At 61.0% G+C, this 45859-nt stretch carries 39 protein-coding genes and 4 pseudogenes; 19 read left to right on the top strand and 24 right to left on the bottom strand.

Annotation, left to right across the window (positions count from 1 at the left end):
• Positions 1–42: 42 nt before the first annotated feature.
• Positions 43–990 (bottom strand): DUF1853 family protein, encoded by a 948-nt coding sequence (locus JWR98_RS22105; RefSeq protein ID WP_078732945.1) that lies wholly within the window; start codon positions 988–990, stop codon positions 43–45.
• Positions 991–1147: 157 nt separating this feature from the next.
• Between JWR98_RS22105 and JWR98_RS22100 the strand changes: the two genes are divergently transcribed.
• From JWR98_RS22100 to JWR98_RS22055, 10 genes are all read left to right on the top strand, one after another.
• Complete coding sequence (locus JWR98_RS22100) at positions 1148–2038, top strand: NAD(+) kinase (RefSeq protein WP_003217892.1); 891 nt, start codon at positions 1148–1150, stop codon at positions 2036–2038.
• Positions 2035–3009, top strand: a complete 975-nt coding sequence (locus JWR98_RS22095; protein WP_425273209.1) for a metallophosphoesterase — start codon at positions 2035–2037, stop codon at positions 3007–3009. Before JWR98_RS22100 ends, JWR98_RS22095 begins: the two co-directional genes overlap by 4 nt.
• Entirely contained in the window at positions 3006–3878 is an 873-nt protein-coding gene (locus tag JWR98_RS22090) for a rhomboid family intramembrane serine protease (protein ID WP_078732947.1), read from the top strand. Before JWR98_RS22095 ends, JWR98_RS22090 begins: the two co-directional genes overlap by 4 nt.
• An 11-nt stretch (positions 3879–3889) precedes the next feature.
• A complete protein-coding gene (locus tag JWR98_RS22085; RefSeq protein WP_078824408.1) occupies positions 3890–4150 on the top strand; it encodes a YeaC family protein in 261 nt (86 codons plus the stop codon).
• The gene (locus JWR98_RS22080; protein WP_205491191.1) at positions 4147–4977 is read left to right on the top strand and encodes a DUF2797 domain-containing protein; all 831 of its coding nucleotides are present in this window, start codon (positions 4147–4149) and stop codon (positions 4975–4977) included. The genes JWR98_RS22085 and JWR98_RS22080 overlap by 4 nt, the downstream gene beginning before the upstream one ends.
• 13 nt (positions 4978–4990) lie before the next feature.
• Positions 4991–7648, top strand: coding sequence for an aminopeptidase N (gene pepN, locus JWR98_RS22075; RefSeq protein WP_078732950.1), 2658 nt, complete (start codon positions 4991–4993; stop codon positions 7646–7648).
• A 226-nt stretch (positions 7649–7874) separates the two neighbouring features.
• The gene (locus JWR98_RS22070; RefSeq protein ID WP_078732951.1) at positions 7875–8591 is read left to right on the top strand and encodes a helix-turn-helix transcriptional regulator; all 717 of its coding nucleotides are present in this window, start codon (positions 7875–7877) and stop codon (positions 8589–8591) included.
• A gap of 51 nt (positions 8592–8642) precedes the next feature.
• Positions 8643–8978, top strand: a complete 336-nt coding sequence (locus JWR98_RS22065; protein ID WP_078732952.1) for a nuclear transport factor 2 family protein — start codon at positions 8643–8645, stop codon at positions 8976–8978.
• A 15-nt stretch (positions 8979–8993) separates the two neighbouring features.
• Positions 8994–10097, top strand: a complete 1104-nt coding sequence (gene zapE / locus JWR98_RS22060; protein WP_078732953.1) for a cell division protein ZapE — start codon at positions 8994–8996, stop codon at positions 10095–10097.
• Positions 10098–10271: 174 nt separating this feature from the next.
• Entirely contained in the window at positions 10272–10769 is a 498-nt protein-coding gene (locus tag JWR98_RS22055) for a GNAT family N-acetyltransferase (protein WP_205491189.1), read from the top strand.
• A 105-nt stretch (positions 10770–10874) separates the two neighbouring features.
• On the opposite strand, the gene JWR98_RS22050 is transcribed toward JWR98_RS22055, so the two are convergent.
• From JWR98_RS22050 to JWR98_RS22040, 3 genes and pseudogenes are all read right to left on the bottom strand, one after another.
• Positions 10875–11084: a hypothetical protein gene (locus JWR98_RS22050; protein ID WP_205491188.1), complete on the bottom strand. Its 210-nt coding sequence runs from the start codon at positions 11082–11084 to the stop codon at positions 10875–10877.
• 228 nt (positions 11085–11312) lie between these two features.
• A pseudogene (locus JWR98_RS22045) lies at positions 11313–13069 on the bottom strand (phosphoethanolamine transferase CptA).
• Positions 13070–13230: 161 nt separating this feature from the next.
• Complete coding sequence (locus JWR98_RS22040) at positions 13231–13410, bottom strand: DUF6026 family protein (RefSeq protein ID WP_205491193.1); 180 nt, start codon at positions 13408–13410, stop codon at positions 13231–13233.
• Positions 13411–13680: 270 nt separating this feature from the next.
• Between JWR98_RS22040 and gnd the strand changes: the two genes are divergently transcribed.
• From gnd to JWR98_RS22025, 3 genes and pseudogenes are all read left to right on the top strand, one after another.
• A complete protein-coding gene (gene gnd / locus JWR98_RS22035; RefSeq protein ID WP_078732957.1) occupies positions 13681–14664 on the top strand; it encodes a phosphogluconate dehydrogenase (NAD(+)-dependent, decarboxylating) in 984 nt (327 codons plus the stop codon).
• A pseudogene (zwf, locus tag JWR98_RS22030) lies at positions 14661–16183 on the top strand (glucose-6-phosphate dehydrogenase). The gene gnd and the pseudogene zwf overlap by 4 nt, the downstream one beginning before the upstream one ends.
• Positions 16180–17004: a Cof-type HAD-IIB family hydrolase gene (locus tag JWR98_RS22025; RefSeq protein ID WP_078824416.1), complete on the top strand. Its 825-nt coding sequence runs from the start codon at positions 16180–16182 to the stop codon at positions 17002–17004. The pseudogene zwf and the gene JWR98_RS22025 overlap by 4 nt, the downstream one beginning before the upstream one ends.
• Positions 17005–17086: 82 nt before the next feature.
• On the opposite strand, the gene JWR98_RS22020 is transcribed toward JWR98_RS22025, so the two are convergent.
• On the bottom strand, positions 17087–17347 hold the full coding sequence (locus JWR98_RS22020; protein ID WP_078732960.1) for a hypothetical protein: 261 nt from the start codon (positions 17345–17347) through the stop codon (positions 17087–17089).
• Between the two features lie 343 nt (positions 17348–17690).
• On the opposite strand from JWR98_RS22020, the gene JWR98_RS22015 reads away from it, so the two are divergent.
• Positions 17691–19010, top strand: a complete 1320-nt coding sequence (locus JWR98_RS22015; protein WP_078732984.1) for a sigma-54 dependent transcriptional regulator — start codon at positions 17691–17693, stop codon at positions 19008–19010.
• 78 nt (positions 19011–19088) lie between these two features.
• On the opposite strand, the gene JWR98_RS22010 is transcribed toward JWR98_RS22015, so the two are convergent.
• The 8 genes and pseudogenes from JWR98_RS22010 to JWR98_RS21975 form a co-directional block, all read right to left on the bottom strand.
• Positions 19089–20393 carry an autotransporter outer membrane beta-barrel domain-containing protein gene (locus JWR98_RS22010; RefSeq protein WP_078732961.1) on the bottom strand — a complete coding sequence of 435 codons (1305 nt, stop codon included), beginning with the start codon at positions 20391–20393 and terminating at the stop codon, positions 19089–19091.
• Between the two features lie 49 nt (positions 20394–20442).
• Positions 20443–21186 carry a hypothetical protein gene (locus tag JWR98_RS22005; RefSeq protein WP_078732962.1) on the bottom strand — a complete coding sequence of 248 codons (744 nt, stop codon included), beginning with the start codon at positions 21184–21186 and terminating at the stop codon, positions 20443–20445.
• 40 nt (positions 21187–21226) lie between these two features.
• Complete coding sequence (locus JWR98_RS22000) at positions 21227–21907, bottom strand: C39 family peptidase (protein WP_078732963.1); 681 nt, start codon at positions 21905–21907, stop codon at positions 21227–21229.
• Between the two features lie 60 nt (positions 21908–21967).
• Positions 21968–22714 (bottom strand): hypothetical protein, encoded by a 747-nt coding sequence (locus JWR98_RS21995; RefSeq protein ID WP_078732964.1) that lies wholly within the window; start codon positions 22712–22714, stop codon positions 21968–21970.
• Between the two features lie 67 nt (positions 22715–22781).
• Positions 22782–23330, bottom strand: a complete 549-nt coding sequence (locus JWR98_RS21990) for an adhesin (protein ID WP_078732965.1) — start codon at positions 23328–23330, stop codon at positions 22782–22784.
• Positions 23327–23754, bottom strand: a pseudogene (locus JWR98_RS21985) (hypothetical protein). Before JWR98_RS21985 ends, JWR98_RS21990 begins: the two are co-directional and overlap by 4 nt.
• A 351-nt stretch (positions 23755–24105) precedes the next feature.
• Positions 24106–25101: a FecR family protein gene (locus JWR98_RS21980; RefSeq protein WP_078732967.1), complete on the bottom strand. Its 996-nt coding sequence runs from the start codon at positions 25099–25101 to the stop codon at positions 24106–24108.
• Between the two features lie 85 nt (positions 25102–25186).
• Positions 25187–30349: a dermonecrotic toxin domain-containing protein gene (locus JWR98_RS21975; RefSeq protein WP_205491186.1), complete on the bottom strand. Its 5163-nt coding sequence runs from the start codon at positions 30347–30349 to the stop codon at positions 25187–25189.
• Between the two features lie 180 nt (positions 30350–30529).
• Between JWR98_RS21975 and JWR98_RS21970 the strand changes: the two genes are divergently transcribed.
• On the top strand, positions 30530–31564 hold the full coding sequence (locus tag JWR98_RS21970) for an Ldh family oxidoreductase (protein WP_078732969.1): 1035 nt from the start codon (positions 30530–30532) through the stop codon (positions 31562–31564).
• A 59-nt stretch (positions 31565–31623) separates the two neighbouring features.
• Here JWR98_RS21970 and JWR98_RS21965 read toward each other — a convergent pair whose 3' ends face one another.
• Positions 31624–31944 (bottom strand): ElaB/YgaM/YqjD family protein, encoded by a 321-nt coding sequence (locus JWR98_RS21965; RefSeq protein ID WP_078732970.1) that lies wholly within the window; start codon positions 31942–31944, stop codon positions 31624–31626.
• A gap of 163 nt (positions 31945–32107) precedes the next feature.
• Here JWR98_RS21965 and JWR98_RS21960 point away from each other — a divergent pair, with 163 nt between their 5' ends.
• On the top strand, positions 32108–32362 hold the full coding sequence (locus tag JWR98_RS21960; RefSeq protein WP_003190904.1) for a hypothetical protein: 255 nt from the start codon (positions 32108–32110) through the stop codon (positions 32360–32362).
• On the opposite strand, the gene JWR98_RS21955 is transcribed toward JWR98_RS21960, so the two are convergent.
• Complete coding sequence (locus tag JWR98_RS21955; RefSeq protein ID WP_078732985.1) at positions 32334–33254, bottom strand: LysR family transcriptional regulator; 921 nt, start codon at positions 33252–33254, stop codon at positions 32334–32336. The genes JWR98_RS21960 and JWR98_RS21955 overlap by 29 nt on opposite strands.
• A 93-nt stretch (positions 33255–33347) precedes the next feature.
• Between JWR98_RS21955 and JWR98_RS21950 the strand changes: the two genes are divergently transcribed.
• Positions 33348–34292 (top strand): carbon-nitrogen hydrolase family protein, encoded by a 945-nt coding sequence (locus JWR98_RS21950; RefSeq protein WP_205491184.1) that lies wholly within the window; start codon positions 33348–33350, stop codon positions 34290–34292.
• A gap of 139 nt (positions 34293–34431) precedes the next feature.
• On the opposite strand, the gene JWR98_RS21945 is transcribed toward JWR98_RS21950, so the two are convergent.
• On the bottom strand, positions 34432–34893 hold the full coding sequence (locus JWR98_RS21945) for an LEA/WHy family protein (RefSeq protein WP_205491182.1): 462 nt from the start codon (positions 34891–34893) through the stop codon (positions 34432–34434).
• Between the two features lie 13 nt (positions 34894–34906).
• The gene (locus tag JWR98_RS21940) at positions 34907–36334 is read right to left on the bottom strand and encodes a nucleobase:cation symporter-2 family protein (protein WP_078732973.1); all 1428 of its coding nucleotides are present in this window, start codon (positions 36332–36334) and stop codon (positions 34907–34909) included.
• Positions 36335–36567: 233 nt separating this feature from the next.
• Here JWR98_RS21940 and JWR98_RS21935 point away from each other — a divergent pair, with 233 nt between their 5' ends.
• Positions 36568–38193, top strand: coding sequence for a methyl-accepting chemotaxis protein (locus tag JWR98_RS21935; RefSeq protein ID WP_205491181.1), 1626 nt, complete (start codon positions 36568–36570; stop codon positions 38191–38193).
• Positions 38194–38286: 93 nt separating this feature from the next.
• On the opposite strand, the gene JWR98_RS21930 is transcribed toward JWR98_RS21935, so the two are convergent.
• Genes JWR98_RS21930 through JWR98_RS21910 form a run of 5 tightly spaced genes read right to left on the bottom strand, consistent with a single transcriptional unit; the run spans position 38287 to position 43477 of the window.
• Positions 38287–39618 (bottom strand): ABC transporter substrate-binding protein, encoded by a 1332-nt coding sequence (locus tag JWR98_RS21930; protein ID WP_205491179.1) that lies wholly within the window; start codon positions 39616–39618, stop codon positions 38287–38289.
• 36 nt (positions 39619–39654) lie between these two features.
• Positions 39655–40722 (bottom strand): branched-chain amino acid ABC transporter permease, encoded by a 1068-nt coding sequence (locus JWR98_RS21925; protein WP_205491178.1) that lies wholly within the window; start codon positions 40720–40722, stop codon positions 39655–39657.
• A gap of 22 nt (positions 40723–40744) precedes the next feature.
• Positions 40745–41626, bottom strand: coding sequence for a branched-chain amino acid ABC transporter permease (locus JWR98_RS21920; RefSeq protein ID WP_078732977.1), 882 nt, complete (start codon positions 41624–41626; stop codon positions 40745–40747).
• Between the two features lie 2 nt (positions 41627–41628).
• A complete protein-coding gene (locus tag JWR98_RS21915) occupies positions 41629–42405 on the bottom strand; it encodes an ABC transporter ATP-binding protein (RefSeq protein WP_078732978.1) in 777 nt (258 codons plus the stop codon).
• A 10-nt stretch (positions 42406–42415) separates the two neighbouring features.
• Complete coding sequence (locus tag JWR98_RS21910; RefSeq protein ID WP_078743611.1) at positions 42416–43477, bottom strand: AMP-binding protein; 1062 nt, start codon at positions 43475–43477, stop codon at positions 42416–42418.
• A gap of 253 nt (positions 43478–43730) precedes the next feature.
• Here JWR98_RS21910 and JWR98_RS21905 point away from each other — a divergent pair.
• A pseudogene (locus tag JWR98_RS21905) lies at positions 43731–44524 on the top strand (exodeoxyribonuclease III).
• 12 nt (positions 44525–44536) lie between these two features.
• On the opposite strand, the gene JWR98_RS21900 reads toward JWR98_RS21905, so the two are convergent.
• Together JWR98_RS21900 and pnuC are read right to left on the bottom strand one after the other, a co-directional pair.
• Positions 44537–45073 carry an AAA family ATPase gene (locus JWR98_RS21900; protein WP_078732980.1) on the bottom strand — a complete coding sequence of 179 codons (537 nt, stop codon included), beginning with the start codon at positions 45071–45073 and terminating at the stop codon, positions 44537–44539.
• The gene (pnuC, locus tag JWR98_RS21895; RefSeq protein WP_205491175.1) at positions 45070–45633 is read right to left on the bottom strand and encodes a nicotinamide riboside transporter PnuC; all 564 of its coding nucleotides are present in this window, start codon (positions 45631–45633) and stop codon (positions 45070–45072) included. The genes JWR98_RS21900 and pnuC overlap by 4 nt, the downstream gene beginning before the upstream one ends.
• Between the last annotated feature and the right edge of the window lie 226 nt (positions 45634–45859).

Genomic DNA, 45859 nt, shown 5'->3' with positions numbered 1-45859 from the left:
CGACTTGCTCCCGATGAGGCCCGGACAAGCACTGCAAGACCATCAGCCCGCCCCCGGCACATTCGGCCAAAGATCCGCCACCAGGAACAAACGCTCCGCTTCCTCCCAATCCTCACCGTTCTGGACCATGCGCACCAACAATTGCGCCGGTGCCATCGGATCAAGATCAGTCAGCCAACGCTGCATCTGTGCTTCGCTCCACACCTCTGCGGACGGGTAATGCGCCGGCGCCAGCCAGGCATGCCGGGGCAACGGTTGCCACCGGCCTGGCGCGCTGGCGCTGACAAACTGCTGCCAGTCGCGCTGATGCAACCAGCGCCCACGCAAATGCTGCGGATGGGCACCGCGAGGGGGAATGGCCAGCCCAGGCCACGGGTACAGCAAATACCCGCCCAGCCACAAATGCGCATCCAAGTGTTGGATATCCAGCGCCGCCAGCACCTCGCGGCTTTCCGCGCGCGTCGAAATCGGCAGTTGGTGCTGTGCCAGGTGCGCCAGCTTGCGGTCGAGCCGGTCATGGCAGCCCGGGCCCAGCCACTGCGCCGTGTCTTCGCCGTCACCGGCCTGTGGGCCGAGATAGAGTTTGATCGCCAGCTCCAGGTGGTGCACGCCATCGCGGTCGCGCAGCAGCATGTCCAGCTCGCCCAGGGTATGCCCGGCGCGGCGGATCGGCAGGTTGGCGGCCAGCAGTTCCACGCCCGGCGCATGCTGCACGGCGAACTGCCACAGGCGTTCGTAATACAGGCCCAGGCGCCGCGTGCGCGACAGGCTCAGCCAGTGCTGCAAGGCGCTGCTGTCCTGGTCCAGTTGTCGCAGCCAGTGTTCGAGCCGGTCGGGGGCTTGCACCCAGTCGCTGCCGGCCAGTGGGTGGCGTTGCGGCCAGGGCGCCTGGGCAAGCATCGGCGGGGCGAGTATCACCCACGCCAGGTCGCGCACCTCGGGGTGGCGCAGTTGGCGGGGCAGGGTGTGCAAGTCGGGGAATACAGTCATGGTCCGAGCATAGCCTTTTAAGCCGGGAGCGGATGCCTGAAAAAACCCTGAGAACCATTGTCATCAAGGCTTCACGGCGACAAAGGATTTTGCCTCACGCGGCCTTTCGCCCATAATCGTTTCTTTTTTGCCACACCCCACGCCCCGCAGGAGCCCCATGGAGCAATTTCGCAATATCGGCATCATCGGTCGCCTGGGCAGTACCCAGGTGTTGGACACCGTCCGCCGGCTGAAAAAATTCCTGCTGGAACGCCACCTGCATGTGATCCTCGAAGACACCATCGCCGAGATTCTCCCCGGTCACGGCCTGCAAACCTCATCGCGCAAGATGCTCGGCGAAGTGTGCGACATGGTCATTGTGGTTGGCGGTGACGGCAGCCTGCTCGGCGCGGCCCGGGCGTTGGCGCGGCATAACGTGCCGGTACTGGGGATCAACCGGGGCAGCCTGGGGTTTCTGACCGATATCCGCCCCGATGAGCTGGAGGTGGAAGTGGCCAAGGTGCTCGACGGCCACTACCTGGTGGAAAACCGCTTCCTGCTGCAAGCCGAAGTGCGACGCCACGGTGAAGCCATCGGCCAGGGCGATGCGCTCAATGACGTGGTGCTGCACCCGGGTAAATCCACACGCATGATCGAGTTCGAGCTGTACATCGACGGCCAGTTCGTGTGCAGCCAGAAGGCCGACGGCCTGATCGTCGCCACGCCGACCGGGTCGACGGCCTACGCGCTGTCGGCCGGTGGCCCGATCATGCACCCCAAGCTCGATGCCATTGTGATCGTGCCGATGTACCCCCATATGTTGTCCAGCCGGCCGATTGTGGTCGATGGCAACAGTGAGCTGAAAATCGTGGTGTCCAAAGACATGCAGATCTACCCACAAGTCTCCTGCGACGGGCAGAACCATTTCACCTGCGCACCCGGTGACACCATCACCGTGAGCAAAAAGGCGCAGAAGTTGCGGCTGATCCACCCGCTGGATCACAACTACTACGAAGTGTGCCGCACCAAGCTGGGCTGGGGCAGCCGCTTGGGGGGTGGAGGCGACTGATGCTCGATCCCGCGCGTAGCTACGACCTGATTGGTGACGTGCACGGATGCGCCCATACCCTTGAGCACCTGCTCGACCAGATGGGTTACCACAAGCGTGGCGGCACCTGGCGCCATCCGTCGCGCATGGCGGTGTTCCTTGGCGATATCATCGACCGCGGCCCGCGCATCCGCGAGGCGCTGCATATCGTCCACGACATGGCCGAGGCCGGCCAGGCGCTGTGCATCATGGGCAACCACGAGTTCAACGCCCTGGGCTGGGTCACGCCGGCACCGCCAGGCAGTGGCCGCCAGTTCGTGCGCGAGCACACGCCGCGCCATGAACGCTTGATCCACGAAACCCTGACCCAGTTCGAGCAGCACCCGGGCGATTGGCACGACTTCCTCACGTGGTTCTACGACATGCCGCTGTTTGTCGACGCCGGGCGGTTCCGTGTGGTGCATGCCTGCTGGGATGAAGGCTTTATCCAGCCGCTGCGCGCCACGTTCCCGGACGGTTGTATCGACCAGCACTTCCTGCAGGCCGCCGCCGTACCGGGCAGCTTTGCCTGCAACGCGTTCGACCGCCTGCTGCGCGGCACCGACATGCGCCTGCCGGATGGCCTGACGCTCACCGGTGGCGATGGCCTGACGCGTTCGTTCTTTCGCACCAAGTTCTGGGAAGACGACCCGAAAACCTATGGCGACATCGTGTTCCAGCCGGACGCTTTGCCGGAGCCGGTGGCCCGTACGCCACTGTCGTCGACGCAAAAAAATTCCCTGCTGCGCTACGGCGTCGACGAGCCCCTGTTGTTCGTCGGCCACTACTGGCGCAGCGGCACCCCCGCGCCGATCCGCCCGAACCTGGCCTGCCTGGATTACAGCGCGGTGCTGTACGGCAAGCTGGTGGCGTATCGGTTGGATCAGGAAACCCGACTGGATCCGCGCAAATTCGTATGGGTCGACGTTGAGCGGCCCGAGGTGATTGCATGAGTACCGTGGCCGTATTGCGCTTGCCACTGAGCGTCGACTTGGGTGGTTTCGTCAAATTGCTGCAACGCATGCAAGTGCCCCACCACGTCAGTGAGGAAGCGGGGGAGCAGGTGTTGTGGGTGCCGGAGGCGATCAGCGATGACGTGCGCGTGCTGTACCAGCGCTTTCCCGCCGGCGACCCCGACCGCCAACTGGATATTCCCGAGCAGGCGCCGCTCGCTCGCCCAGGCTTTTTAGCGCAGCTGCGCCAGAGTCCGGTGACCGCCCTGGTGCTGCTGGCGAGCCTGATCGTCGGTGCGCTGACCCTGCTCGGCGAAAACCTGCAAGCCATGAGCTGGCTGACCTTCCTGCCGTTCCGGGTGATGGGCGAATACATCCAGTTCACGCCATTTGCCGAAACGTTGGCGTCAGGGCAGTGGTGGCGGTTGTTCACGCCGATGCTGATCCACTTCGGCATCCTGCACCTGGCCATGAACGGCATGTGGTACTGGGAATTGGGCCGACGTATCGAAAGCCGCCAAGGCAGTATCAACCTGCTGGGCCTGACGCTGCTGTTCAGCCTGGTCTCCAATTACGCGCAATACGCCTATGGTGGTCCTGGCCTGTTCGGCGGCTTGTCCGGCGTGTTGTATGGCCTGCTCGGGCATTGCTGGATCTATCAATTGCTTTCGCCCAACCCGGCCTATCGCCTGCCCCGTGGGGTGCTGGTGATGATGCTGGTGTGGTTGGTGCTGTGCCTGTCGGGGCTGGTCTCGATGATCGGTTTCGGCCAAATCGCCAACGCGGCCCATGTGGGCGGCCTGGCTATCGGTTGCCTCACCGGTTTGCTGGGCGGGCTGTACAGCCGCCGCAAATCCTCTATTGGATAAGGAAGAGCCTTATGTCCTCTTTTGCTGAAATGATCGAAAACATCACCCCGGACATCTATGAGAGCCTCAAGCTCGCCGTGGAAATCGGCAAGTGGTCCGATGGCCGCAAGCTCACCGCCGAACAGCGTGAACTGTCGCTGCAGGCGATGATCGCCTGGGAGATCCAGAACCTGCCGGAAGACCAGCGCACTGGCTACATGGGCCCGCAGGAATGCCAGTCGAAGTCGACCACCGTGCCGAACATCCTGTTCAAGTCGGATGCGATCCATTGATTGAAATCGGTCGCGGTGCAGTCAGCAAAATGTCGGCGCAACTCGGTGAGCCGACCGTTCAATACGCGTTTCGTCTGGGCGATAGCGAGGTGCCGGTCAATCCGTTGATCGGTACCCATGTGCGCCTGGAGTACCTCGGTGCCATCCATTGCAGCCATTGCGGCCGCAAGACCAAGACCAGCTTCAGCCAGGGTTATTGCTACCCCTGCATGACCAAACTGGCTCAGTGCGACCTGTGCATCATGAGCCCCGAGCGTTGCCATTACGACGCCGGCACCTGCCGTGATCCAGGCTGGGGCGAACAGTTCTGCATGACCGACCACGTGGTCTACCTGGCCAATTCGTCGGGGATCAAGGTCGGTATCACCCGCGCCACCCAGTTGCCGACGCGCTGGCTGGACCAGGGCGCGAGCCAGGCATTGCCGATCATGCGTGTCGCCACGCGCCAGCAGTCCGGGTTCGTCGAAGACCTGTTCCGCAGCCAGGTGGCCGACAAGACCAACTGGCGCGCGCTGCTCAAGGGCGATGCGCAATCGGTGGACCTCAAGCAGGTGCGCGATGAGCTGTTCGCAGCCTGCGCCGACGGGCTGTTGAGCTTGCAGGAACGCTTTGGCCTGCAGGCCATCCAACCGGTAACCGACATCGAGCCGATTGAGATTCGCTACCCGGTGGAGCAGTATCCGACCAAGATCGTCAGCTTCAACCTGGACAAGAACCCGATTGCCGAAGGCACGCTGCTGGGGATCAAGGGCCAATACCTGATCTTCGACACCGGCGTTATCAATATTCGCAAATACACGGCCTACCAGCTCGCCGTGCATCAGTAGAAGGATTGCAAGCATGCGCACCGAACAACCGAAGATGATTTACCTGAAGGACTATCAGGCACCGGACTACCTGATCGACGAGACGCACCTGACCTTCGAGTTGTTCGAGGACCACAGCCTGGTCCACGCGCAGCTGGTGATGCGCCGTAACCCCGAGCGTGGCGCCGGTTTGCCGCCACTGGTGCTCGATGGCCAGCAACTGGAACTGTTGAGCGTCAACCTGGCCGATCAGGAATTGACCGACGCTGACTATCAGTTGACCGACAGCCACCTGACCGTGCACCCAAAAAGCGCCACGTTTACCCTCGACACCACGGTCAAGATCCACCCGGAAAGCAACACCGCGCTGGAAGGCCTGTACAAGTCCGGCAGTATGTTCTGCACCCAGTGCGAGGCCGAGGGCTTTCGCAAGATCACCTATTACCTCGACCGCCCGGACGTCATGAGCACCTTCACCACCACGGTGATCGCCGAGCAGCACCGCTACCCGGTGCTGCTGTCCAACGGTAACCCGATCGCCAGCGGCCCCGGCGAAGACGGCCGCCACTGGGCGACCTGGGAAGACCCGTTCAAGAAGCCGGCCTACCTGTTTGCGTTGGTAGCCGGTGATCTGTGGTGCGTCGAAGACAGTTTCACCACCATGACCCAGCGTGAAGTGGCGCTGCGCATCTACGTCGAGCCGGAAAACATCGACAAGTGCCAGCACGCCATGACCAGCCTGAAGAAGTCCATGCGCTGGGACGAAGAAACCTATGGCCGCGAGTACGACCTGGACATCTTCATGATCGTCGCGGTCAACGACTTCAACATGGGCGCGATGGAGAACAAGGGCCTCAATATCTTCAACTCCAGCGCCGTGCTGGCCCGCGCTGAAACCGCCACCGACGCCGCACACCAGCGCGTCGAGGCGATTGTGGCCCACGAATACTTCCACAACTGGTCGGGCAACCGCGTGACTTGCCGCGACTGGTTCCAACTGTCGCTCAAGGAAGGCTTCACCGTGTTCCGTGATTCGGGCTTCTCGGCCGACATGAACTCGGCCACGGTCAAGCGTATCCAGGACGTGGCGTACCTGCGTACCCACCAGTTCGCCGAAGACGCCGGCCCCATGGCCCATGCCGTGCGCCCGGACAGCTTTATCGAAATCTCCAACTTCTACACCCTGACCGTGTACGAAAAGGGCTCGGAAGTGGTCGGCATGATTCACACCTTGCTCGGCGCCGAAGGCTTCCGTAAAGGCAGCGACCTGTATTTCGAACGCCATGACGGCCAAGCCGTGACCTGCGACGATTTCATCAAGGCCATGGAAGACGCCAATGGGGCTGACCTCAGCCAGTTCAAGCGCTGGTACAGCCAGGCTGGCACCCCACGCTTGGCGGTGAGCGAGTCCTACGACGGCGCCGCCAAAACCTACAGCCTGACCTTCCGCCAGAGCTGCCCCGAAACCCCGGACAAGGTCGAAAAACTGCCGTTCGTGATTCCGGTCGAACTGGGCCTGCTGGATGGCAAGGGCGCGGGCATTGCGCTGCGCCTGGCCGGTGAGGCAGCGGCGGGCGCTACCTCGCGGGTGATTTCGGTGACCGAGGCCGAACAGACCTTCACCTTTGTCGATATCGCTGAACAGCCGCTGCCTTCGCTGCTGCGCGGCTTCTCGGCGCCGGTGAAACTGAGCTTCCCCTACAGCCGCGATCAGCTGATGTTCCTGATGCAGCACGACAGTGATGGCTTCAACCGTTGGGATGCCGGCCAGCAACTGTCGGTGCAGGTGTTGCAGGAACTCATTGGCCAGCATCAGGCGGGTCAACCGCTGAAGCTGGACCAGCGCCTGGTCGAGGCGCTGCGCACGGTGTTGAGCGACGAAAGCCTGGATCAGGCCATGGTCGCCGAAATGCTCTCGCTGCCGGGTGAAGCCTACCTGACGGAAATCAGCGACGTGGCGGACGTTGACGCCATCCACGCCGCTCGTGAGTTTGCCCGCAAGCAGCTGGCCGACCAGCTGTTCGAAGGCCTGTGGCTGCGTTATCAGGCCAATCGCGAGCTGTCCAGGCAGACGCCGTATGTCGCCGCGGCGGAGCATTTTGCCCGGCGTGCGTTGCAGAACATCGCGCTGTCGTACCTGATGCTCAGCGGCAAGCCAGAAGTGTTGGCGGCGACGCTGGAGCAGTTCGACACCAGCGACAACATGACCGAACGCCTGACCGCGCTGGCCGTGCTGGTGAACTCGCCATTCGAAGCGGAAAAGGCCAAGGCCTTGGCGGTGTTTGCCGAGAACTTCAAGGACAACCCGCTGGTCATGGACCAATGGTTCAGCGTGCAGGCCGCCAGCACCTTGCCGGGCGGCTTGGCGCGGGTGCAAGCGCTGATGGAGCACCCGGCGTTCAACCTCAAGAACCCGAACAAGGTGCGTGCCCTGATCGGCGCGTTTGCCGGGCAGAACCTGATCAACTTCCATGCGGCCGACGGCTCGGGCTATCGCTTCCTGGCCGACCTGGTGATCCAGCTCAATGGCTTCAACCCGCAGATCGCGTCACGCCAATTGGCGCCGCTGACGCGCTGGCGTAAATACGACAGTGCACGGCAGGCGCTGATGAAGGCTGAGCTGGAGCGCATCCTGGCCTCCGGTGGGCTGTCGAGCGATGTGTTCGAGGTGGTCAGCAAGAGCCTGGCGTAAGCATGGGTAAATGCACTTGAACCTGTGGCGAGGGAGCAAGCTCCCTCACCACGGATTCAAGCCTGCGTTCGGCCGGCGTGTTTGATGGGGCGCCTGAGATCAAGATCAAAAGCCAGAGCAGCAGCGCAAGAGCTTGGGATAACCGAAAGGCCCACCTTGCTACTGACATTTCCTGACAGGGTCCTTTGCTAAACTGCGGCACTTTTCGTTTTTCGGCGGGATCAACGTGTCGCGTACTACTCGTCTACTGACCTTGTTGCAGGCCCTGCGGGGTAAAAAACGGCCTGTCACGGCTGCCGTGCTGGCGGCGCAGTTGGAGGTGTCCGAGCGTACGCTGTACCGGGACATTGCCGAGTTGACCGCCCTGGGGGCGCCGATTTTCGGGGAGGCCGGGGTAGGGTACGTATTACGCAATGGCCTGTTTTTGCCACCCTTGATGCTCAACGCCGAGGAAACCGAGGCCGTTGTGCTGGGCTTGCGGTATGTGGATCAGCGTGGGGACGAGGTGCTCAGTCGCGCCGCGGCCAATGCGTTGGCCAAGATTGCCGATGTTCTTGACCCTGCCGCCCAGGAGGCCTTGCGCAACCCGACGTTACTGCCCGGCCCGCCAGGTTTCGGCTATCCGGAAAACCGCGTGCCGCTCAATGTGTTTCGCGAGGCTATTCGCAATCAGGCCAAGCTGCATATCGATTACGCGGATGCCAGCCAGGTCCAGAGCCAGCGCCTGATCTGGCCGTTGGCCCTGGGCTTTCTGAATGAAGTGCGGGTGATCGTGGCGTGGTGTGAGCTACGCGGCGCCTATCGCACCTTTCGCACCGACCGCGTAGCCAGCGCGCAAGCCAAGGGCGAGCGGTATCCGGGGCGACGCAGCGACTGGCTGCGGGCCTGGCGCAAGCTGATGGAACGCAACGAATCCACGCCGTTCACTCCTGACAAAAACTGACACACCCTTGGCTTAGCATGGCGCCATAAATCACCAACAAGGAGTTGTGCCATGTCCCTTCCCGAATTGGCCCCGGCCATCGCGGCCTATCTTGCAGCGACCAATACCCGCGACACCTCGGCCGTCGCGCAGTGTTTTGCCGATGATGCCAATGTGTTTGATGAAGGCGAGCATCAGGTCGGCACGGCCGCCATCGCGCGCTGGATGGAAGACACCGCGCGGCGCTACCAGCCGCGGGTTGAGATACTCAACGTGCAGCATCGTACCGGCAAGGTGTTGGTCAGCAACGTGGTCTCCGGCAATTTCCCCGGCAGCCCGCTGGAGCTGCGCTACACGTTCCGCCTCAACGAGCAGGGCAAGATTTCACGGCTGGATATCTCGCTGTAGGTCATAATCGCGGGCATGACTTTCGACTCGCCCCTCGCTGCCTATCAACACGCTATCGCCCAACAGGGTTTCGTCGCCGACGATGCCCAGCGCCAGGCGGTGGATGCCCTGCAAGCCTGTCATCAGGCCCTGCATCAAGGGCATGCGCCGCTCACCGGGGTTTACCTGTGGGGCCCGGTGGGCCGTGGCAAAACCTGGTTGATGGACCAGTTCCACCAAAGCCTGCGGGTGCCTGCGCGGCGCCAGCATTTTCATCACTTCATGGGCTGGGTGCATCAGCGCTCATTCCAATTGACCGGCACCCCCGACCCTTTGCAGGCTCTGGCACGGGAACTGAGCCAGCAAGTGCGAGTGCTGTGTTTCGACGAATTGTTCGTCAATGACATCGGCGATGCGATCATTCTCGGCCGCCTGTTCCAGGTGATGTTCGAAGAAGGCGTGGTAATGGTCTGCACCTCCAACCAGCCGCCGGACCAGTTGTATGCCGAGGGTTTCAACCGTGAGCGATTTTTGCCTGGTATCGCAGCCATCAAGCAGCATATGCAGGTGGTGGCGGTGGACGGTGGCGAGGACCATCGCTTGCACCCAGGCGTTGGCCTGCAGCGCTATTGGGTGAACCAGCCCGACGCGCTGGCCAGGGTCTTCGCACAACTGGCTGAAGGGCAGGGTGTAAACAGCGGGCTGATCGAGGTTGGTCATCGTCGCATCAACGCCGTGCAGTCCAGCGACAGCGTGCTCTGGTGTCGTTACGCCGACCTGTGCGAGCAACCCTTGGCGGCGATGGATTTCATGCTGCTGTGTGATCGCTTCAAGGCGATTGTGCTGGGTGAAGTGCCCAACTTGAGCGCGCAACAGCGTCCCGGTCGGATTGCCCGTGGCACTGAAGATGCGGTGCAGCGGGTGGTGGCCGGTGATCGTGAACTGCCGCAGTTGTCGGTGCACGACGACAGTGTGCGTCGGTTCATCGCCTTGGTGGACGAGTGCTATGACCGCAAGGTGCCCTTGTTCATCGAGGCGCAGGTGGCGTTGGAAAGCCTTTATACCGAGGGCTACCTGGCGTTTCCCTTCCGCCGCACCCTCAGCCGCCTGCAGGAAATGCAATTGCAGCGTTTCGGTTGATTGCTGTACGAAAAACGCCCCGAGATGGGCGTTCTGGGCTTTTTTATCGGCAGAACCTTCCCGTGTTCACGCAGATATTTGTCGTTAATCTCCTTCAGCTGGCGCCGTCTCCACGCTTACAATCAAGCCCCTCAAAGGGAACCGATTCCCTTGTTGTCGTGATTGAGGAAGGCAATGGAAACCCCAGATATCCTGGTGCTGCAAGCCAGCTACACCAACCCGGTACACGCCCAGGCCATTGGTCGTGTACTCAACCATTACGCCGAAGACCCGATGGGCGGCGGTCACAGTCTGTCCGCTGATCTGTTGGTGCAACTGCCGGCCGAACTGGCCAAGCGGCCCCATGCATTCAGTGTGCTGGCATTTGTCGGCGGTGAACCGGCGGGGCTGGTGAATTGCTTTGAAGGGTTTTCCACCTTTGCTTGTCGCCCCTTGGTCAATATCCATGACGTGGCGGTGATGGCGTCGTTCCGTGGCCTGGGGCTGAGCCAGAAAATGCTGCACAAGGTCGAGGAAATCGCCCGGCAGCGCGGCTGCTGCAAGATCACCCTGGAGGTGCTCGAAGGTAATGCCGTGGCGCAGTCAGCCTATCGCAAGTTCGGGTTTGACGATTCGAAGTTTGATCCGGCCTATGGACGCATGTTGTTCTGGCATAAACCGCTGGATAAATAACAGTTAAAAAAAAGGCGCCATTAAATGGCGCCCGTAAACCTTGGCCAAAGGAGCGGAATGGCGTGAGGGTGTTGCGAATTAAACAAGTATTAACTCAGCGTTAAGTTAGCTCTTGGGTTGTTGCTGATCGGCCGTTTCGGTTTTCGGGTTCTTGCCGTCCGCCAACGCGGTCTGTTTTTCCAAACCGTGGATTTGTTGTTGCGAGAACGCGAAGTCATTGTAGAACTGCTTCGAACGCTCCGAACCGCCTTCTGCAAACGCGGCGGCGGAGGTAAGGGTCATCAGGCTGGCAAATATCAAAGTCGAAAGTTTCATAGGAGTTTCTCATTAAGTGTGATCGTTGTCCGTTCGGTCCCTGAGCAGATGTGTGGGCCATAGTGGCGCGATCTTATTAAGTGGGAATTAACCCGAGAAACTTCCAACGTTAACAATTTCGTTAACGTTGGATCATTCGCTTTTATAACTTCCAGTGAGGAAGAGGCTGACCAAACCTGGGACGTTCTAATACACGCTGAGGTCAAACGCAGGACGCCTTATCGTGCGTTACGGGGCTGGTTTTTCCTGGAGCACCACATCTGCCGGGCTGGCCTTCTTCGGCTTGATCAGGCTGAAGTCAATCAAGGCTTTCTGCTGGCGCAAATAAGGGTTGCCGATCAGCAGCGGTCGCGCCTGGAAGCTATCGCTGACCAGGCTTTTGCTGCGGTCCAGCTCGTTGAAATCCAGCCCGGCCAGGTCGGCCCAGGTGTGGATCAACTGCGAGCTGCTGTAGGGTCGTTGCAGGTCCCCGGCAAAACTCCAGTCGTGGTTTTCGCGCCATTTCGGCGAGGCATAGGCCATGAACGGGATCGTGTACATCGGCGCCGTCGGTTTGCCTTCGTTACGCCCCAGGGTGGCGTGGCCGGCCGAGTCGTAGACGTCTTCGCCGTGGTCCGAAAGGTACAGCAGGAAGCCGTTGGGGTCGGTCTTGGCGTAGTCCTTGATCAGGCTGGACACCACGAAATCGTTATACAGCACGGCATTGTCGTAGCTGTTGTAGGTGGGCAGTTGATCATCGCTGACGCCGTCGGGCACACCCTGGCGGTAGGTAAATTTGTCAAAGCTCGGTGGGTAGCGGTACTGGTAGCTCATGTGTGTGCCGAGCAGGTGCACCACGATGAACTTGCGTTCGGCCGGGTCGGCCAGGGCCTTGGAGAACGGCGCCAGCACGTCGCCGTCGTACTGACGGGCGTTCTGGTTGCGGTTGTTGTTCAGGTATACCTGCTCGTCGGCCTGTTCGGAAAAGGTCGTGAGCATGGTGTTGCGCTTGGTCATGGTCTGCTGGTTGGTGATCCAGTAGGTCTTGTAGCCGGCTTGCTTCATCACGCTGACAATCGACGGCGTCTTGAGGTACAGATCGGGGTTCTCCTCGTCGGCGAACGTCAGCACCTGTTGCAGTGCCTCGATGGTGTAGGGGCGAGGCGTGATGACGTTATCGAACACTGCCAATTGGTCGCGCAGCTTATCCAGTTCCGGCGTGGTGTTGCGCGGGTAACCGTAGAGGCTCATACGTTGGCGGTTGGTGGACTCGCCGATCACCAGCACCAAGGTCGAAGGCTGGCCGGCGTGGTGTCCTTGAGGTTGGTCAAGGGTGGGATCTGACTGGCGCTGTCGAGCATGCCTTGCATGTTGTCCAGTTGTTCGGTGTAGCGGTGGTAGGCGACGATCATCTGCCACGGCACGGCTGGCTCGATGCGCGATTCGAAGCGGTCAATCGCGTCGTCCAAGGTGTCGCTGCGGGCGATCTGCTTGACCAGCGGGTAGCCGACGATCGCCACCACGATCACGGTCGCGGCCACGAGTGCCTGCGCGCGCGGCAGGTACACCGGGCGCACGCGGGTCCACAGGAAAATCGCCACGGCGGTATGGGCAATGAACGCCAGCACGATCCACCAGGCAAAGTACTGAGTGGCATATTCGCCGGCCTCGGAGATGTTCGACTCGAACATGATGAAGATGACGCTTTGGGAAAACTCCTGCTGGTAGATAAAGAAATAACCCAGGCTGGCCATGGAACAGGCCCACAACACCACGCCGATCAAGGCGGACAGCAGGCGCGTACGGCGTGGGAATATCAGCAGGGGGGCGAGCCACAGTGCGCTCATGAAGAAGGCTTGACGAAAACCGCTGAAGCCGGACGTGCCGCTGAGTTGGATCAGCAGTTGGGTAATACCCGAGAAGTACCAGAAAAACACGAATAGCCAGCCAAGACCGGCCCAATCAAAGCCTTTCGCAGACTTAGTGCTGCGTTCGAACATCGCCATCCAGCGCTCCAACCTGATAATTTTTCAATCGACGCGCAGGGCTGCACGCAACAGGGGCCACCCTTGCATGGGATGGCCCTTGGGGGCGGGAGTATCGGCGATGACGTGTGAAAACTTTGTGAGATTTCTGTAGCCGCTATCTTACAAAGCGATGACCGGGCTCAGCAGAGCGCAGGCTGGGCGCCAGCGGGCTGATCGAGTTGGGCTTGAATGATATGGGCACGCAGGCGCATGACCTCCTGCTGCAGTTGTTCGCGTTCGTCTTTCAACTGGCGCAGCTCATCTCGACGGATAGAAACGTAGAGGGTCTGTGGAGGACGGGTCATCTGTGCTGTATTCATTGCTTGCCTCGCAAATAGGCGGTGTGTCGCGGTGTGCCAGAACGCTTGAGTCGAGGTTCTCGGCAGCAGTCAGGGCGATTCTGAATTCTTTTTCACGTCAATGGAACTTTTTTATTTTTGGTGGTCGTGTGACTTTCGCTGCCGTGATGGTGAAACGATGGCAACTTTTTTGTCATGAAACTACAAGGTTCTGCCCCTGACTAACCCTCATTAGCCTCATTGCGCTATAAACTATGTCACACATTTTTTAGCAGTTAGGAGCATCAGCACATGCAACTGGGGATTATCGGACTAGGCCGCATGGGCGGGAATATTGCACGGCGCCTGATGCTCAATGGGCATACCACCGTTGTTTACGACCGTAACGAAGCATTTGTCAAAAACCTCAGCGAGGAGGGCGCTACTGGCGTTGCCGACTTGAAGGCGCTCGTCGCCGGGCTGCAACAGCCGCGTGCCGTGTGGGTCATGCTGCCCGCTGGCGACCCGACCGAAAACACCATTAATGAGTTGAGTGAGCTGCTGGAACACGGTGATGTGATCATCGACGGCGGTAACACCAACTATAAGGATGACGTGCGTCGCGGCAAGGCACTGGCCGAGAAGGGCCTGCACTATGTTGATGTCGGTACCTCCGGCGGCGTCTGGGGCCTGGAACGTGGCTATTGCATGATGATCGGTGGCGACACCGAAACCGTACAGCGCCTTGACCCGATCTTCAAAAGCCTGGCCCCGGGCCTGGGCAGCATTCCGCGCACCAGGGACCGTTCCGCCAGCGCCGACCCGCGTGCCGAGCAGGGCTACATCCACGCCGGCCCCGCGGGTGCCGGGCATTTCGTCAAGATGATCCACAACGGCATCGAGTACGGGATGATGCAGGCGTTTGCCGAAGGGTTTGACATCCTCAAGACCAAGAACTCGGAAAACCTGCCTGAAGACCAGCGCTTTGACCTGAATGTCGGCGACATTGCCGAAGTATGGCGCCGTGGCAGCGTGGTCTCGTCCTGGCTGTTGGACCTCACCGCCGATGCGCTGGCCACCGACCCGAAACTCGACGGTTACTCCGGTTCTGTGGCCGACAGTGGCGAAGGCCGCTGGACCATCGAGGCCGCCATGGAACAGGCGGTGCCGGTGCCGGTACTGTCCACGTCGTTGTTCGCCCGTTTCCGCTCGCGCCAGCAGAGCACCTACGGTGACAAAATGCTGTCTGCCATGCGCTTCGGCTTCGGCGGACACGTGGAGACTTCCAAAAAATGACCGCCAACGGCAAGAAAACCCAGGCCGAACCGGCTCCACCCACCACGCTGTTTCTGTTTGGCGCCCATGGCGACCTGGTCAAGCGCCTGCTGATGCCGGCGCTGTACAACCTCAGTCGCGACGGGCTGCTGGGTGACGGCCTGCGCATTGTCGGCGTGGATCACAACGCCATCAGCGATGCCGACTTCGCCAAGAAACTCGAGGATTTCATCCGCACCGAGGCGGCAAGCAAGGTCAGGGGCAGTGCGGACAATGCCCTCGACCCGGCATTGTGGGCACAGTTGGCCAAGGGCATCAGCTATGTCGAGGGCGACTTTCTCGACGACAGCACCTACGCCGACATCGGCAAGAAGATCGCCGCCAGTGGCACCGGTAACGCGGTGTTCTACCTCGCCACCGCGCCGCGCTTCTTCAGTGATGTGGTGCAGCGCCTGGGCAGTGCCGGACTATTGACGGAAACCGACGACGCTTTCCGTCGTGTGGTGATCGAAAAACCGTTCGGTTCCGACCTGGCCACCGCCGAAGCGTTGAACGCCTGCCTGCTCAAGGTGATGAGCGAAAAGCAGATCTATCGCATCGACCATTACCTGGGCAAGGAAACGGTGCAGAACATCCTTATCAGCCGTTTCTCCAACGTGCTGTTCGAGGCATTCTGGAACAACCATTACATCGATCATGTGCAGATCACCGCCGCCGAAACCGTTGGCGTGGAAACCCGGGGCAATTTCTTCGAAAAAACCGGCACTCTGCGCGACATGGTGCCCAACCACCTGTTTCAGTTGTTGGCCATGGTGGCCATGGAGCGCCGGCGGCATTCGGTGCCGATGCCGTCCGTGGCGAAAAGGCCAAGGTGATCGGCGCGGTACGCCCCTGGTCTCTGGAAGATGCGCGGGCCAACTCGGTACGTGGCCAGTACACCGCCGGCGAAATCGGGGGCAAGTCGATGCCGGGCTATCGCCAAGAAGCCAACGTTGCGCCCGACAGCAGCACCGAGACGTTCGTCGCCCTCAAGGTGATGATCGACAACTGGCGCTGGGTCGGCGTGCCGTTCTACCTGCGCACCGGCAAGCGCATGAGCGTGCGCGACACCGAAATCGTGATTTGCTTCAAACCGGCGCCTTACGCACAGTTTCGCGACACCGAGGTGGACGAGCTCAAGCCCACCTACCTGAAAATCCAGATCCAGCCCAATGAAGGCATGTGGTTCGACCTGTTGGCGAAAAAGCCCGGGCCGACCCTGGACATGGCCAACATCCAGCTGGGGTTTGCCTACAAGGACTTTTTCGAAATGCAGCCGTCGACCGGGTACGAAACCCTGATCTACGACTGCATGACCGGCGACCAGACCTTGTTCCAACGGGCCGACAACATCGAGAATGGCTGGCGTGCGGTGCAGCCATTCCTTGACGCGTGGAAGGAAGACGATGGCATCCAGACCTATAAGGCCGGTGAAGATGGCCCGGCGGCGGCCGATGCGTTGCTGGCCCGTGATGGCCGCACCTGGCACAGCCTCGGATGAGTGATGCCACGATCCATCCCATCCGTTTTATCTTGAGTGACGTTGACGGTACCTTGCTGCATCCCGATCACAGCTTCAGCCAGCGTACGGTGGACGCAGTTCGCGCTCTGCGCGAGGCCGGGGTGTTTTTCAGCCTGGCCAGCGGGCGCCCGCCCAAGGCGATGTTGCATTTGATCGAGACATTCGGCATCGACGTGCCGGTGGCGGGTTTCAACGGCGGCACGCTGATCAACCCCGATGGCAGCATACTGATTGCCCATCACCTGCCGGCGGAGGCGGCGCTGATAACCCTGGCGCTGTTTTCGGCCGAGCCGGACGTGGAGGTGTGGGTATTCGCCGACGGCGACTGGCTGCGGCGCGATCCGCCGGGGCCGATGGCTCAGCGCGAGGCCGATGGCCTGGGGTATGGGCCGGTGGTGGTGGAGAGTTTCGAGCCCTACCTGGACCGGGTCGACAAGATCGTCGCCGCCAGCAACAACACACAATTGCTGGTGGAGCTGGAGGCGCAATTGCAGCCCAGGGTGCAGGGGCTGGCACAAGTGTCGCGTTCGCAACCGGTTTACCTGGACGTTACCGCGATGTTGGCCAATAAAGGCGAAGCCTTGAAAACCCTGGCAACGCACCTTGGCGTGCCGCTGGAACAGACCGCTGCCATGGGTGATGGCGGCAATGACCCGGCGATGTTTCACGTGGCCGGTTTATCGATTGCCATGGGGCAGGCCGAAGAAACCGTCAAGCGCCAGGCCAATGTGGTCACCGGCAGCAATGTCGAGGATGGCGCGGCCGAAGCAATCGAGCGGTTTATTCTCGCGGCGCGATAAGTACCTGACCCGATAAGCGCCTTAACGTTATACGGCTTAACGTGCGATGACTGTTCTGCAGCCATCGCAAGTTGGCATCGACTTACTTCGGCATTGCCCACGACAGTAACTGGTGGCCATCTTTGTCGAGTTCGGCGCGGGCCTGCAACAGCAAGTTTTCCAATTGCGCCGGATCGGTATAGGTGTTCGATGATAATTGTTTGCGGCCGATACGGGTGTTGGTGCGGTCGACGACGCTCAGGCTCAGGGCGCCATTGCCATCGTGCCAGGCCACGCACTGAAAGGGTTGGAAAGCACGGTCTGCGATCAAAAGAGCTTCGTTGATGCGGAGCGGGGCGTTCATGTGGGTCTCTCTCTAAATGCCCATTCAAGTGAGTACCGGCGGTTGGGCTGACCGTGCGGTGGGTTACTTGTACTGATGCACGATGGCCGGTTACGGGTCACATGTTAGAACACATATTTTTAACTTTCCCTGACTGACATCATGTAAGTGGCTGTTTTGAAAGCGCGATGAACATTGGCGCGATGCATCACTTCCGTGCCGCAAACCCGCAAAGGTGGCTTTTTGCCCGCACTTATAGCAAAACGGTACAAGGCCGGCGTCAAGATCTTGCTAGTGTTAGCGCCAAGCGTCACAAATCGTTGTTTCTTAATAACTTTAAAAATTCTGGCGCCAAGGAATGATCATGCTTGCTACACCTGCGCGTCGCTTGCTTGTGGTCGACCCCTGTGACGATTGCCATGGGTTATTGCCTGGTTTGCGCACCGCCGGGTGGGAGGTAGACAGCTGTGCATTGGAAGCGGTGGGCGAGCGTTCCTGTGATATCGGCCTGTTGCGCCTGCAGCCCTATCACCTGGAGCGACCCGAAGCCGTCAAGGAACTGATTGGCCGCAGCGGCACGGAGTGGATCGCCGTGCTCAGTCAGGACGTTCTGCGCTTGCAGAATGTCGGTGATTTCGTCTGCGAATGGTTTTTCGACTTCCACACCTTGCCGTTTGACGTTGCCCGCGTGCAGGTCACCCTGGGTCGCGCCTTCGGCATGGCGCGCCTGCGCGGTAAGGGCCATACCCCGGTGGACGAAGGCCATGAATTGCTGGGCGACAGTCGGCCGATCCGTGAGCTGCGCAAGTTGCTGTCCAAGCTGGCGCCTACGGAGTCACCGGTGTTGATCCGAGGCGACAGCGGCACCGGCAAGGAACTGGTCGCCAAGACCTTGCATCGTCAGTCACAGCGTCACGCAAAACCGTTTGTCGCGATCAACTGCGGGGCGATCCCTGAACATCTGATCCAGTCCGAATTGTTCGGCCATGAAAAGGGTGCGTTTACCGGCGCCCACCAGCGCAAGGTCGGGCGTATCGAAGCCGCCCACGGCGGCACCCTGTTCCTCGATGAAATTGGCGATCTGCCGATGGAGTTGCAGGCCAACCTGCTGCGTTTTCTCCAGGAAAAGCACATTGAACGGGTCGGTGGTACCCAGCCGATCCCGGTGGATGTGCGCGTGCTGGCGGCCACTCACGTCGACCTTGAAGCCGCAGTCGCCAAAGGGCGCTTTCGCGAAGACTTGTACTACCGGCTCAATGTGCTGCAAGTCGTCACGGCGCCGTTGCGCGAGCGGCATGGCGACGTGGTCATGCTGGCCAACCATTTTTCGCGGTTCTATAGTCAGGAAACCGGTCGTCGCCCGCGCAGTTTCAGTGAAAACGCGTTGGTCGCCATGGGGCAGCACCCGTGGCCTGGCAATGTGCGTGAGTTGGCCAACCGCGTACGCCGTGGCCTGGTGCTTGCAGAAGGGCGCCAAATCGAAGCCGTTGATCTGGGATTGGTGACCGAACAGGCACATTCGTCACCCATGGCGACATTGGAAGACTACAAGCACCGCGCCGAACGCCAGGCGTTGTGCGATGTGCTCAACCGGCACAGCGACAACCTGAGTGTCGCGGCCCGTGTGCTGGGCATTTCCCGGCCGACGTTCTATCGGTTGCTGCACAAGCACCAGATCCGCTAGGGCGGGTAAACCGAAAAGCCCCGCAACGACCCTTATCGTTGCGGGGCTTTTGCGTTGTGGTAATCGCCTGCGATTCGGTCAGAAGTAGTACGGGAATTTCAGGCTGAACGTAAAGTCCGGCGCATCGTCGGTCATGCCGATCGCCAGGTTCGGCACGATGGTGAGGTTGTCCGAGGCCGCAATGGTCATCCCCACGTTGAAGTAACCGGCGTTGGCATCGCTGGAGACCACCGATTGCCAGTCCCCGCCATTAGGCTTGAGCCGGCTCTTGCGTTGCACCAGGTCGGACACCGAGAACGACATGCTCATTTTTTCGTTGAGGGCGAAGGCCACCCCGACGCCGAGCTGGAAGCTGTCGCCCAGGCTGACCTTGCCGCCGACCTTCTGGTTGACATCGCTGCTGATGTCGCTGAACGAGTCTTCGAAGTTGTGGGTATAGGACAACGAACCGAACAGCACTGCCGGGTCGAAGGTCTTGACCAGCGAGATGCCGGGAGTGATCGACCAGACCCCGTTGCCCGTCGGCAGGCTTTCCGGCACGAACAGGTTGTCGTTATTGGGCGAGCCGATCAGCTTGATACCAAAGGGCTCTTTGCCGGTTGGCGCCTTGACCCGCACCGACACCACGGCATCCGGAAGGGAAGGGGTTTCGTCGAGGAACTTGTACGCCACGCCGAAGTTGACGTCGCCGATGGTCGGGTCGCGGGTCACCGACTGTTCCGAGGTTGCGGCGCTGCTGTTGCCGGCGCCGGCCGACTGGTAGGTGGATTCGCGATAGACCACGGGCACGTTCACGTCGAATTGCCAGCGGTTATCGAGGTTGTAGCGCCCGGTGAGGTCGAGGGTCCAGTTGTCGGACTTGATCCGGTCCAGGTTGATGTTGCCGAGGAAGATCGAGTCCAGTGCCAGGAAACCGTTGAGGGTCAGCTGGCGAGCATCGTAGCGGGCATAAGTCACGCCGGTTTCAAAGCTGAACCTGCCATTGCCGAAAAAACCGCTGGCTTCGTTATAGAGGTTGCTCACGCTTTGCGCAGGGGCCGAGTCGTCCTTGAGGGACTGGCCGTAGGAACTGCCGCCACCGCCCGCGCCACCGGATGCCGCCGCCGCGCCCGTACCGGCGACAGTGGTGCCGCTGGCTTTTTGAAAGTCTGCCGGGGATTTGGCCAGGCGCTTGGGCGCCGGTGTCGCCGGTTGGTCCTCTACCTGGCGCACCCGTTGTTCCAGCACCGCCAGGGCTTTTTGCTGCACTTCGTAGCGCTGCTTGAGTTCCAGGAGTTCCTGTTTGAGTGTTTCGATATCGGTATCTGGCGCGGCATACAGAACGGATGCGGGCAAGAGCGTACTTAAACAGACCACCGCGCGAAGCGATAACGATCGATGCATGAAATAAGCCGTCCTTTTCTAATGCGTAAGTGTCGAGGCTCAGCGTAGTTCAATAACCGAGGGTGCGTAGGGCTTTGAGTTGATCGAGGTTGCAGTTCAATGCGCCGTTGTTCAAACCGTTATTGTTCATTACCACGTTGAGCTGGGTCATGTTGTTGACGAAGTTGGTGTTGCCAGTCAAAACCGTGCCTTGCAGCACGTTGCCGCCACCGATCTGTTGCAGGCTGTTGCCCTGGTTGTGGTTGGCCTGGATCGCCATCTGCAAGCCGCCGTTATTGGCCGACACACTGACACGGCCGGCCGCGCTGTCGCCGGTCACTGTGCCGCCGGCCACCAGCACTTGCCCCGATTGCACCAGGTTGGCGGGGGCCAGGCCGTTCTCGACGGTGATCCCCACGTTGTTGTAGGCGGTGTTGCCGTCACCGGCGGCACGCACGCTTTGTGTCACGCCCTGGCCACTGCCCAGGCCGGCACCGCCGGTAACGTTGCCGGTACCTGTGTTCGGGTTCGTACCGTTGCCGGTCGAGCCAGTGGTTTGCACATAGAATTGCGGCGTGATGGTCGACGCGTCGACCTGCATGCTGGCCTTGCCGGTGAGGGTGTCGCCCACGGCATTGGTCCAGGTACTGCTCATCACAATACCGAAGCTGATGATCCGCCCCGGCATCACATAACGGCCGCGCAGATCGGCCATTTCCGCATCCTTGAGTTCGATCGGTTTGAACGCCGATGAAGCATAAGCGGGCATCGAGGCTGCCAGACACATGACCGTCAGCCAACGGGAAGTGTTCATCTTCTGCTCCTGGAGCGTCCTGCCCCTTATTGCGCTTCTTTTAGAAGAAGTCGCTCTGGATGAAACCGAAATCCATCAGCTCGGCATCGCCTACGGGCCGGAACTCATTCAACTGGTTCTTGGCGGTCAGCGGCGTGGGCGGGTCGAGCAAGACATTGGACTTGTCATAACCTTCACCGAGCACGGCGAAGACGATGCCATTCCAGCCCTTGACGAAGTCATCGCGCGAATAGCGCTTGTGGCCCAGCACCGGGTCACCGATATAGACCCAGTCCTTGTCGGCGCGCTGCATCACCACGAAGTGCTTGTAGCCACGAATTTCCAGGAGTACCACCACAGGGACTTTCACGGTCACCAGGGTGTCTGGCGCGATTTTGTAGCCCCGGGCACGCATGCCGATGCTTTCGAGGTAGCGCTTCATGTCCAGCATGGAAAAACCCTGGGTACGCACCAGGTCCTGGTCGGCCGTGACCAGCATGCCTTTGATGATGTGATCTTCGTCGACGTCCAGCCAATAGGCTTGGCGCAGGATGGTGGCGAGTGCCGCGGCACCGCAGCTGAAATCGGTTTTCTGTTCCACCAGGTTGGCGAAGCGGCGTTCGCGGATACTCTCGACCTTCTTGAAAATCACCGCACCGCCAGGCATGGCGGAGATCGCCATGGTGCCTGCCCACGCAGGGCCGGTGAGCAACATCAGGAGGGCGAGGGTCGCGCGGCGCATGATCGAATGACCTGGTGGACACTGGAATAAAAAAGGGCCTTGTTGCCAAGGCCCGTTGGATCAGAAGCGCACGCCGCTGGCGCAGACGGTGCAACCTTGACCGATCGACAGGCTGTTGCTGCCTTGGTTGCCCGAGCCGGACTGCAGGTTCACACCCACGTTGCCGGAGTTGCGGTTGACCGAGTTGTCGAGGCTGGCGTTGTTGGACACGTATTGAGCGTTGCCGCCATGGCCATAACCGTGGCTGCTGGCTGCCGCGTTGAGGAAGCTGTTGCCCAGGGAGTTTTGTTCGGTGTTGGCGGCCGCGGCAATGTTTTTGCCGTCCGCGGTCACGATCGCCAGGTTGTTTTTACCCTGGTTGCCTTGACCGGCCTGGCCGTTATAACCCACGTTGCCGGAGTTACCGTTAACCGAGTTATCCAGCGAAGCATTGTTTTGCGTGCCTTTGTTGCTGAAGCTGCTCAGCACGCTGTTTTGATTCACATCGACCACACCGAATACGGTGGCGGCATCGCCTTTGGCGCTGGAGATGGCGGCAGAGTTGTCAGCCTGGTTGCCACTGCCGGATTGAACGTTGACCCCAACGTTACCGTTGTTGCTGTTCACCGAGCCATCGGCCGAGGCGTTGTTTTCGGTTTTGGTGTCGTCGAACTTGTTGACCGCGCTGTTTTGTACATCTGTCACCACAGCCGCGATGGTGCCGGTAGGTTGAGGCGCAGGGTGCCAGCCACCACCCGCTTGAGCTGCGGCAGCCATGAGTGCGGCGAGCGCGAAAACCATTGGTTTCAGGGCCATTTGAGGTTTCATGGTGTTTCTCCTTGCTTCTAATTAGTTGGTTAAGTGTTGGTACGGTCCAGCGAGTACTACCAAGCGTTTACTTGATAGTGATGCCCAGGGTGTTAGCCACTCGGTTCCCCACCCCGGCACTCTGGTTCACCTGAATCACTCCTCGGCTGCCTGTGAAGGCCTGGTCGCTGGTCACGACAAGGCGGCTGCCAGTGGTGGGGGTGAGCCCTGAGTCGGTCAATTGCGTCGTGTTCTGTTGCAACAGGACGCTGTCATCGATGCTTTGCGGGCCAGGGTTGATGCTGATCCGCACGGCGTTGATAGATTGGTTATTGGCCCCGGCGGACTGGTTGATGCCCAGTACGCCGTTGCCGCTGGTAAATGAGCTGCTCTGGATCGCCGCCTTGGCGTTCAGGGACGGGTCGACGCTGCCGTCCATACGCTGGATATTCAGGTTGGTGGCTTGGCCACCGACGGCGATGGCGCGGCTGTTGGATGTCTGGTTCTGCGTGCCGGCCGCCTGGTTGATCGACAGCACGCCGTCGTACTGTTTGCCGCTGTGGCTGATCACGGCGGTGTCGTCGGCCATGACCGGGGCGCTGGCCAGCAAGGCGAGGATGAGCAGGGCGCGATTCATGGCTTGCCCCCCATCATGCTGCCGATGTTATTCAGGGGCGCCATGCCGCGCTGGATCGAATCGCTGATCTGCCGCCCATGCCGCTGCCACTGCCATGACCGCCGGCCGAGCCGGCCCCCAGAGTCGACAGGCTCCCTTGAGTGGCATGCAGGCCGGTCATGGTGTCGTTGGTCTGAATGACGCGCACGATGCTCGAACCGCTGCTGACGTTGCCGAAATCGCGGTCACTGAGTTCGCCGGTGGCCGCCATGACGTCCTGGCTGGGATTGGCGTTGGCGGTGCTGGGGTAGGGGTCTTTACCGAAGGCGGGGCGGCCGATCATGTGCGCTTGCACATTGCGCCCGGTCACGATCACACCGTCACCGGCAAAGCTCGGTGCACTGATGCCAAGGCTGAGTACACAGCTGGCCAGCAGTCCCTTCATCAAGCTTTGAGTGAATGTGATCACGGCGGTGTTCCTTATGCTCCGCGCTGACCCTAAACAGCGCTGAAAGGAATAGAGCAGGAGCCGTGCCGCTTTTTATTTATCGTTATTATTCAATTAGTTGAAGTTATTGTAAGGCAAAGTGCCGTCACTGCTGTTTCAAAGATGAGACAGTCCTGAATCAACTGCGCAGGTTCGGCCACGCCGCAAGTGATTCAGCTGGCTGTATCATGGGCTTAACACCGTATGTGACAAAACCATGAATCCGCGCCCTGCAAGCGGTTCAGGGCAGGGCAGTGTTTCAAAAATGGACACAACAGGCGCGAGCAAGCACGGGCCCGCCTGGCGATGTCAGCCTTTGGGGATTTTACGCGGGATGGAATTGAGGACGGGGTTCCCGTCCTGGTTCTGGGTCAGGTAGACCGGTAGTACCTTGGGCAGGGAGGGGACGAGGTTGTTGACCTCGTTGAGGTTGTAGATTCCGCCGATGCGAATCGCGCCGGTGCTGGCATCGGCCAGCATCACCGGTTTGGCAAGGTAGCGGTTGATCAGCGGCAGGGCATCGGCCAGGGTCAGGTTGTCGAGCACCAGCTTGCCCTGGCGCCAGGCCAGCGCGCCGTCATCGGGGTTGATCGCCTTCACGCTTGGCGTGGCTTCTCCGGGCTGATAGCTGGCCTGCATGCCTGGCGTCAGCGGCACGCTGCCGTGCACGGGGTTGCTGGAAATCTGTGCCGAGCCTTCGAGCAGCGTCACCCGAACCTGGTCCTCGTACGTCCAAACGTTGAACTGGGTGCCCGTCACGCGCACCTGGCCTTCGCCCGCCCGCACGATGAACGGACGGGCACTGTCATGGCTGACCTTGAAAAACGCCTCGCCTGTTTTCAGCGTGACCCGGCGCTGGTCTTTGTAGTGGCTGTAGACCAGCCGGGTGCCCAGGTTGAGTTCGACCTGGCTGCCATCGCCCAGCGTCACCTGGCGCAGGCCATGGGTCGCCTCGAACTGTTCGCAGGAACTGGGCAGCCAACCGGCTTCCCAGCCGGTGATGGCCGCCACGGGCAAGGCGAGCAGGCACACGGCTACGGCCTTGGCGTACGTTCTGCCCCGGCTACGCGGTTTGAACGGCGCCGCTACGGGGGGCGGTTCGCTGCGTGGCAAATAGTCGGCTACGTCCCAGATTTCCAGCATCGCGGCGTATTCGAAGGCATGCAACGGATGAGCATCGTGCCACTGTTCAAAAGCCTTGCGTTCCTGTGTCGTGCAGTCACTGGCGTGCAGGCGCATGCACCACTGCGCGGCGGCATCGGTGATGGTGTCGTATTCGGCTTCTGAAACGGGCTTTTCGGTCATTGATGCATCCTGATTTCCCACATTCTAACCCCCACGGCCGAACGGCGAGAACAGCCGTCATGGCGATTGCACATCAACCGCGTGCTCAGGCTCCCGTATCCAGCGTGCGGCCCAGTTCACTGATCAGGTAGGTCACCGAGTCAGCGTTGGCCAGAATGGTGTCGATGCGTTTGTCGGCGTTGCTCATGAAGATCGAGCGAGCGTCAGCAAGGGAGGTGGCACCGGTGGTACTCAAGACTTTCTTCATTTGTAAGTGTGTTGAAGGGTTGTCGCCAAAATCCTCCCACAATTGGGAAACCGCGTCCCATGCCTTGAACAGCATCGTCACCGGGGTGGCCAATGACAGTGCGGTTTCGCGGAGATCTTCCAGGTCGGTCTTTATCAATGCGCCCCCGGGAGCGTTGACGTTGATCAAGTCCGGAAACGGCCGCATGCTGTCCAGGTAAGCCAGGTCTTCGGTCGAGGATCGGATGTGGGTGATCTCATGAATCAACACGGTCGCTCGCGCATGGGCCGATAAGTTGAACGGTGTGTTCAAGCGGTTCTGGTACATGTCCATGTGCGGGTCGAAGAAGCGGTCCAGCAAATAGATCTTGCGCTGCGCATCATCGGGCAGCACAAACGCGTAACTGTCCTGCGGACTGTAGCGAGGGGTGCCGCTGACAAAACGCTTTGAATCGGGGCCGACCAGGGTGTGGTTTATCAACTCATCGAGCACCTCGTCGATTCGCCGCTCGATCCTTTGCACCTGGTCGGTCGTGAGCGTGACGATGCCAAAGAGCTCGCTGAAAAAACGCCCGAGCCGACTGTTGGCATCGCGCAGTGCTGTAAAGTGGACAAGGTTGCGTTTGCAGGTGACCGTGTAATACGTCGCCACGTTGAGTGCTTCATCGATGCATTGTGCCTTCCAGTTGGACAGCGCAGTAATCTCCTGCATGCCCACCGCTTCAATATTGATCAACGATCGTTCGGCCGAGCGGGTGTACAGCCTGCCCGCGTAGCGGCTCAATGTCTTGCCATAGCGTGGGTTATGCCGGTCCAGGTCGAGCGTCCATTCGCCCTGGGCGTTTTGCTGTACGTATGGGCCACGCAGCTCACCTTTGCTCAGGCGCCAGCCATCACCGGTTTTTTTTACCGGGTACACCTTGCCGGCCAGTGGCACATAGTTGCGGATATTGGGCCTGTCTCGGTACAGGTGAGGCTGCGTGGTCTTCTCAAGGTCGTCCAGGGCGACATCGTGGCTTTCAAAGGCTTGCAGCCGAGTACGTTCGGGCTCCGTCACATCCAGCGTGCCCAGCGTGGTGGCCGCCGGCTGCGACGGTTGCAGCCATGGCTCCTGCGTTACCGGCTCCTCGGGCGGCGCGGTTTGGGGCAGCAGATCCTCCAGCGCCCCGCGCAGAGTGGCCATCTCGGCGACACCCAGTGCGAACATCTTCAGCGCCTGGTGCCAGTGGTGTTCCTGCAGGTCCTCGGCGGAGGCCTTGAACAGTTTGTAGCTGCGCCATACCACCAGCGGGTAAGCCAGTTTGCCGGCCATGAATTGCAAGCCTTTGGGAATGCCCTGGGTCAACAGGCTGGTGACCGCCTCCCAGGTTGACTTGCCCAATCGGGAGAACTGGCTGGCGAGCATCTTGAGCAGCATTTCGGCGTTGTCGTCGAACAGCCGAGTCAGCAGGTTGCCGGTAATGGGTGACACACCCAGACGGATATCAGAAGGCCCTTTGCCGAAGCGCTGATTCAGCAAATTACGGTAAGTGGCTTGATGCGCGGTTTCCAACTGTTCCAGTACCCAGTCCTGCAGCGCGCCGGGCGTGATGAACTCATTGAGAAACGCGACGTCGTTCGAATACTCCTTCAATGAATGCGTGGGGCTGTAGGGCGCATACAGGACCACAGGGCCAGGAGCACCGGACGTTGGCCCGATCAGGTAACAGCCCAACGCCTTGACCTTCGCGGCCCCCTCGGTTGCGATCAGCTCAAGCGGGCGAATGACGGCTTGGGCCCCACGTACGGCGGCGCGCGCCAGGGCATCGGGCATGTCGAAGACTTGCTGGATAAAGCCCCAGGCGGATGCCGACAGCCGCTCGTCAAGCATGTGTTGATGGGCGTATTGCATGACTTGCCAGGGCAGTTGCCGACAGAACAGCTCGCGGCGCTCCTGCGTGCCTGCGGTCTGGCTTTTGAGGTGTGCCGTCAACTGCTGCTGAAAGTGCTTTTTCAGGTCCAGCTGTCGAACCAGTTGCACCACGGCATTCCCGTCCAGGGTTGCCGGCAAGGGCGTAGCGGTGCGCGAGCGCGGCCGGATCGCGTCGCCGTTCAACTCAGGCAAGTGCCGCAGGGCGAAATCCGTCAGCGTCTGGATATTGCCTGTCAAATCGATGTTTCCAGGGATCAGTACGTTGTCCGGCGTAATGTCCTGCTCGGGAAAACGCGCTTTGAGCAAGCTCGCGAGGACGCTTTGAGCGCTCTCACGAATGGACCTGATGCCGTGAAGGTAGTCACGTTCATCCGGTGCGCTGACGCGGTACTGTTCGATCAGCTCGGCCTGCAGGATCTGGTCGCGAGGCGTTGCCATGCCCAGCCATACCGGTAGTGCCTGCTGGAGGATCATTGCACGCGCGATTGCAATCGCCCTGGGCAGATTGGACGGCGGTGCGCGGCGGATCAAGCGGTCCATGCAGTATTGAAAGCGCTGTGCGTTCAATCCCATCGAAAGCACATGGTCGATTTCATCACGTATGAAGTCGCTATAGGTCTGTTGGCGGTTTTTCAGCAGATCGTCGTCGATTCGCTGCAACGGACCAAGCCTGTAGGACTGATGGGGAAGACGTCGCGAGACGGGCATGTTTTCCAGCAGAGGCAGGCGCTCCAGCGGGTTTTGCAAACGTTGTTCCAGGGCGTCGAGCAAGACCTTGACTGACGCAAAGGCTTCATAGCCGCAACGCGGTGTCCATAACAGCGCCGTGCCTGAGTTATGGGGGTCGATGCCGCCGCGTTCGGTCAGCACAAAACAATTGGCCAGGGCTTGGGGGATGGCGTCGAGGCCAAGGTTCAAGGTCAAGCCGAAGGCATCCGGTATAAAACCGTTCAGGCCATGCCGGGTCACCCGGGTCAGGCCGTCGGCGTTCAGAGAGGCGTCCAGCAACGCCAGCGTTGGCTCCGGTAAGCTTCTGGACAATCGTCTCAAACGGGCTTCGCCGATCAGCCCTTGCAACAGGCCATGGCTCAGGTGCGTTTGGTTCTTTTCCAGCAGCAGGTGCGGCAGCGTGCGCAGGTCGCTTTGAACAAAGGACTTCAGCACCTGCTCGATGATCGCATTGAACGTCTGGGTCGAAAGACTGGGCAGCCTAAAGGCGCGGCCCGCGTCGCGTTTGCCGTAGAGCCCGGTGTGCAGAGAGTCTGTCAGTGCTTCGCTTTGCTGGGCCAGGCGCGCGATAAAGTGCTGGACCATATTTGAAGACTGTTGTGGAAGACGGTCTTCTTGTTCCCGCGCCTGGCTGGCATAGGTATTGATATGGATATCATCGGCTTTCAGGTTGAGATGTCTCTTGGCGATTTCCATGTTCAGCGCATGGGCCACCAGGTCGCGCAAGGTGTGATGCTGGCTGCGCTCCAGAGCCAGCGCGGTTTCGATCGTTTCCAACCGTCGCACGTGCAGCTTGGCTTTTTCCGCCTGGACGGTGCTGGGGCGCCCATTGCCGCTGGTGATGGGATGCACCGTCCAGCGCCCGCCGCTTGTTTGCTCCAACAAACGACTGTCCAGCATCATGCGCACGTCCAGGGCACTGTCGAGCAGTGCCGCCAGGTCAATGCTGCCTGCACTGCGGCGAAACAGCCCCAGCGCGCAATCCAGGTTGTCGAACTGCTTGGTGACGACGTCCTCGATCATTTCCAGGAACACATCGTCTGCGACCGGCTGGCCATGGACCTGTATGTGATCCATGCCGATAAACACGTTGCGCTCGCCCACGGACATAAAATTGAGCAACTCATCTTCATGACCTGCGGCTTTGAGCATGCTCAACAAGGTGGCGGTGAGGTCCTTGAGGTCCTTGAGCACCTGCAACCCACGCGATTGGGTATAGAGATAGGCGTGGGAGTTGCTCATCATCAGCGTGCTGGCGAGGTCGACGTAATGTTGAAAGGGCGCATGCACCCGCACCTTTTCCAGCTTCAACTGACTGTCCGCCGCATCACGCAAGGTCTTGTTGGGCAGTAACATGGCGCGCAGTATCCGGCTTTCGTCGCTGGAGACGATTTCGTCCTGGTGCTTGAACAACAGGTCGGCGCGGAACTTGTCGCTCAGGACCTTGGCGAACAGTTGCAGGCGTGACTCACCCCCCTTGATGTCTTCGTTCCAGTAGGTCTGCAGCAGGCTGTTCAATAATCTGGAGAGGATAGCGCTGGTTTGTTCCACCACGCTGTCCCAGCGTTGTTGGTCTTCGGCTCGTTGCTGCGGGGTCAAGGCGCTGGGGTCATAGCCGGTATTGACGAAGGTGTGGGTCTGGTCCGTCGGCCAGGCATGCTTGACGTAAAACTGCAGCAGCGCCTCGTTGAGCGGTAGGGAGGCGACCCAGCGCGCCCCGTCGTCAGTGGTCGTACGGCTGAAGAAGTTAACGCGGGTGTCGGCCTGGTTGAGGCCGGGAAAGTAGGAACGGGCCATGATGCCGAGCAAGATGTGGAGCATTCCATCCAGGGTGGGAAGTTTGCGCAGTTCCTGGAGCATCATCGTTACATTTTTGTATTGTCCGGCCCGGATGGCGCTCTCCTGGTCTTGCATCACTGCGCCCTCGATGACCGACGTGGTGAGGCTCAGGTGCGCAGCCGTCGGCAGTTCGTCACGCTCTGTGATGGACAGAAAGTGCAGTAATTGGCGGCGCTCGTCCGGGTCCCGCAAGCGGGCCTCCATTTCAATGAGCAGGTCGGCGCGGCTGTCGAACAGCTCCAGGCCGCCATAGGGGGTGTAGAGCACTGCTTTTTCTGCATCGGGGGTCGGGCTCATGATAAAGGTGCCGGCCAGTGGCATGACGCGCTGGCCGAGGCGGTTGATCAGCAGCCGTTCGACCCGCATGCAATACCCGTGCAGTGTGCGGTTCTGGCGTGCGGCATCGGTGGCGTAATACAGCGTGTGCAGCCAGTCCAGGTCCTTGAGCGTGAACCCCAGCGCACGCTCCCGTGGCGTCGGCTCTTTGCGTTTGATCGGGCGCAGAAATTCATCGAAAAAATACGGTGGGGAGACTTTCGCCATGGTGCACGCTCCATCAATGCGGCGGTTGTGAAGCCTCACGGTAGGTGCCGGTGTGGAATGTGGAGCGGTACATAATTGCGCAGGGCTTCAAGCGCCCGTTGACAGCAGGCCTGTACGGCGTTGTTTAATCCAGGGTCTGGATTGTTGTTGCCTCTTCCAATTATAAAATCGGAGCTACAGATGTCTGCCCAGTCCCCGATAGTTGACAGCACTCGCGCACTCATTGGTTTCAATGAGCTGGTGGCATTGCTCCACACGGTGTTTGTAAAGCACGGCACCTCGCCGGACGTGGCGGCTATCCTCGCGCACAACTGCGCCAGTGCCGAACGCGACGGCGCCCATAGCCACGGTGTCTTCCGCATGCCCGGTTACCTCAGCACACTGGCCAGCGGCTGGGTCGATGGCAAGGCTGTGCCGGTGGTCACGGATGTAGCGTCCGGCTTTGTACGCGTGGACGCCGCCAACGGTTTCGCCCAGCCGGCCCTGGCGGCGGCCCGTGGGCTGTTGGTGGACAAGGCCCGCAGCGCCGGCATTGCCTTGTTGGCGATTCACAATTCCCATCACTTCGCCGCGCTGTGGCCGGATGTCGAACCCTTTGCCGAAGAAGGTCTGGTGGCGCTGAGCGTGGTCAACAGCATGACCTGCGTGGTGCCCCACGGCGCGGATCGGCCATTGTTCGGCACCAACCCCATTGCCTTTGCCGCCCCGCGTGCCGATGGCGCACCGATTGTGTTCGACCTGGCCACCAGCGCCATCGCCCACGGGGACGTGCAGATCGCGGCGCGCCAGGGCGAGCGCTTGCCGCCGGGGATGGGCGTGGACAGCCTTGGGCAGCCCACCCAGGACCCGAAAGCCGTGCTGGAAGGTGGGGCTTTATTGCCATTCGGTGGGCACAAAGGCTCGGCGTTATCGATGATGGTCGAGTTGCTGGCGGCGGCGTTGACTGGCGGCAATTTTTCTTTCGAGTTCAACTGGGCCGACCACCCGGGGGCGCGTACACCCTGGACCGGGCAGTTGTTGATCGTGATCGACCCGAGCAAAACGACCGGGCAAAGCTTTGCCGAGCGCAGCCAGGAGCTGGTGCGGCAGATGCACGCGGCGGGGTTGCGGCGGTTACCGGGGGATCGACGCCATCGCACACGGGCGATGGCGCTGGAGAAGGGGATTGCGATTGATGCCGAGGCGTTGGCGCAGTTACACGATTGGGCGGGTTGACGCTTTACTGACGTAGTCGTCATGTCTCTACGACGACTACGACGACGGCGGCAAGGGGATTAGTTACGGCGACCCAGCAACAGACCCACCACCAGGCCGAAACCCGCGGAAATCGCCACGGTTTGCCATGGGTGGCCACCGATGTAGGTTTCGGTGGCGTCAACCACCGGCTGGGTGCGTTCACGCACGCTGGTCACCGAGTCCATGGCCTGCTTGAGCTTCAGCGCCACTTGCTCACGCAGGGTTTCACCTTCTTCGCCGACGAGGTTGGCGCTGCTTTTAAGCAGCTTGTCCGATTCTTCGATCAGCGCGGCGAGTTCGCTGAAGGCTTGATCCTTGATTTGGTCGACGGTGGCTTGGGCAGCGGTTTTGCGGGCCATTGTGTGATTCCTTGCAGGTGAATGTGACAGTGAACAATGGAGTATCGGGCGGTGGCAAAAGTTGCAGTTTTTTTGCCGAAGCGCTTTCGTGGGCGAAATCCGAATCAGGAATTTTCGACCTACAGTGTAAGATGACACCTATTTGTGCAGCAGGTAATTCAACATGAGCTTCAATCTCGCCAACAAGACCCTCGCCGAACGCGCCGAGCTGGAAGATGAAAAGTCCCGCCTCTACGACCTGTGGCAGACCAACCTGGGAAAAGCCAAGGGCGAAGCCGCGCGGTTGTTCGGCGAGCGCGCCAAGCGCAAGGGCAAATGGGCCGAATGGGTTCGCGCGGAACTCGACGGCATGTCGCCGCCGGAGTTTTCCAACATGGTGCGCAGTGAAGTCAACAAGCTGATGGCGGCAGCGAAGTAAACCCGGCTTTGATGGCCTCGCGGACTTTCAGCAACATCGGGTCAAGCTGAGTCTGGGTGCGCCAGCCCAACTCCACCGGATAGCGCGGCAGCGCCAGCGGGCAGGGCAACATCCGCAGGCCGGTCATCCCGGCGATTGCCTGCGCCGCGTGCCCGGGAATGGTCGCCACCGCCTGGCTGCCCTTGAGTAAAAACGGCAGCGCGGCAAAGTGGCTGGTTGACGCACACACCTGACGGCTCAGCCCTTGCGCCGCCAAACCCTCGTCAGTAATCCCGATAAACCCGCCTGACGACACCAGCACGTGTTCGCGGGCGACAAATTCCTCCAGGCTGATGGCGTGTTGATCCGGCGCCAGGCTGGCGGGGTCCGCCAGGCAGCGGTAATCACCTTCACCAAGCACTTGTCGGCTCAAGCGGCCCTGGGCAAAACCGCCGGCGGTAATCGCCAGGTCCAGCGTGCGGTCCAGCAGGGCGCCGGCGACGATCTGGCTGTGGGTCTGGCGGAAAATCACGCGCAGTTGCGGCAGGCGTTGCGCAATTTCCTCCATCAAGCGTCGGCCATAGGCAATCTCGAAATCATCGGACAACCCCAGCACCACGGAGCGCCCTTGGTAATGCGGGGTGGCTGGGTCGACCATGGCCAGGCTCTGGCGACAACGGTCCAGTGCCTCGCTGATCACGGGTTTCAATTGATTGGCTCGCAACGTCGGTGCCAGGCCACGGCCGGTACGCACGAACAAAGGGTCGCCATACACCTCGCGCAGACGCCGCAGGCCCGCACTGATGGCCGATTGCGTGACGCCCAGGCGTAACGCTGCGCGGCTGGCACTGGACTCATCGTGCAGGGCTTCGAAGGTTTTCAGCAGGTTCAGGTCGACGTTGGAGATATTCATCTGGCTCATATCATTCAGCACTGAGGTGGGCTTTATTCATGATCGAGGCTGGCGGGAGAATGGGCAACCCCCCCCTTATTCGGAGTGACTGTAATGCCTGTTTCTACTGTGGCTGCCCTGCAAATCGGCGCATTGCCAGGCGGCAAGGCCGAAACCCTCGAACAGATCCTGAGTTACGAGGACGCAATCAAACGCAGCGGTGCGCAACTGGTGGTCATGCCCGAAGCGCTGCTGGGCGGCTACCCCAAGGGTGAAGGCTTCGGCACGCAGTTGGGTTATCGCTTGCCGGAAGGTCGCGAAGCCTTTGCCCGTTATTTCGCCAACGCCATCGACGTGCCGGGTGCCGAGACCGAGGCGCTGGCCGGGCTGTCGGCGCGCACCGGCGCCAGCCTGGTACTCGGTGTGATCGAGCGCAGTGGCAGCACCTTGTACTGCACGATGCTGTATGTCGAACCCACCGGCGGCCTGGTGGCCAAGCACCGCAAGCTGATGCCGACCGGCACCGAGCGGCTGATCTGGGGCAAGGGCGACGGTTCCACCTTGCCGGTGATCGACGCGGCGGTGGGGCGTATCGGCGGGGCCGTGTGCTGGGAAAACATGATGCCGCTGCTGCGCACCGCGATGTATGCCAAAGGCGTCGAAGTATGGTGCGCCCCCACCGTGGACGAGCGCGAAATGTGGCAGGTGAGCATGCGTCACGTGGCCCACGAGGGGCGTTGCTTCGTGGTGAGCGCCTGCCAGGTGCAGGCCTCGCCCGAGGCATTGGGATTGGAGATCGCCAATTGGCCTTCAGACCGCCCGTTGATTGCCGGCGGCAGCGTGATTGTCGGGCCCATGGGCGACATCCTTGCCGGGCCTTTGGTTGGTGAAGCGGGGTTGTTGACGGCGCGGATCAATACCGACGACCTGATCCGCGCAAAGTATGACTATGACGTAGTCGGGCATTACGCCCGGCCGGATGTGTTTGAGCTGGCGGTGGATGAGCGCGAAAAGCCAGGTGTGCGATTTATTACTGATGTGGGAGGGGGCAAGCCCTAATGCCAGTCAGTTAAGGCTTTGAAGGGGTAAAAAAAGTGACAGATACAGTGTTGTCCCTTAACTGACTGGCAGTAGGGTAAGCCCGCTCACCACAGAAAGCCCGCTTTCCACATTGGTTCTTCAGCGTCTGGACGGGTGCTCACCAGGTCGCCGTGTTCGGCAAGTCCAGCGTGCCACGGTCGACGAAGCGCATCGTGCCAAACAGACCGCCCGCCAGTTTGCCCCGCAGCACGTAGGGCAGGTTGTTCAAGCTCTGGGTCTGGCTCAGGCCCAGGGTCTGGCGCAACACCGAGAACGCCGAAACGCTCACCGGCACGATCAGCACCGTCTCGGAAAAGCGTGGGATAGAGCCGCTCTGATCAGTCACTCCCGACGCCAGCGGCCGGCCGTTGACCTCCAGGTCCAGGGCCACGCCGTTGTAGTCGATCGCGGTTTCATTGGGGTTTTGTACCCGCAGTTTCACCGCGAAGCGCACCTCCAGCTCCTGGCTTTGCAGCGGCTCGATGCCCACCACGTTGATGTTGACCGGGTCGCGGTGGGGGAACAGCGCGCAGGCGCTCAAGGTCAGCAGCAACAGCGATAGAACCATGAGCCTGCGCATATACAAGGTGCTCCTATTGAGTGACGTCCGGGTCCTGCATGACTTTGAGGGTAGAAGACTCCGGATCGAATTCATCTTCTTGCAGTTCTATGAACGCTTCCGGCAGGAAAATGTTCAGCACGATTGCACAGAACGCACCCACGGTGATCGGCGACTCGAAGATGTTGCGCAGCGCCTTGGGCAAGTCGCGCAGCACCTCGGGCACGGCGGCCACGCCCAGGCCCATGCCGAGGGAAATCGCCACGATCAGCACATTGCGCCGATGCAGCCCGGCTTCGGCGAGGATCTTGATGCCAGCCACGGCCACCGTGCCGAACATGATCAGGGTTGCGCCGCCCAGCACCGGCTTGGGCATCAGTTGCAACACTGCGCCGATCATCGGGAACAGGCCCAGCAGCACCAGGAGCCCGGCAATAAAGTACGCCACATAACGGCTGGCCACGCCGGTCAGTTGGATCACGCCGTTGTTCTGGGCGAAGGTCACCATCGGCAGGCTGTTGAAGGTGGCCGCCATCGCCGAGTTGAGACCGTCGGCCAGCAGCCCGGACTTGATGCGCTTGATGTACAGCGGGCCCTTGACCGGCTGTTGGGAAATCATCGAGTTGGCGGTCAGATCACCGGCCGCTTCCAGCGGCGAAATCAGGAAGATCACCGCCACCGGGATAAACGCCACCCAGTCGAACGAAAAACCGTACTTGAACGGCACCGGCACGCTGATCAACGGCACCTGTGGCAAGGCCGCCATGTCCACGCGGCCCAGCCACCAGGCCACCACAAATCCCAGGGTCAGGCCGATCACGATCGAACCCAGGCGCAGGAACGGGTTATTGAAGCGGTTGAGTACCACAATGGTGAGCAGCACCAGCCCGGCCAGGCCCATATTGCCGGCCGCGCCGAGGTCGCTGGCGCCGAAGCCACCGGCCATGTCGGTGACCGCCACTTTGATCAACGACAAGCCCATCAGGGTGATGATGGTGCCGGTCACTACCGGCGTGATCAGTTTGCGCAGCTTGCCGATGAACTGGCTGAGCGCTACTTCGATAAACGCCGCGAAAAAGCACACGCCGAATATCGTCGAGAGGATCTCATCGGTGCCACCGCCCCGGGCCTTGACCATAAAGCCCGCGCTGAGGATCACGCTGATAAACGAAAAACTGGTGCCCTGCAGGCACAAGAGCCCCGAGCCGATCGGGCCGAACGTGCGCGCCTGCACAAAGGTGCCGAGCCCCGACACGAACAGCGCCATGCTCACCAGGTACGGCACTTCGCTTTCCAGGCCGAGCACGCCACCGACGATCAACGTGGGGGTGATGATCCCGACAAAACTGGCCAGCACGTGCTGTAACGCGGCAAAGATCGCCGCGGTGAAGTGCGGACGGTCTTCAAGGCCGTAGATCAGGTCGGATTTATAGCGCGGGCGCGGGGCTTGAGCGTCAGACAAAGTAAGGGCTCGGGTCGGAAAATGGAGGCGCAGGATGCCAGAAACCGTCTATCGTCAAAAGTGTAAAAAAATATTTATGAATAGCCTGCATAAAACTCGTGACCCAGCCGATAGCTCTTATAGGCCCACCGATCAATTACAACAGTGGTGACCAAGGTCGGAGCGGTGCGTTGACGCCGATTGACCGTTTCGCGGCAAGGACGCACGCAAACATTACTTCTGAGAGCTCTCTTATGTCACTTCGCCATCTCAATATTGCCCCTCGCGCTTCTCTCGGCTTCGCATTTATTGCGTTGTTAGTCGTTGTACTGGGCGTGTTTGCGGTCAACCGCATGACGCTGATTCGCGAGGCATCGGTGGCGATGAGCGCCAACCAACTGCCCAGCGTGACGCACTTGGGCACGATGATGGAGAACGTGCTGCGCATGCGCATCCTGTCGTTTCGCGTATTGGTCAACCGCGAACCGGCCGGGCTGCAGGAGGCTGAAACCCGCATTGGCGTGCTGACCGACAAGGTGAAGACCGCCCAGGCCGCTTACGCCAAGCTGCCTGCCGGGCAGGAGGAAGCGGCGCTGTTCAAGGTCTTCGGTGTCACTCTGGAGAATTACTTGAAGGCTCAGGCCGAAATGCTCGCCCTGTCCAAGCAAGGCAAGGTCGATGAGATGCGTGCGCTGATCAACAGCCGCATCAAGGAAGGCACCGATCAGATGGGCGAGCAGTTGAACAAGTTGATCGCCATCAACGCGGCGGGCGCCAAGTCGTCGAACGCCGAGGCTGGCCATGGTTACGAGAGTGCGATCACCGGCGTGATCATCGTATCGGTGGCCGCCGCCTTGCTCACCGTACTGCTGGCCTGGTTGCTGACCCGCAGCATCGTCACGCCGTTGCGCAAAGCGGTGGCAGTGGCCGAAACCATCGCCGGCGGCAACCTCAGCAAAGTCATTGAAGACGATGGCAAGGATGAACCCGCGCGCTTGATCGGTGCCCTGGCCGCGATGCAAGCCAACCTGCGCCAGACTATCCAGCACATTTCCGGTTCGGCCACGCAGCTGGCCTCCGCCGCCGAAGAGCTGAGCGCGGTCACCGAAGAAGCCTCCAAAGGCTTGCAGCAACAGAACAATGAAATCGACCAGGCCGCCACGGCGGTTAACGAAATGACGGCAGCGGTGGAAGAAGTGGCGCGTAACGCAGTGTCCACCTCCGAGGCGTCCGGACAATCAAACCAGGCGGCACGCGAAGGGCGTGACCGGGTGATGGAGACTGTCGGTGCGATCCAGACCATGACTCAGGACGTGCAGAACACCGCCGCGATGATCGAAGGCCTGGCCACGCAAGGGCGTGACATCGGCAAGGTGCTTGACGTGATCCGCGCGATCGCCGAGCAGACCAACCTGCTGGCGCTCAACGCTGCCATCGAAGCCGCCCGTGCCGGTGAGGCCGGGCGCGGTTTTGCGGTGGTGGCGGACGAGGTGCGCGCCCTGGCCCACCGTACCGCCCAGTCGACCCAGGAGATCGAAAAAATGGTCGCCGGCATTCAGAACGGCACCGGCGAGGCTGTGCAATCCATGCAACAGAGCAACCAACGCACCCATAACACCCTGGAAATGGCGCGTGCCGCGGGTGTGGCGCTGGAACAGATCACCCAGTCAATCAGCCTGATCAACGAGCGCAACCTGGTGATCGCCAGCGCTTCGGAAGAACAGGCCCAGGTGTCCCGCGAAGTGGACCGCAACCTGGTCAACATTCGTGACCTGGCCACCCAGTCGGCGGCGGGTGCCAACCAGACCAGTTCGGCCAGCCATGAGCTGTCGCGTCTGGCGGTGGATTTGAACGCGATGGTGGCCAGGTTCGTCATCTGATCCACTTTGCAATGCAATCCAACTGTGGGAGGGGGCAAGTCGAATCGTCGCACCGCCCCTCCCACATTTAAATTGCATTGCAGCTGAGAAATCCTACTGCTCTTTGCTGCAATCTCTCGGCGTAATGCCTTTCTCTTTCGCATACTGCGCCGCCGATGCTTCGATGATGGGCCGCAGCAAGGCGCGGTCAGCCTGCACCCAGTCGCTGATCAGGTTCCAGCGTTGCCCATCCCATTGCTGGAAGCGCACCGCGCCGCCGCCTTCGTGGTCGGCGCAGGAGAGTTTCAGCGGTTGCACCAGGCCTTTGGCACCCAGGGCTTGCAGGCGTGCATCGTCCAGGTTGAGGTGTTCGAAGCCCCAGCGAACCTGCTCGCCGGTCAAGGGCTTGGCACCGTATTTTTCCTGCGCCAGACGCACTGCTTCGACGTTGAGAATGCCGTTCACCACACCGAGGTTGTAGTACACCGTGCCGAAGCGCTTCGGATCGGCCAGGTTGCCTTTGCCGGCGTCGACGACGCTTTGCTTGATGCCTTGCAGCACCGGGAAGTCGGTGCCCGACGGGTGCGTGGTGATCGAGATAAAGCCCTTCGCCGCGTTGCCGGCCGGCACCACGTCTTCTTCCGAGTTGCTCCAGATATTGCCGATGATGTGATCGGCGGGGTAGCCGACTTTCTGCGCCGATTTGAGCGCCACCGGGTTCATCACGCCCCAGCCACGCAGGATCACCCAGTCCGGTTTGAGGCGGCGGATGTTCAACCATTGCGATTGCTGTTCGTTGCCGGGGTGCGGCACTTCGAGCAACGTCAGCTCAAAGCCCGCGTTTTGCGCCAGGGTTTCCAGTACGCCGTTGGTTTCCTTGCCGTAGGGCGAACCGTGATAGAGCACGGCGATTTTCTTGCCCTTGAGCTTGTCGGCACCGCCTTCGCGCTGGCCGATGTAATTGATGATCGCCGAGACTTCCGAATACGGGTTCAATTGCAGCGCAAACACGTAGGGGAACACGCTGCCGTCGGTGGAATCGGTACGGCCGTGGTTGATGGTGATCAGCGGCAATTTGTCGGCCGTCGAGCGGTCCAGCGTGGCGTAGGCGATGCCCACCGACAATGGGTTGGTGGCCGCCGCCGGTGCGCCATTGAGCCCACCCTTGAGGCGTTCGTAGCATTCGACGCCTTTTTCCACCACGTACTCGGTCTCGCATTCGCTCCAGGTCAACTTGACTCCATTCACGCCGCCCTTGGCGTTGACGTATTGCAGGTAATCGATAAACCCGCCGAAGAACCCCGTGCCGCCGGCGGCATAGGGCCCGACCCGGTAGCTTTGCAGCGGGAAGTACTGTTCGTTGGCAGCCTGGGCGGTACCTGCGAGGGTGGCGGTGATCACGGCCAGGCCCAATGCCAGGCGGCGCAGCGATAAGCGGTGTGTCATGAAGGCGATTCCTCGGGAGCGATAGGGGGTATGAGTTCAGTAACGCAGCGGCCAGACCCTGGCCCGTTGACGAAAGCGCTGCCACAGGCGGGCCAGCCCTTCCGGTTCCTTGATCAGGAAGGTGATGATCAGCGCGCCGAACAGCATCTTCTGGATGTTTTCCAGCTGGCCCGCGTCCATCAAACCGGCGGGCAACAACGCGAAGAGGTTGCCCAGCAGGATCGGGAACAACACGATGAACGCCGCGCCCAGCACGTTGCCGAGCACACTGCCCAGGCCGCCAATAATGATGATGAACAGCACCTGGAATGAGCGGCTCAGGTCAAACCCGTGGGGCTCCACGGTGCCCAGGTAGGTGAAGGCCCACAGCGAACCGGCGACGCCCAGGTAGAAGCCACTGATGGCGAACGCGAGCAGCTTGGCCTTGAGCAGGCGGATGCCGATCACGGCGGCGGCGGTGTCCATGTCGCGCACCGCCATCCAGTTGCGGCCCAGCTCGCTGCGCACCAGGTTTTTGCCGAGCCAGAACAGTGCGACCACGACCGCCAGGGTCAGCAGATAACGGCCGCGCGGCGAGCTGAAATCGAGGCCGGCAATCAACAGCGGCGGTGAGGTGATCACCCCCGAGGCGTTGTCGTTGGTAAACCAGCTGAAGCGGGTGAGCACCCACTCCACCACGAACTGCGCGGCCAGGGTTGCCACCAGCAAATAGAACCCTTTGATCCGCAGGCTCGGCAAGCCAAAGAACACCGCCACCAGCGCGGCGATCACGCCGCCCAGGGCAAAGCTCACCAGCAGAGGCAACCCCGGCACACGCAGTTGCAGGTTGTAGGCGGCGAACGCGCCCACCGCCATGAACGCCGCCGAGCCCAACGAGAGTTGGCCCGCATAGCCGGTCAGCAGGTTCAGGCCCAGCCCGGCCAGGGACAGTACCAGCAGCGGCACCAGAATCGCGCTGAACCAATAGTCGTTGCCCAGCCAGGGTATCGCCACAAACGCAAAGCCCAGCAGCAGCCACAACCCGATACGGTCCTGGCGCAGGCGAAAGATGCGGCGCTCGGCCGCGTAGGAGGTGCTGATTTGACCGACTTCTTGATACAGCATGCAGGCAGTTCCTCAAAAACCATCAAACCCGTTCGATTGCACGCTCGCCGAACAACCCGGCCGGTCGCACCAGCAAAAACAGCAGGGCCAGGACGTAAGGCACCCAGTTTTCAATGCCGCTGCCGATGATCGGCCCGAGGTAGATCTCGGCGATTTTCTCCGCTGCGCCGATGATCAAACCGCCGACAATCGCACCGCCAATGGACGAGAATCCGCCGATGATCAGCACCGGCAACGCCTTGAGCACCACCAGCGACAGCGAGAACTGCACGCCCAGGCGCGCGCCCCAGAGCAAACCCGCCACCAGCCCGACAAACCCGGCCACCGCCCACACCAGTGCCCAGATGCGCGGCAGGCGAATGCCCACCGCCATCGACGCCAGCGGGTCATCGGCCACCGCGCGCAACGACAGGCCGATGCGGGTCTTGTTGAACAGCAGCGACAAGGCCAGCACCAGCAGGGCGGCGGTGCCGGCGGCAAACAGGTCGAATTGCGAGAGCAGCATGCCGCGGATTTCCAGCGGCTCATCGGCGATGCCCAGGTCCAACCCGTGCACCTGGGCGCCCCACAGAAACTGCGCCAGCCCTTCGATCAGGTACGACAGGCCCAGGGTGGCCATGAACAGGATGATCGGCGGGCGATTGACCAGCGGCCGCAGCACCACTTTCTCGATCAGCAGCGCCAGCACCACCAGGCTTGCCAGCGTGGCCAGGAATGCCCAGGCAAACGGAAAGCCGCGCTCAAGCAGGCTGACGAAGGTCAGCGCGGCGAACAGCACCATGGCGCCCTGGGCAAAATTGAACACGCCGGAGGCCTTGTAGATCAGCACAAAACCAATCGCCACCAGGGCGTACATCACGCCCGCCAACAGGCCGCCAATCAGCACTTCGAAGAAAAATTCCATGTTCAGGTACCCAGGTAAGCGGCAATGACATCCGGGTTGGCACGGACCTGCTCAGGCGTGCCGTCGCCGATCTTGCGACCGTAGTCGAGCACGACCACGTGGTCGCACAAGCCCATCACCACGCCGATGTCGTGTTCGATCAACACCACCGTGGTGCCGAACTCGCGGTTGATATCGCGGATGAATTGGCTCATTTGCGCCTTCTCCTGGGCGTTCATGCCGGCCATGGGTTCATCCAGCAGCAACAGGGTTGGTTCGCAGGCCAGGGCGCGGGCCAGTTCGACCCGCTTTTGCAGGCCGTAGGGCAGGGTGCCCACCAGTACGTGGCGCCAGGGATGGATCTGTAAAAAGGCGATGACCTTTTCCGCGTGCAGGCGGTGGGCGTCGTCCTCGCGCGGGGCGCGGCCCAGGCGCAGCATCTGTTCGACCCAGGTGCTGCGACGCTTGAGGTTGCGTCCGGTGAGCACGTTGTCGAGCACGCTCATGCCTTTGAACAGCGCGATATTCTGGAAGGTGCGCGCGATACCGCCCTCGGCGGCCTGGTGCGCACGCATGCGCCGACGGGTCTGGCCGGCATAGCGGATGCTGCCGCTCTGGGGGTGGTAGACGCCGTTGATGACATTGAGCAGCGAGCTTTTACCGGCGCCGTTGGGGCCGATCAGCCCGCAGATGTCGCCGGCCCTGACGTCGAAGCTGATGGAAGTGATGGCCTTGATGCCCTTGAACGACAGGGAGATGTCATCGAGCCGCAGTAATACCGATTCAGTGGGTGCGCGCATGGAGGGCTCGTCAGACAGTCTGGGACAGTAAGTGGTCGGTGGCTTCGTGGCGCGGCGAAGGCTCGTGCCAATGTCCGGGATCAACGCCCAGTGCGCCGAAGAATGCCGCGCTCTGCGCGCTCAGTGGCGGCCCCACCAGCAACGGCACGCGCAGGCGGCTCATGCCCAGTACATCGAGCAACGGACGACGCACCAGCCAGTGGCCGAGCCAGCGTCGAACGGGCGAGGACGTGGGCTGCATGGCCCAGCGGTACAGGTCATGGCTGAACGTTCCCGGTAGCGGCAGACGTTCAGCCACCCACTGTTCCAGGCGCCCGTAGGATTCGCGAGTGCCCAGCACCAGGGTCGGGCCCAGCTCGCGGCGGTCGGTGTCGCGGGTGGCCAGGGCTTCCGGGAAATTCAGGCGAAAGCCGGCGTGCAGCCAGGGCGCGAGCAGGTAGCGCGCCTGGCCGCTGGCGGCGAATACCCTGGCGGCGAGGGCTTCTTCGTCGCTGGTCAAGTGTTCACGGGTGATCAGGGTGCGGGCACCGGCCAGCAATTGGGCATGGCTTAATTGAGCGGTGGTGTCTGTGTGAAACACAAAGGCGAGGGCGCTGGTTTGCGTGGCGCAGGCGGGGGCGGGGGCGGGGGCGTTGGTGGTCAAGTCGGCATAGGCGATCAAACCAGCGGTGTGCAGGCGATTCAGTCCGCGTCCGTCGAGGTACACCCGCACGCCGTGTTCACCGATTTGCTGCACCGCGTGCACATCTTCCGCCAGCACAAAAGCCGGTCGTAATTTGGCCAGCAGCGTGCGGTTGTCGCGCTCCGGGTCCAGCAACGTGACGCTACCGCCCAGCCACTGCGCGGCCAGTGCCAGCAGCAAGGCTTCGGGGCGCGCCTGGCTGATGATCAGCAGGTCATCGCTGCCACTGAAACCGCGCTGGTGCAGGGCAGCGGCGAGCCCGCCGACATCGGCAGCCAGTTCGCTCCAGGTGCGCACCTGCCAGATGCCCAGACGTTTGTAGCGCAAGGCAACCGCTGAGCCGCGGGTCTGGGCTTGGCGCAACAGCGCCTGGGGCAGGGTTTGGGGCATGGGGGCATCCTTCAGGGTTATATGAAGGTGTTTGCACGCACCATGCCAGAGGGATAACTTGTTTTATTTCAAATAGATATGAGTGTATTTGCGGCGCGGGGGCTGTGTGGATTCAGCGCAAGCTGTCCGGCGACTGTTGCTGCGCCAACACTCTCACCGGCCCTGAGCGGCGCGATTCCACCGGGCATGCGTGGATGGAACATCTGTGCGCCTTCCAGGCTCTACCCAAAGAGCCCTGGAAGGACCCCATCCCATGAAAGCGCTGAAAATCGCCACCTTCAATCTCAACGGCCTGCGTGCCCGACTGCCAACCTGCTGCAATGGCTCGCGCGTGAGCAGCCCGATATCGTGTGCCTGCAAGAACTCAAGCTGCCGCAAAGCCTGTTCCCCTACGCCGACTTCGAAGCTGCCGGTTACGGAGCGATTTGCCTGGGACAGGCGTCGTGGAACGGTGTGGCGATTCTGGCGCGGGATGCCCAGCCGCTGGAGAGCCGGCGAGGTCTGCCCGGTGATGACAGCGACAACCAAAGCCGCTATATCGAAGCGGCCGTGCACGGCGTGTTGGTCGGCTGCCTGTATTTGCCCAACGGCAACCCGCAACCTGGGCCGAAATTCGACTACAAGCTGGCCTGGTTCGAGCGGTTGATCGACTACGCCGGCGCGCTGCAGGCCAGTGAGCATCCCGTGCTCCTGGCGGGAGATTTCAACGTGGTGCCTACCGATCTGGACATCTATAACCCGCGCTCCTGGCTCAAGGATGCCCTGCTGCAACCCGAGAGTCGCGCCTGTTTTCAGCGCCTGCTGGCCCAGGGCTGGACCGATGCGCTGCGGCATCTGTATCCCGACGAGCGCGTGTATACGTTCTGGGACTATTTCCGTCAGCACTGGCAGAAAAACTCTGGCCTGCGCATCGACCACCTGTTGCTCAACCCGGCACTCACGCCTTATTTGAAAGATGCGGGCGTGGACGCCTGGGTGCGTAACGAGCCGCATGCCAGTGATCATGCGCCGACCTGGATTCAACTGGGTACGCGTAAAAAACGTTAAGGCCCGAGACTGTCAGGCGTGTGAAGGCGCGACCAGCAACTGCTCCACTGCCGCGAACGCTTGGCTGCGGCGCGCAGCCCAATCTCCGCGAATCACCACCACCGGCTGGTGATGCTGCTGCATCCAGTCCAGGCTGCCCTGGAAAAACGCGCGACGGTCTGCCAGCTCCGGCTGACAGCGTTGACCGTCGGCGGTCCATTCGACGTCTTCGGGCGAGAGCAGCAGGTGCAGGTCGTAGTGGCGCGCCAGCAGCTCATCGTCAAGCCATACCGGGTAGTCGCCGAACAGGGTCTGGCTCCAGAGCTTGTTGGTGAGCAGGTGGGTGTCGAGGATCAGCAGCCTGGGTTGCGTTGCACGCGCGGCGTCTTCCCAGGCCAATTGGCCGAGGGCGATGTCAGGAATGTCCGCCAGGCAGGTGTCGCGCTGATGATGGTCGATGAAATAACGCACGTATTCGCCGACCATCAAGCCACCGAAGTGCGCGTGCAACTCAGCGGCGAGCCAGCTTTTGCCGCTGGATTCGGGGCCGGCCAGTACCACCACCTTCATGTGCGCAACGCCGGGTCGGCGCGCCATTCGCGCCAGCCTTGCACGGCGATCACGGTGAACAGTGCATATAGCGCGGCGGTGAGGTAGAGGCCCTTATAGAGGAACAGCCCGACAAAGATCACGTCCACTGCAATCCACAGCGGCCAGCACTGCACGCGCTTCTGCGCCATCCACATTTGCGCCACCAGGCTGAAACCGGTGAGCGCGGCGTCGAGCCACGGTTGTGCAGCGTCGGTCCAGTGGGCCATGGCGGCGCCTAGCAACAGGCTGCCAACGGCGCCGATGGCCAGGCTGACCATGATCGCCGGCCAACCCAGGCGCGTGACCTGGCGCCCTTGCCTGACCTCGCCGGCGCGGGTCCACTGCCACCAGCCGTAGACTTGCAAGGCGGCGTAGACCACCTGCAGGAGCATGTCGGAATAGAGTTTCACGTCGTAGAACACCCAGATGTACAGCAGCACCATCACCAGGCCGATGGGCCAGCACCAGGGGTTTTGCTTGACCGTCAGCCAGACAGCGATCACCCCCAGGGCGGCGGCGAACAGTTCAAGCCCGGACATGGTGGATCCTTGGGAGAGTGGGAGAGGGCGGTGATTGTAACCAGAGGTCAGCAATCTTCAAAACGCTGGAGGGTAAATGTGGGTGGGGCGGTGTGTCAGATACGCCGCAAACGCAGCCTCGCCAAGGCTCGGCAGCTGCTACGGATTAGCGCGGGCATAGGTTTCTACACAACTACCTGCTCTTGCTCTGCGCTGTTGCCGTTGCACTGGCTTTTGATCTTGATCT

It is taken from the genome of Pseudomonas lactucae, assembly GCF_016937615.1.
In the GTDB taxonomy this organism is placed as follows: Bacteria; Pseudomonadota; Gammaproteobacteria; order Pseudomonadales; family Pseudomonadaceae; genus Aquipseudomonas; species Aquipseudomonas lactucae.
This window is presented reverse-complemented; position numbering and strand designations above follow the sequence as displayed.

Coding starts and splice junctions, on each gene's coding strand:
- JWR98_RS22025 (WP_078824416.1), top strand. CDS start 16,180: ATGAGTGATGCCACGATCCATCCCATCCGTTTTATCTTGAGTGACGTT.
- JWR98_RS22010 (WP_078732961.1), bottom strand. CDS start 20,393: ATGCATCGATCGTTATCGCTTCGCGCGGTGGTCTGTTTAAGTACGCTC.
- JWR98_RS21900 (WP_078732980.1), bottom strand. CDS start 45,073: ATGAAGGTGGTGGTACTGGCCGGCCCCGAATCCAGCGGCAAAAGCTGG.
- JWR98_RS22085 (WP_078824408.1), top strand. CDS start 3,890: ATGTCCTCTTTTGCTGAAATGATCGAAAACATCACCCCGGACATCTAT.
- JWR98_RS22015 (WP_078732984.1), top strand. CDS start 17,691: ATGCTTGCTACACCTGCGCGTCGCTTGCTTGTGGTCGACCCCTGTGAC.
- zapE (WP_078732953.1), top strand. CDS start 8,994: ATGACTTTCGACTCGCCCCTCGCTGCCTATCAACACGCTATCGCCCAA.
- JWR98_RS21920 (WP_078732977.1), bottom strand. CDS start 41,626: ATGGAATTTTTCTTCGAAGTGCTGATTGGCGGCCTGTTGGCGGGCGTG.
- JWR98_RS22050 (WP_205491188.1), bottom strand. CDS start 11,084: ATGAAACTTTCGACTTTGATATTTGCCAGCCTGATGACCCTTACCTCC.
- JWR98_RS21970 (WP_078732969.1), top strand. CDS start 30,530: ATGTCTGCCCAGTCCCCGATAGTTGACAGCACTCGCGCACTCATTGGT.
- JWR98_RS21965 (WP_078732970.1), bottom strand. CDS start 31,944: ATGGCCCGCAAAACCGCTGCCCAAGCCACCGTCGACCAAATCAAGGAT.
- JWR98_RS21930 (WP_205491179.1), bottom strand. CDS start 39,618: ATGACACACCGCTTATCGCTGCGCCGCCTGGCATTGGGCCTGGCCGTG.
- JWR98_RS22020 (WP_078732960.1), bottom strand. CDS start 17,347: ATGAACGCCCCGCTCCGCATCAACGAAGCTCTTTTGATCGCAGACCGT.
- pnuC (WP_205491175.1), bottom strand. CDS start 45,633: ATGTCCGGGCTTGAACTGTTCGCCGCCGCCCTGGGGGTGATCGCTGTC.
- JWR98_RS22000 (WP_078732963.1), bottom strand. CDS start 21,907: ATGCGCCGCGCGACCCTCGCCCTCCTGATGTTGCTCACCGGCCCTGCG.
- JWR98_RS21935 (WP_205491181.1), top strand. CDS start 36,568: ATGTCACTTCGCCATCTCAATATTGCCCCTCGCGCTTCTCTCGGCTTC.
- pepN (WP_078732950.1), top strand. CDS start 4,991: ATGCGCACCGAACAACCGAAGATGATTTACCTGAAGGACTATCAGGCA.
- JWR98_RS22105 (WP_078732945.1), bottom strand. CDS start 990: ATGACTGTATTCCCCGACTTGCACACCCTGCCCCGCCAACTGCGCCAC.
- JWR98_RS21960 (WP_003190904.1), top strand. CDS start 32,108: ATGAGCTTCAATCTCGCCAACAAGACCCTCGCCGAACGCGCCGAGCTG.
- JWR98_RS21990 (WP_078732965.1), bottom strand. CDS start 23,330: ATGAATCGCGCCCTGCTCATCCTCGCCTTGCTGGCCAGCGCCCCGGTC.
- JWR98_RS21925 (WP_205491178.1), bottom strand. CDS start 40,722: ATGCTGTATCAAGAAGTCGGTCAAATCAGCACCTCCTACGCGGCCGAG.
- JWR98_RS21950 (WP_205491184.1), top strand. CDS start 33,348: ATGCCTGTTTCTACTGTGGCTGCCCTGCAAATCGGCGCATTGCCAGGC.
- JWR98_RS21975 (WP_205491186.1), bottom strand. CDS start 30,349: ATGGCGAAAGTCTCCCCACCGTATTTTTTCGATGAATTTCTGCGCCCG.
- JWR98_RS22100 (WP_003217892.1), top strand. CDS start 1,148: ATGGAGCAATTTCGCAATATCGGCATCATCGGTCGCCTGGGCAGTACC.
- JWR98_RS21980 (WP_078732967.1), bottom strand. CDS start 25,101: ATGACCGAAAAGCCCGTTTCAGAAGCCGAATACGACACCATCACCGAT.
- JWR98_RS21915 (WP_078732978.1), bottom strand. CDS start 42,405: ATGCGCGCACCCACTGAATCGGTATTACTGCGGCTCGATGACATCTCC.
- JWR98_RS22055 (WP_205491189.1), top strand. CDS start 10,272: ATGGAAACCCCAGATATCCTGGTGCTGCAAGCCAGCTACACCAACCCG.
- JWR98_RS21910 (WP_078743611.1), bottom strand. CDS start 43,477: ATGCCCCAAACCCTGCCCCAGGCGCTGTTGCGCCAAGCCCAGACCCGC.
- JWR98_RS22040 (WP_205491193.1), bottom strand. CDS start 13,410: ATGAATACAGCACAGATGACCCGTCCTCCACAGACCCTCTACGTTTCT.
- JWR98_RS22090 (WP_078732947.1), top strand. CDS start 3,006: ATGAGTACCGTGGCCGTATTGCGCTTGCCACTGAGCGTCGACTTGGGT.
- JWR98_RS21945 (WP_205491182.1), bottom strand. CDS start 34,893: ATGCGCAGGCTCATGGTTCTATCGCTGTTGCTGCTGACCTTGAGCGCC.
- JWR98_RS22005 (WP_078732962.1), bottom strand. CDS start 21,186: ATGAACACTTCCCGTTGGCTGACGGTCATGTGTCTGGCAGCCTCGATG.
- gnd (WP_078732957.1), top strand. CDS start 13,681: ATGCAACTGGGGATTATCGGACTAGGCCGCATGGGCGGGAATATTGCA.
- JWR98_RS21995 (WP_078732964.1), bottom strand. CDS start 22,714: ATGAAACCTCAAATGGCCCTGAAACCAATGGTTTTCGCGCTCGCCGCA.
- JWR98_RS21955 (WP_078732985.1), bottom strand. CDS start 33,254: ATGAATATCTCCAACGTCGACCTGAACCTGCTGAAAACCTTCGAAGCC.
- JWR98_RS22065 (WP_078732952.1), top strand. CDS start 8,643: ATGTCCCTTCCCGAATTGGCCCCGGCCATCGCGGCCTATCTTGCAGCG.